At 46.0% G+C, this 57,671-nt stretch carries 54 protein-coding genes and 1 rRNA gene (1 of these 55 running past the window's edge); 34 read left to right on the plus strand and 21 right to left on the minus strand.

Annotated features, from left to right (window positions below; translation table 11 throughout):
- From DPF91_RS20385 to DPF91_RS20400, 4 genes are all read right to left on the minus strand, one after another.
- Positions 1-243 (minus strand): 16S ribosomal RNA (locus tag DPF91_RS20385); the annotation flags it as partial.
- 486 nt (positions 244-729) lie between these two features.
- Positions 730-1,257, minus strand: coding sequence for a menaquinone-dependent protoporphyrinogen IX dehydrogenase (hemG, locus tag DPF91_RS20390; protein ID WP_117236274.1), 528 nt, complete (start codon positions 1,255-1,257; stop codon positions 730-732).
- 9 nt (positions 1,258-1,266) lie between these two features.
- Entirely contained in the window at positions 1,267-2,724 is a 1,458-nt protein-coding gene (locus DPF91_RS20395; RefSeq protein WP_117236275.1) for a TrkH family potassium uptake protein, read from the minus strand.
- Positions 2,725-2,763: 39 nt separating this feature from the next.
- Positions 2,764-3,384 (minus strand): YigZ family protein, encoded by a 621-nt coding sequence (locus DPF91_RS20400; RefSeq protein WP_117236276.1) that lies wholly within the window; start codon positions 3,382-3,384, stop codon positions 2,764-2,766.
- Between the two features lie 226 nt (positions 3,385-3,610).
- On the opposite strand from DPF91_RS20400, the gene fadB reads away from it, so the two are divergent.
- The 3 genes from fadB (at position 3,611) to acuI (ending at position 8,137) form a co-directional block, all read left to right on the plus strand.
- Positions 3,611-5,782, plus strand: a complete 2,172-nt coding sequence (gene fadB, locus DPF91_RS20405; RefSeq protein ID WP_117236277.1) for a fatty acid oxidation complex subunit alpha FadB — start codon at positions 3,611-3,613, stop codon at positions 5,780-5,782.
- 26 nt (positions 5,783-5,808) lie between these two features.
- Positions 5,809-6,972 (plus strand): acetyl-CoA C-acyltransferase FadA, encoded by a 1,164-nt coding sequence (gene fadA / locus DPF91_RS20410; protein ID WP_117236278.1) that lies wholly within the window; start codon positions 5,809-5,811, stop codon positions 6,970-6,972.
- Positions 6,973-7,156: 184 nt separating this feature from the next.
- The gene (gene acuI, locus DPF91_RS20415) at positions 7,157-8,137 is read left to right on the plus strand and encodes an acrylyl-CoA reductase (NADPH) (RefSeq protein WP_117236279.1); all 981 of its coding nucleotides are present in this window, start codon (positions 7,157-7,159) and stop codon (positions 8,135-8,137) included.
- Between the two features lie 65 nt (positions 8,138-8,202).
- On the opposite strand, the gene DPF91_RS20420 is transcribed toward acuI, so the two are convergent.
- Both DPF91_RS20420 and DPF91_RS20425 read right to left on the minus strand, forming a co-directional pair.
- Complete coding sequence (locus DPF91_RS20420; RefSeq protein WP_117236280.1) at positions 8,203-9,144, minus strand: LysR family transcriptional regulator; 942 nt, start codon at positions 9,142-9,144, stop codon at positions 8,203-8,205.
- Positions 9,145-9,270: 126 nt separating this feature from the next.
- Complete coding sequence (locus tag DPF91_RS20425; protein WP_117236281.1) at positions 9,271-9,456, minus strand: hypothetical protein; 186 nt, start codon at positions 9,454-9,456, stop codon at positions 9,271-9,273.
- A 132-nt stretch (positions 9,457-9,588) separates the two neighbouring features.
- On the opposite strand from DPF91_RS20425, the gene tusA reads away from it, so the two are divergent.
- The gene (gene tusA / locus DPF91_RS20430) at positions 9,589-9,837 is read left to right on the plus strand and encodes a sulfurtransferase TusA (protein WP_117236282.1); all 249 of its coding nucleotides are present in this window, start codon (positions 9,589-9,591) and stop codon (positions 9,835-9,837) included.
- A 139-nt stretch (positions 9,838-9,976) separates the two neighbouring features.
- Here tusA and DPF91_RS20435 read toward each other — a convergent pair whose 3' ends face one another.
- Both DPF91_RS20435 and DPF91_RS20440 read right to left on the minus strand, forming a co-directional pair.
- Positions 9,977-10,240, minus strand: a complete 264-nt coding sequence (locus DPF91_RS20435) for a hypothetical protein (RefSeq protein WP_117236283.1) — start codon at positions 10,238-10,240, stop codon at positions 9,977-9,979.
- Between the two features lie 157 nt (positions 10,241-10,397).
- Positions 10,398-10,952: a TMEM165/GDT1 family protein gene (locus DPF91_RS20440; protein WP_117236284.1), complete on the minus strand. Its 555-nt coding sequence runs from the start codon at positions 10,950-10,952 to the stop codon at positions 10,398-10,400.
- Between the two features lie 462 nt (positions 10,953-11,414).
- On the opposite strand from DPF91_RS20440, the gene glyQ reads away from it, so the two are divergent.
- From glyQ to DPF91_RS20455, 3 genes are all read left to right on the plus strand, one after another.
- Positions 11,415-12,350 carry a glycine--tRNA ligase subunit alpha gene (gene glyQ / locus DPF91_RS20445; RefSeq protein WP_117236285.1) on the plus strand — a complete coding sequence of 312 codons (936 nt, stop codon included), beginning with the start codon at positions 11,415-11,417 and terminating at the stop codon, positions 12,348-12,350.
- 2 nt (positions 12,351-12,352) lie between these two features.
- A complete protein-coding gene (gene glyS / locus DPF91_RS20450) occupies positions 12,353-14,434 on the plus strand; it encodes a glycine--tRNA ligase subunit beta (RefSeq protein WP_117236286.1) in 2,082 nt (693 codons plus the stop codon).
- 196 nt (positions 14,435-14,630) lie between these two features.
- Positions 14,631-15,881 (plus strand): valine--pyruvate transaminase, encoded by a 1,251-nt coding sequence (locus tag DPF91_RS20455; protein WP_117236287.1) that lies wholly within the window; start codon positions 14,631-14,633, stop codon positions 15,879-15,881.
- A gap of 105 nt (positions 15,882-15,986) precedes the next feature.
- Here the strand turns inward: DPF91_RS20455 and DPF91_RS20460 are convergent, their stop codons facing one another.
- The 5 genes from DPF91_RS20460 to dnaA all read right to left on the minus strand — a co-directional run bounded on the left by DPF91_RS20460 (position 15,987) and on the right by dnaA (position 23,218).
- The gene (locus DPF91_RS20460; RefSeq protein ID WP_117236288.1) at positions 15,987-16,421 is read right to left on the minus strand and encodes an Hsp20 family protein; all 435 of its coding nucleotides are present in this window, start codon (positions 16,419-16,421) and stop codon (positions 15,987-15,989) included.
- Positions 16,422-17,071: 650 nt separating this feature from the next.
- Entirely contained in the window at positions 17,072-19,489 is a 2,418-nt protein-coding gene (gene gyrB, locus DPF91_RS20465) for a DNA topoisomerase (ATP-hydrolyzing) subunit B (RefSeq protein ID WP_117236289.1), read from the minus strand.
- A gap of 17 nt (positions 19,490-19,506) precedes the next feature.
- On the minus strand, positions 19,507-20,586 hold the full coding sequence (gene recF / locus DPF91_RS20470) for a DNA replication/repair protein RecF (protein WP_117236290.1): 1,080 nt from the start codon (positions 20,584-20,586) through the stop codon (positions 19,507-19,509).
- 20 nt (positions 20,587-20,606) lie between these two features.
- On the minus strand, positions 20,607-21,707 hold the full coding sequence (gene dnaN / locus DPF91_RS20475) for a DNA polymerase III subunit beta (RefSeq protein WP_117236345.1): 1,101 nt from the start codon (positions 21,705-21,707) through the stop codon (positions 20,607-20,609).
- 104 nt (positions 21,708-21,811) lie between these two features.
- Positions 21,812-23,218, minus strand: a complete 1,407-nt coding sequence (gene dnaA / locus DPF91_RS20480; protein WP_117236291.1) for a chromosomal replication initiator protein DnaA — start codon at positions 23,216-23,218, stop codon at positions 21,812-21,814.
- 452 nt (positions 23,219-23,670) lie between these two features.
- Between dnaA and DPF91_RS20485 the strand changes: the two genes are divergently transcribed.
- The 23 genes from DPF91_RS20485 to glmU all read left to right on the plus strand — a co-directional run bounded on the left by DPF91_RS20485 (position 23,671) and on the right by glmU (position 43,914).
- Complete coding sequence (locus DPF91_RS20485; protein ID WP_117236292.1) at positions 23,671-24,435, plus strand: amino acid ABC transporter substrate-binding protein; 765 nt, start codon at positions 23,671-23,673, stop codon at positions 24,433-24,435.
- A 98-nt stretch (positions 24,436-24,533) separates the two neighbouring features.
- Positions 24,534-25,205, plus strand: coding sequence for an amino acid ABC transporter permease (locus DPF91_RS20490; protein WP_117236293.1), 672 nt, complete (start codon positions 24,534-24,536; stop codon positions 25,203-25,205).
- Positions 25,202-25,936, plus strand: a complete 735-nt coding sequence (locus DPF91_RS20495; RefSeq protein WP_117236294.1) for an amino acid ABC transporter ATP-binding protein — start codon at positions 25,202-25,204, stop codon at positions 25,934-25,936. The genes DPF91_RS20490 and DPF91_RS20495 overlap by 4 nt, the downstream gene beginning before the upstream one ends.
- Before the next feature lie 230 nt (positions 25,937-26,166).
- Positions 26,167-26,304 (plus strand): 50S ribosomal protein L34, encoded by a 138-nt coding sequence (gene rpmH, locus DPF91_RS20500; protein WP_004400210.1) that lies wholly within the window; start codon positions 26,167-26,169, stop codon positions 26,302-26,304.
- Between the two features lie 45 nt (positions 26,305-26,349).
- The gene (gene rnpA / locus DPF91_RS20505; RefSeq protein WP_241033865.1) at positions 26,350-26,673 is read left to right on the plus strand and encodes a ribonuclease P protein component; all 324 of its coding nucleotides are present in this window, start codon (positions 26,350-26,352) and stop codon (positions 26,671-26,673) included.
- On the plus strand, positions 26,640-26,903 hold the full coding sequence (yidD, locus tag DPF91_RS20510) for a membrane protein insertion efficiency factor YidD (RefSeq protein ID WP_117236296.1): 264 nt from the start codon (positions 26,640-26,642) through the stop codon (positions 26,901-26,903). The genes rnpA and yidD overlap by 34 nt, the downstream gene beginning before the upstream one ends.
- A 2-nt stretch (positions 26,904-26,905) precedes the next feature.
- A complete protein-coding gene (yidC, locus tag DPF91_RS20515) occupies positions 26,906-28,525 on the plus strand; it encodes a membrane protein insertase YidC (protein ID WP_117236297.1) in 1,620 nt (539 codons plus the stop codon).
- Positions 28,526-28,682: 157 nt separating this feature from the next.
- Positions 28,683-30,044, plus strand: coding sequence for a tRNA uridine-5-carboxymethylaminomethyl(34) synthesis GTPase MnmE (gene mnmE, locus DPF91_RS20520; protein WP_117236298.1), 1,362 nt, complete (start codon positions 28,683-28,685; stop codon positions 30,042-30,044).
- Between the two features lie 78 nt (positions 30,045-30,122).
- The gene (gene mioC / locus DPF91_RS20525; protein ID WP_117236299.1) at positions 30,123-30,560 is read left to right on the plus strand and encodes an FMN-binding protein MioC; all 438 of its coding nucleotides are present in this window, start codon (positions 30,123-30,125) and stop codon (positions 30,558-30,560) included.
- Positions 30,561-31,044: 484 nt separating this feature from the next.
- The gene (gene mnmG / locus DPF91_RS20535) at positions 31,045-32,940 is read left to right on the plus strand and encodes a tRNA uridine-5-carboxymethylaminomethyl(34) synthesis enzyme MnmG (protein WP_117236301.1); all 1,896 of its coding nucleotides are present in this window, start codon (positions 31,045-31,047) and stop codon (positions 32,938-32,940) included.
- Positions 32,940-33,572, plus strand: coding sequence for a 16S rRNA (guanine(527)-N(7))-methyltransferase RsmG (gene rsmG, locus DPF91_RS20540; RefSeq protein ID WP_117236302.1), 633 nt, complete (start codon positions 32,940-32,942; stop codon positions 33,570-33,572). The genes mnmG and rsmG overlap by 1 nt, the downstream gene beginning before the upstream one ends.
- A gap of 13 nt (positions 33,573-33,585) precedes the next feature.
- The gene (locus DPF91_RS20545) at positions 33,586-34,359 is read left to right on the plus strand and encodes a ParA family protein (RefSeq protein ID WP_117236303.1); all 774 of its coding nucleotides are present in this window, start codon (positions 33,586-33,588) and stop codon (positions 34,357-34,359) included.
- Between the two features lie 27 nt (positions 34,360-34,386).
- Positions 34,387-35,268: a ParB/RepB/Spo0J family partition protein gene (locus DPF91_RS20550; RefSeq protein WP_117236304.1), complete on the plus strand. Its 882-nt coding sequence runs from the start codon at positions 34,387-34,389 to the stop codon at positions 35,266-35,268.
- Between the two features lie 190 nt (positions 35,269-35,458).
- A complete protein-coding gene (locus tag DPF91_RS20555) occupies positions 35,459-35,848 on the plus strand; it encodes a F0F1 ATP synthase subunit I (RefSeq protein ID WP_117236305.1) in 390 nt (129 codons plus the stop codon).
- Between the two features lie 8 nt (positions 35,849-35,856).
- Positions 35,857-36,666: a F0F1 ATP synthase subunit A gene (atpB, locus tag DPF91_RS20560; RefSeq protein WP_117236306.1), complete on the plus strand. Its 810-nt coding sequence runs from the start codon at positions 35,857-35,859 to the stop codon at positions 36,664-36,666.
- Between the two features lie 56 nt (positions 36,667-36,722).
- Complete coding sequence (atpE, locus tag DPF91_RS20565; RefSeq protein WP_010319963.1) at positions 36,723-36,977, plus strand: F0F1 ATP synthase subunit C; 255 nt, start codon at positions 36,723-36,725, stop codon at positions 36,975-36,977.
- 72 nt (positions 36,978-37,049) lie between these two features.
- Positions 37,050-37,520, plus strand: a complete 471-nt coding sequence (atpF, locus tag DPF91_RS20570) for a F0F1 ATP synthase subunit B (RefSeq protein ID WP_117236307.1) — start codon at positions 37,050-37,052, stop codon at positions 37,518-37,520.
- Positions 37,521-37,534: 14 nt separating this feature from the next.
- A complete protein-coding gene (gene atpH, locus DPF91_RS20575; RefSeq protein ID WP_117236308.1) occupies positions 37,535-38,068 on the plus strand; it encodes a F0F1 ATP synthase subunit delta in 534 nt (177 codons plus the stop codon).
- 13 nt (positions 38,069-38,081) lie between these two features.
- Positions 38,082-39,623, plus strand: a complete 1,542-nt coding sequence (atpA, locus tag DPF91_RS20580) for a F0F1 ATP synthase subunit alpha (RefSeq protein ID WP_117236309.1) — start codon at positions 38,082-38,084, stop codon at positions 39,621-39,623.
- A 42-nt stretch (positions 39,624-39,665) separates the two neighbouring features.
- Positions 39,666-40,532 carry a F0F1 ATP synthase subunit gamma gene (atpG, locus tag DPF91_RS20585; protein ID WP_117236310.1) on the plus strand — a complete coding sequence of 289 codons (867 nt, stop codon included), beginning with the start codon at positions 39,666-39,668 and terminating at the stop codon, positions 40,530-40,532.
- A gap of 34 nt (positions 40,533-40,566) precedes the next feature.
- Positions 40,567-41,970, plus strand: coding sequence for a F0F1 ATP synthase subunit beta (gene atpD, locus DPF91_RS20590; protein ID WP_117236311.1), 1,404 nt, complete (start codon positions 40,567-40,569; stop codon positions 41,968-41,970).
- 18 nt (positions 41,971-41,988) lie between these two features.
- Entirely contained in the window at positions 41,989-42,411 is a 423-nt protein-coding gene (locus tag DPF91_RS20595) for a F0F1 ATP synthase subunit epsilon (RefSeq protein ID WP_117236312.1), read from the plus strand.
- A gap of 141 nt (positions 42,412-42,552) precedes the next feature.
- Positions 42,553-43,914, plus strand: a complete 1,362-nt coding sequence (glmU, locus tag DPF91_RS20600; protein ID WP_117236313.1) for a bifunctional UDP-N-acetylglucosamine diphosphorylase/glucosamine-1-phosphate N-acetyltransferase GlmU — start codon at positions 42,553-42,555, stop codon at positions 43,912-43,914.
- A 79-nt stretch (positions 43,915-43,993) separates the two neighbouring features.
- Here the strand turns inward: glmU and DPF91_RS20605 are convergent, their stop codons facing one another.
- Positions 43,994-44,716, minus strand: coding sequence for an amino acid ABC transporter permease (locus DPF91_RS20605; RefSeq protein ID WP_420855628.1), 723 nt, complete (start codon positions 44,714-44,716; stop codon positions 43,994-43,996).
- A 119-nt stretch (positions 44,717-44,835) separates the two neighbouring features.
- On the opposite strand from DPF91_RS20605, the gene DPF91_RS20610 reads away from it, so the two are divergent.
- A complete protein-coding gene (locus tag DPF91_RS20610; protein ID WP_117236315.1) occupies positions 44,836-45,612 on the plus strand; it encodes a transporter substrate-binding domain-containing protein in 777 nt (258 codons plus the stop codon).
- 229 nt (positions 45,613-45,841) lie between these two features.
- Positions 45,842-47,506: a sensor domain-containing diguanylate cyclase gene (locus tag DPF91_RS20615; RefSeq protein ID WP_117236346.1), complete on the plus strand. Its 1,665-nt coding sequence runs from the start codon at positions 45,842-45,844 to the stop codon at positions 47,504-47,506.
- A gap of 99 nt (positions 47,507-47,605) precedes the next feature.
- Here DPF91_RS20615 and ilvA read toward each other — a convergent pair whose 3' ends face one another.
- The 5 genes from ilvA to ilvG are packed head-to-tail and all read right to left on the minus strand — an operon-like array spanning position 47,606 to position 53,942.
- Complete coding sequence (gene ilvA, locus DPF91_RS20620) at positions 47,606-49,153, minus strand: threonine ammonia-lyase, biosynthetic (RefSeq protein WP_117236316.1); 1,548 nt, start codon at positions 49,151-49,153, stop codon at positions 47,606-47,608.
- 3 nt (positions 49,154-49,156) lie between these two features.
- Entirely contained in the window at positions 49,157-50,998 is a 1,842-nt protein-coding gene (ilvD, locus tag DPF91_RS20625) for a dihydroxy-acid dehydratase (RefSeq protein ID WP_117236317.1), read from the minus strand.
- Between the two features lie 27 nt (positions 50,999-51,025).
- Positions 51,026-51,988, minus strand: a complete 963-nt coding sequence (ilvE, locus tag DPF91_RS20630; RefSeq protein ID WP_117236318.1) for a branched-chain-amino-acid transaminase — start codon at positions 51,986-51,988, stop codon at positions 51,026-51,028.
- Between the two features lie 11 nt (positions 51,989-51,999).
- Positions 52,000-52,284: an acetolactate synthase 2 small subunit gene (gene ilvM / locus DPF91_RS20635; RefSeq protein WP_117236319.1), complete on the minus strand. Its 285-nt coding sequence runs from the start codon at positions 52,282-52,284 to the stop codon at positions 52,000-52,002.
- An 11-nt stretch (positions 52,285-52,295) separates the two neighbouring features.
- Positions 52,296-53,942, minus strand: coding sequence for an acetolactate synthase 2 catalytic subunit (ilvG, locus tag DPF91_RS20640; protein WP_117236320.1), 1,647 nt, complete (start codon positions 53,940-53,942; stop codon positions 52,296-52,298).
- Positions 53,943-54,393: 451 nt separating this feature from the next.
- Here ilvG and DPF91_RS20645 point away from each other — a divergent pair, with 451 nt between their 5' ends.
- Together DPF91_RS20645 and DPF91_RS20650 are read left to right on the plus strand one after the other, a co-directional pair.
- Complete coding sequence (locus DPF91_RS20645) at positions 54,394-55,917, plus strand: YifB family Mg chelatase-like AAA ATPase (protein WP_117236321.1); 1,524 nt, start codon at positions 54,394-54,396, stop codon at positions 55,915-55,917.
- 131 nt (positions 55,918-56,048) lie between these two features.
- Positions 56,049-56,933, plus strand: a complete 885-nt coding sequence (locus DPF91_RS20650) for an acyltransferase (RefSeq protein WP_117236322.1) — start codon at positions 56,049-56,051, stop codon at positions 56,931-56,933.
- 74 nt (positions 56,934-57,007) lie between these two features.
- Here the strand turns inward: DPF91_RS20650 and DPF91_RS20655 are convergent, their stop codons facing one another.
- Both DPF91_RS20655 and DPF91_RS20660 read right to left on the minus strand, forming a co-directional pair.
- Positions 57,008-57,610, minus strand: coding sequence for a thiol:disulfide interchange protein DsbA/DsbL (locus DPF91_RS20655; RefSeq protein ID WP_117236323.1), 603 nt, complete (start codon positions 57,608-57,610; stop codon positions 57,008-57,010).
- Positions 57,611-57,653: 43 nt separating this feature from the next.
- Positions 57,654-57,671 carry the 3' end of a serine/threonine protein kinase gene (locus DPF91_RS20660; RefSeq protein WP_117236324.1) on the minus strand. It continues 969 nt past the right edge of the window, so the window shows 18 of its 987 coding nt (coding positions 970-987); its start codon lies off the right edge, out of view — the gene reads right to left on this strand; it ends in the stop codon at positions 57,654-57,656.

The raw sequence follows: 57,671 nt of genomic DNA on the forward strand, positions 1-57,671 counted from the left end.
GCTAATCTTGACGCGAGAGGCCCGAAGGTCCCCCTCTTTGGCCCGAAGGCATTATGCGGTATTAGCCATCGTTTCCAATGGTTATCCCCCACATCAAGGCATATTCCCAGGCATTACTCACCCGTCCGCCGCTCGACGCCGTTAACGTTCCCCGAAGGTTCAGATAACTCGTTTCCGCTCGACTTGCATGTGTTAGGCCTGCCGCCAGCGTTCAATCTGAGCCATGATCAAACTCTTCAATTTAAGATTTTGTCGGCTCAATGAATACTGACTTCAAAACTACTAATGTAATTCTAAAGCTATTATCGTTCCAACAGAACGATAATGAATTGACTGTGCCAAGTCTTTCGACTCGTTTGGTCACTCAGTTCATTGAAACCAAAGTTGAAACCGGAGTTTCATTTTTGATTATCATCAACGAGTGCCCACACAGATTGATAGGTTTAAATTTTTAAAGAGCTTTGCTTTAAGAGCTTCTCTCAAAGCGGACGGTCATTTTAGCGATTCAAAGTTTAGTGTCAACCACTTTTTTCAAACTTTTTTCAAGCATTTCTGCTTGGCTTTGTGACCTTACTGATTGGTTACCGTTTCTTTCGAAGCGTTCCCGTGTCAGCGAGGGGGCATTATAGAGATCGCGATCTGATTGGCAAGCGTTTTTTAGAGAAAAACTCACTTTTTTTGCCTTTCGAGCAAATAACCATCAAAGGGCGCTAAAAACACCTGTCTTGTTTACATACTTTTAAAGTTTTTGGCAAAAATAGCCACTTTATCCCAGTTAGTGTACTCAACTTCTTTGGTGATATCTGTTTCACCACCTGTCATCTTCATAATGAATTTGATCATGGTTCTATCGAACAGGTTGTATCTCGGGTAATAGAGCGCTCCAGCAAACACTCCGATTAACGCAGGTTGCCAAGGGGATTTGATAAGAAACTTACGAATGTATGCGCTACCTTCAGGTGTATCTTTCCCCTGGTCTTCTTTACGCGCAGTCAGATTGACGCAAAAGAAAGCAACCTTATGGCTCTTAAGTTGTTCGAGATTGCTCTCTATAAACTGATAGAGCTTTTTGTTTAGGTGGCCATATCGGATCGAAGCACCAATCAATACACGATCATATAGAGAGAAGTCTATCTGATTAACTTCATGAAGATTAACAAGCTCACATTCGAGATCTGGTAGCTGCTCATCTATGAAGTTCAGGATTTTCTTGGTTTGGCCTTCTCGGCTTGAATATAGGAATAATGCTTTTGACACAACTTGTCCTTAGCTACGCCAGAAAGTTGGCGTGAATAAGATTAAAAGAGTAAATACTTCTAGACGACCAAAGAGCATGGAGACGACCAGTACCCATTTAGCTTTGTCATTTATATCGCCAAAATGGAGAGCAACCTCGCCTAAACCAGGGCCTAAATTATTGAGGGTGGCAGCGACAGCTGAGAATGCACTGAGCTCATCCATGCCTGTCGCAATAAGCGCCAGCATACACACCACAAATACTAATGCATAAGCAGAAAAGAACCCCCAGACCGCATCCACAACTCGTTGAGGTAGTGCGCTACCACCGAGTTTGATGGTGTATACCGCTCTAGGGTGGATTAAGCGCTTCATTTCACGCATTCCTTGAAGGGTCAAAAGAAGGATACGAATCACCTTCATACCACCGCCTGTAGAACCTGCACAACCACCTATAAAAGAAGAGAACAATAATAGGACGGGTAAGAATAGTGGCCACTCTGAAAAGCCAGTTGTAGTGAACCCCGCCGTTGTCGAAATAGAAACAGTCTGGAATAACGCCTGATCGAACGCATCATAGTAAGAGTCATACGAATGATGGTTGAGTAACAACAAGAAACAAATCAAGAATAGCCCAGCTTGAATACCAAAGAAGGCTCTAAATTCTGGGTCTTTCCAATAATATTTGGGATTCACACCACCAGAAGCAAATGCGGCAAAGTGCAATGAATAGTTACACGCGGAGATTAATAGGAACACCACGGTAATCATATTAATTGCATGGCTATCAAAATAACCCATGCTGGCATCGTGCGTTGAAAAGCCACCGATAGCGATAGTGGAGAAGCTATGACTAATGGCATCAAATGGCGTCATGCCAGCAATCCAGAAAGCGACAGCACAAGCAATAGTAAGGCTTAAATAGATATACCAAAGTGCTTTTGCCGTTTCGGCAATACGCGGGGTCATCTTGCTGTCTTTTACTGGGCCAGGGATCTCGGCGCGATAAAGCTGCATACCACCGATACCGAGTACTGGCAAAATAGCTACGGCAAGCACGATGATACCCATACCACCAAACCACTGTAGAAACTGGCGATAAAATAGGATCGCTTTTGGTAGTTCATCTAAACCAACGATGACCGTTGCACCGGTCGTTGTTAATGCTGAGAAGGATTCAAAGAAGGCATCGGTTACTGATACATTTGGGTTATCAGCAATGAGAAAAGGCAGAGCTCCGGCACTACCAATAACGGTCCAGAACAGAACCACTATCAAAAAGCCATCACGAGCCTTCAGCTCATGTTTATGTCGACGATTGGGGAACCAAAACATACCGCCACAAAATAGCAGTACAAAGAATGTGGTGACGAATGGTACACCAGCACCATCTCTATATATAAGAGCAACTAAAGCGGGTGCCAACATAGAAACACTGAAGATTGCGAGCAGCAGTCCAACAATGCGTATAATAGAGCGAAATTGCATGAGGTTAATTTATTGAAGCGTACGCTTCATGCTTCCTTGTTATTCTTTAACTTGACTCACCAGTGCCTTGGCACCGCTTTTATTGATCATCGATTGGGTAAAGGAGTCAACTTCACTCACTTCTATTTCTACGATTAAAGTTACTTGCACGCCGTAGTCTGATTCAACTTCTATCGCTTGATGTTGAGCCATGATTGACTGCGCGATAGACATAAACCCATAGTCTAACTCTAGCCGCAAGTGAGTGGTTATTTTTTTCTCTAATGTTTGAAGCAGCTTAAGTGCTTGTTGCACGCCGCCACCATATGCTTTAACTAAACCACCCGTACCTAGCTTTATTCCGCCGGAATATCGTGTGACGACCGCACTGATTTCACCCACACCAGAACCCGACAACTGGGCAAGGATCGGTTTCCCTGCAGTTCCAGAGGGTTCTCCGTCATCACTAAAGCCCCATTTCATCGAGTCTTCAGGTCTACCCGCCACAAAACCCCAACAGTTGTGTCTTGCACTTGCATGCTCAGCCTTCACACCCTCTATAAACGCTTTGGCAGCCTCTACACTAGGGGTATGAGCCAGGTGAGTAATAAAGACACTCTTTTTAATTTCTTCTTCAAAGACTGCTGATTGAAGGGGGATTAGATAGGGCTGTACGTTCATAACATTCGATTAATGAAGAGAATGAGCAAATTGTATCACGGGCGGTATAGATGTGTAGATACCTGTCCAACCACACAATGTTAAACACTTGTTTAAAAAATGTATTGAAATTGAACTTGTCAGCGTTCAAACTCTAATCACTGGTCTAACCACTAGTCTGACAAAAAACCAAAATACAACAATACTCTCTTACGCAATCATGGATTGTATGTCACGGAGATAGACAATGATTTACCAAGCTGAAACCCTACAGGTAAAGGAAGTAAAAGACGGTATTGCAGAACTGAGTTTCTGTGCACCGAAGTCGGTCAACAAGCTTGACTTGGCTACACTAGAATCGCTCGATAAAGCCCTTGATGCTCTCAATAGCTATGAAGGTCTAAAAGGAGTAATGCTGACCTCAGATAAAGACACCTTTATCGTTGGTGCAGATATCACTGAATTCCTTGGATTGTTTGCCAAAGAAGAACAAGAGCTCGATCAATGGCTACGATTTGCTAATAGTATCTTTAGCAAATTAGAAGATCTTCCTGTCCCAACTCTCTCAGTATTAAAAGGCCACACCCTCGGTGGCGGTTGTGAATGCGTTCTAGCAACCGATATGCGCATTGGTGACAAGACCACCAGCATCGGCTTACCAGAAACAAAACTCGGCATTATGCCAGGATTCGGTGGTTGTGTTCGCCTACCTCGTGTCATTGGTGCGGACAGCGCGATGGAAATCATTACCCAAGGTAAGGCATGTCGCGCAGATGAAGCTCTAAAGGTTGGCCTACTCGATGCAATTGTCGATACAGATGCACTGTATGAGTCGGCACTACAAACGCTAACCTCTGCTATCAATGAGAAAATTGACTGGCAAGCACGTCGCCAGCAAAAAACATCGGCACTAACGCTCAGCAAGTTAGAGGCGATGATGAGCTTTACCATGGCCAAAGGCCTCGTCGCTCAAAAAGCAGGACCACACTACCCTGCACCAATGAAAGCGGTTATCGCAATTGAAGAGGCAGCACGTAGTGCTCGCGATGAAGCACTCGATATCGAGCGCAAACATTTCATTACCCTAGCCAAATCAGAAGAAGCAAAATCACTGGTCGGCTTGTTCCTCAATGATCAATACATCAAAGGTCTTGCTAAGAAAGCATCGAAATCAGCAAGTAAAGGGACAGCGCGCGCGGCGGTATTGGGTGCCGGTATTATGGGTGGCGGTATTGCTTACCAGTCTGCACTTAAGGGCGTGCCAGTTATCATGAAAGATATCGCTCAGGCGTCACTTGATCTCGGCATGAACGAGGCTTCGAAGCTGCTGAATAAGCGCCTTTCTCGTGGTCGAATTGATGGCTTTAAGATGGCAGGTATTCTTTCGTCGATTACACCAAGCCTCCACTACGCCGGTATTGAGAACTCAGATGTAATTGTTGAAGCGGTAGTTGAAAACCCTAAGGTGAAATCTGCAGTGTTAGCTGAGGTCGAAGAACACGTCAGTGAAGAGACGGTTATCACCTCCAACACCTCAACTATTCCTATCAACCTGCTAGCAAGGTCACTCAAGCGCCCGGAAAACTTCTGTGGCATGCACTTCTTTAATCCTGTGCATCGTATGCCTTTGGTTGAGATCATTCGTGGTGAGCACACCTCAGATGAAACCATCAATCGCGTTGTTGCTTACGCAGCGAAGATGGGTAAATCCCCTATAGTGGTCAATGATTGCCCGGGCTTCTTCGTAAACCGTGTTCTTTTCCCATACTTTGGTGGTTTTAGCCAACTACTCAACGATGGTGCTGACTTTGTTCAGGTCGATAAAGTCATGGAACGCAAGTTTGGCTGGCCAATGGGACCTGCTTATCTACTTGATGTGGTGGGTTTAGACACTGCGCACCATGCACAAGCTGTAATGGCACAGGGGTTCCCTGAGCGTATGGCGAAAGATCAGCGTGATGCGATTGATGCACTGTTTGAAGCGGATCGCTTCGGTCAGAAAAATGGTAGTGGTTTCTACAGCTACACCCTTGATAAAAAAGGTCGCCCTAAGAAATCGTTCAATGAAGACGTCCTGCCATTACTCGAATCCGTAAGCAAACCACGTCAAGAGTTCGATGACCAAACCATTATCCAACGCGTGATGATTCCAATGATCAATGAAGTCGCACTGTGTCTTGAAGAAGGCATTATCGCTTCACCACAAGAGGCTGATATGGCGCTTGTTTATGGTCTTGGTTTCCCTCCATTCCGTGGTGGTGTTTTCCGTTACTTAGATAGTATTGGAATTGCTAACTACGTAGAGATGGCAAAAGGCTATGCAGATTTGGGTGCAATGTATCAAGTACCACAACTGCTGATTGATATGGCGAGTAAAGGCGAAAGCTTTTATGACGCTCAACAAGCATCGTCTCTATAAACCACGTTTGGAAAAGGAATAACAAAATGAAAAATGTAGTTGTTGTTGATTGCCTTCGTACCCCGATGGGCCGCTCCAAAGGTGGTGCGTTCCGTCATAAGAGAGCAGAAGATCTTTCAGCTCATTTGATGAAAGGCATTTTAGAACGCAATCCTGAGGTAAACCCAAGTGAAATCGAAGATATCTATTGGGGTTGTGTACAGCAAACATTGGAGCAAGGCTTCAACGTTGCTCGAAATGCTGCTTTGTTAGCAGGATTACCGATTGAAATTGGTGCTGTTACAGTCAACCGTTTGTGCGGCTCATCTATGCAAGCTCTGCATGATGCTACCCGTTCAATTATGGTTGGAGATGCGGAAATCTGCTTGATTGGCGGTGTTGAGCACATGGGTCATGTTCCTATGACTCATGGTGTCGATTTTCACCCAGGTCTGTCGAAGAACGTTGCAAAAGCTGCAGGCATGATGGGTTTGACGGCTGAGATGCTTGGCAAGCTTCATGGCATCAGTCGTGAGCAGCAGGATGCATTCGCTGCACGCTCGCACGCTCGTGCACAAGCCGCAACGGTTGAGGGTCGCTTTAAGAGCGAGATCCTACCAACAGAAGGTCATGCTGCTGATGGCACACTGTTTACTCTTGACCACGATGAAGTGATTCGTCCGGAAACCACTGTTGAAGGTTTATCTCAATTACGCCCGGTGTTTGACCCTGTCAATGGTACAGTGACAGCAGGTTCCTCATCAGCCCTGTCTGATGGCGCCTCAGCGATGCTAATCATGAGTGAAGAAAAAGCTAAAGAACTCGGTTTGAAGATCCGTGCTCGTGTTAAGTCGATGGCGATTGCTGGCTGCGACCCATCGGTAATGGGCTATGGTCCTGTACCTGCTACACAAAAAGCATTGAAACGAGCGGGCCTTACCATTGAAGATATGGATGTCGTTGAGTTAAACGAAGCATTTGCGGCTCAGTCTCTACCATGTGCTAAAGACCTTGGGCTACTTGATGTGGTTGATGAGAAGGTAAACCTGAACGGCGGCGCTATTGCACTCGGGCACCCACTGGGGTGTTCAGGCTCTCGCATCTCGACGACGCTTATCAACTTGATGGAAGCTAAAGACGCCAAATATGGCCTAGCAACTATGTGTATTGGCTTAGGTCAAGGTATTGCGACGATATTCGAACGTCCTTAACTCTCTATCCCGTACAGATAGTCTTGGTGAGCAAGTAGCGCAGCTTCGGCTGCGCTTTTTATTTCATGCAACGTAGTATGCATCACACGCATAGATTCGATGTTTAAGTTTCATTATTTTTTCTCACCGTTGTCGACTATTGTTATTGGCAGACAAACGAATTATTCCTCTAACGGAGATCACCATGTTTAAAGCACTAGTACTAAACCAAGAAGAGAAAAAAACCATTGCTGCTGTCACTGAGATTGAAGAATCTCAACTTCCAGAAGGCAGCGTTAAGATTGACGTAAACTACTCTTCTCTAAACTATAAAGATGGTTTAGCTATCACGGGGAAAGGTCGTATTGTTCGCCAGTTCCCAATGGTTCCTGGTATTGATCTAGCAGGCGTGGTTTCTCAATCTGATGACCCTCGTTACAAAGAAGGCGACGAAGTGGTACTGACCGGCTGGGGCGTTGGTGAAGGTCACTGGGGTGGCATGGCTGAGAAAGCGAGCCTAAACGGTGATTGGCTAGTCCCTATGCCAAAAGGCTTAGATGCGAAAAAGGTAATGGCGATTGGTACTGCAGGTTTCACGGCTATGTTGTGTGTTCAAGCTATTGTTGATGCAGGGGTAAAACCAGAAGATGGTGAAATCCTAGTAACAGGCTCAAGCGGTGGTGTGGGCAGCGTGTCTATCACTCTACTTAACCAACTAGGCTATAAAGTAGCAGCTGTCACAGGTCGTGCTTCTGAAAACGGTGAACTATTAAAGTCGCTAGGTGCAAGTCGCATCGTTGAACGTAGCGAACTAGAAGAGCCAGCTAAACCATTAGAAAAACAATTGTGGGCTGGTGCTATCGATACTGTAGGCAGCAAGGTACTGGCTAAAGTGCTTGCGCAGGTTGATTACAACGGCGTGGTAGCAGCGTGTGGTCTAGCGGGTGGTTTTGACCTGCCAACAACAGTAATGCCGTTCATCCTTCGTAATGTGCGCCTACAAGGTATTGACTCTGTAATGTGCCCGCGCGAAAAACGTATTAAAGCTTGGGAGCAATTATCTGAGCTACTGCCAGAATCGTTTTACCAGCAGGCAACAAAAGAAGTTGCATTAGAAGACGCGATTCAAGCTGCTGAAGATATTACTAATGGTCAAGTAACCGGCCGTGTATTGATTAAGCTGTAAGATGTCTTAACAACAAAAGAGTATAGGGTCACTATGTTGTGACCCTTTTAATTTGTTTTGGATAGTTATCCAAGCCCGATATCTTCGATACGCTTTTGTATCAGCTTGCCACACTCTTCTTTCAATACCCTTCTCAGCCATTTTTGCGACTCCGATGTATCACAGCGTGTGTGCCAAATCAGTGAGTAATCAAATGGCGTAAACTCAAATGGCAGCGGTTTAACGACTAAGTCATAACGCTCAGCAACTAAGTAAGCTAAATCGGCGGGCACCGTAATCACCAATGGCATTTTATCGACGATCGCCAGTGCAGCTTCAAGGTGATACGCTCGTAGCACCATGCGACGAGGCTTTTGGTTGACTAAAGCATTGTCCAGCAACGCCTTGACCCCATCACTGATCGCTATCATGGCATGCGGGAAGGAAATATAGTCCTCAAGGCTCAATGATTGATTGGCTAGTGGGTGCTCTTTCGACAAAAGGCAAAGCACACCAACCGGACCTAGCACTTGCTGATGAAGTGGCGTGACCGAACCCGTTGGACGGCAGATCGCCATATCAACCTTTTCAGTGCTGAGTTGACGAAATAGGTTCTCATGCTGCAAGGGGATAAACTCAAGCGACACATTGGGCGCTTGCTCATATACCTTCGGCAGAGCGTAAGGCAAGATCGTCTGCATCGCATAGTCGGTGGTGGCGATTTGAAAGTGCTCATCGCAATGATATGGATCGAAATCGCTCGGGGTTAACAGCTGTCGGAAAGACTCTAATGGCTTATCAAGGCGTTGGCCAATCTCTAGAGCCTTGGTGGTTGGAATCAACCTTTGCCCCTGGCGAGTAAAGAGAGGGTCATCGAGCAGATCACGCAGCCTTCCTAGCACACGGCTGGTTGCAGATTGGCTGAGATTGAGCCTCACCGCTGCTTGACTTACACTCCCCTCTTCGATCAACACCTTTAAGGCCACGAGCAAGTTGAGGTCACGACGATAAATATCTTCTAATTCCACGCTTTAACATCCGTTCAGAGTTACTCCTTCTAGTGTACTCTTCAGGCAAAAAAAATCCCGCCTTTCAGCGGGGAAGCCCAAGAAAAATGGGATAGTGTCGGAATATAAATCTAGTACGTATTAGGATTAGTATTCTTGTTCTTCTGCAGCACCATCATAACGGCGCATTTCAAGCCAGATGCCAATGACACTGGCACTCATCCCAATAAGTGGAAGAAGAGAAAGATTGTGCGTGGTTTGCGAAACTAGAGCACAAAAAGAGATAAAACAAAGTACTGAGTACACAGTAAGACGATCTAACGTTGTCAACATAGCTACTCCTTAGCTCAAATGTTACCAACTTGTTAAACACTAAATCATATTAGGTTCTTTGCCAAGTGGTTATTGAATATTTTTTCTTCGACAGTATCATTCGACGAGTAAACGTAATCAGAAGAGATAATCATGACATTCAATCCTGAACAGGCGACACATACACTGGAAGCAGAAGGACTGCGCTGCCCAGAGCCAGTAATGATGGTCAGGAAGACAATTCGCAACATGAAAGATGGTGATATTCTGTTAGTTAGTGCCGATGATCCGTCAACAACACGAGATATCCCAAGCTTTTGCCGCTTCATGGACCACCAGCTTGTTGGTGCTCAAACAGAACAAGTACCATATCAGTACTTGATTAAGAAGGGTCTTAATTAGACTCATTCCAAAAACGTACGTACAGAATACCAAAAAAGGCAGAATCAACAATCTATTAACATAGAAAGTGTGAAGCTGCCTTTTGTTCTATCTACGATTACGGAACGAGAATCAATAATCGACAAGGTCTGACGATGACCTAGTTGTTGTCGTATTCGATGGTGCGAATCTCGGCTTGTAACTGAGAAATCTGCTTTTTCATGGCATTCATCTCATGATGCATCGGGATAATATGAGTCACGCGCATCCACGCCTCGACTGCCAACCCCATCAGAATAATCGCTCCCGCTACCATTGGTAACCACATATCAGTCAGCATCATTCCTAAAAAGGTTAACGCCAAGCCGAATGTGAATAGATAGCTCTGACTCTTAACTGTCATTCCCATATAACGTGTAAGCATGTGTTGCCCTCCGTACAGGTCACTCTTGATGATAAGTCTACCGACAAGATTAAGGTATCATGACAATTATGACACAACTATTTCAGTCACTCTTATTTCATCAAATTCGGTGCAATTTATGACCAAAATCAAATAATAAATCACACCAAATCAACGCTTAAAAGAAGGCTGCGCCAACCGCAAGTGCGAGAAACAAAACTGCGGTGATCTTACGGATAAGATCCAGTGGCATTTTGTCCGCAGATAGCTTACCAATCAGTACCACGGGTACATTCGCTAGTAACATACCTACCGTTGTACCAAGCACTACCCAAGTCAGCGCATCGGCATACTGAGCCCCAAGGATAGAAGTTGCTATCTGCGTTTTGTCACCAATTTCAGCAATAAAGAAGGCAATAAAGCTAGCGACAAATGGCCCTCGATTAGAGATCTCTTCATCGTCATCCAGCTTATCGGGGATTAGAATCCAACCAGCCATCGCCAAGAAGCTGGCTGCCACTACCCACTTCAATATTTCTGGTGATAAGTAATCGGCAACCACTACCCCTAACCATGCAGCCAACGCGTGGTTTGCTATGGTTGCAAAAAATATCGCTGCAATAATGGGAATGGGTTTACGGTAACGGCTGGCTAACAGCAAAGATAGAAGTTGGGTCTTATCCCCAATCTCGGCTAGTGCAACAGTAGTAATTGATATAGCTAAAACGCTCACGACATGCTCATTTGGGGCAGGATAATTATTTTTAACCATAGACAAACCTCGCGCCCCACCCCGGTTCACGATGTTTATCTAAGGTCTTGCTAAATAGGCATGGCTTCCAGCATGTCTATCTCGAACGCCACGGTGATTTTGCACCGATTATGTTGACGAACGAACCTATTACCAGTCGGTAATATCACCCAGCGAGGTATTTGAATAATTTGCCGAGTGAGTTAGGTAAGCTACTCCCCAAAGATGGGCGGGATTTTAATCAGCTCTTGTTCAGATCTCAAGACGCAAAAGTGTAACTTTTTCCCTTTTTGGAAAAATAACGCAATAAAGCTGCGATTTTTCTATTAAACGACATTTCTGGCGACGAAATAGTCAAGATTGCCACTACTCGCCTGAGCAATATCTCGCTATACTTGATTGTTATTTTTTCAAATCATTTAGAAGAATCGCGCGAACCTGACTATGCAAAAATTCGATATCAAAACCTTCCAGGGAATGATCCTCGCGCTGCAGGATTACTGGGCACAAAACGGTTGTACTATTGTTCAACCCCTAGATATGGAAGTAGGTGCTGGCACCTCTCACCCAATGACATGTCTACGTGCACTTGGCCCAGAGCCAATGTCTACGGCATACGTTCAACCTTCACGTCGTCCGACCGATGGTCGCTACGGTGAAAATCCGAACCGTCTGCAGCACTACTATCAATTCCAAGTAGCTCTAAAACCATCTCCAGATAACATTCAGGAGTTGTACCTAGGCTCTCTTGAAGTTCTTGGTATCGACCCGCTAGTACACGACATTCGTTTCGTAGAAGACAACTGGGAAAACCCAACGCTAGGCGCATGGGGTCTTGGTTGGGAAGTATGGCTAAACGGCATGGAAGTAACTCAGTTTACTTACTTCCAGCAAGTTGGTGGTCTTGAGTGTAAGCCGGTTACTGGTGAGATCACTTACGGTATCGAACGTCTAGCTATGTACATCCAAGAAGTAGACTCTGTTTACGACCTAGTGTGGAACATCGCACCAGACGGCAGCAAGGTAACTTACGGTGACATCTTCCACCAAAACGAGGTTGAGCAATCAACGTACAACTTCGAGCACGCTGACGTAGACTTCCTATTCACTTTCTTCGACCAGTGTGAGAAAGAGTGTAAAGAGCTACTTGAGCTAGAGAAGCCACTTCCGCTTCCAGCTTACGAGCGCATTCTTAAAGCGGGCCACGCATTCAACATCCTTGATGCGCGCAAAGCTATCTCTGTTACAGAGCGCCAACGTTACATCCTTCGCATCCGCAACCTGACTAAGTCTGTTGCAGAAGCGTACTACGCATCACGTGAAGCACTAGGCTTCCCCATGCTTAAAAAAGACGTGTGCCGTAAGGAAGAGGAGAAGTAATCATGGCTAAAGAATTTCTAATTGAACTGGGTACTGAAGAGCTACCACCAACGCAGCTTCGCACTCTGGCAGAAGCTTTCGCTGCAAACTTCGAAGTAGAGCTTAAAGGCGCTGACCTAGCACACGAAGGTGTGAAATGGTACGCGGCTCCTCGTCGTCTAGCGCTTAAGATTGCTGGCCTTGCTGAAGGTCAAGCTGACAAAGTGGTTGAGAAGCGTGGCCCTGCGGTTTCTGTAGCATTCGATGCTGAAGGCAATGCGACTAAAGCTGCTCAAGGTTGGGCTCGTGGTAACGGCATCACTGTTGAGCAGGCTGACCGTTTAGTAACAGACAAAGGCGAATGGCTTCTTTTCAAACAAGAAGTGAAAGGCCAAGCAACGACTGAAATCGTTGTTGAGCTAGTAGCAAAAGCACTGGGCAACCTACCAATCGCTAAGCCAATGCGTTGGGGTAACAAGACGACTCAATTCATTCGTCCAGTGAAAACGCTAACGATGCTAATGGGCTCTGACCTTATCGAAGGCGAGATCCTAGGCGTAACCTCTGACCGCACTATCCGTGGTCACCGTTTCATGGGTGAACAAGAGTTCACTATCGATTCTGCAGAGCAATACCCAGCGATCCTAGAAGAGCGCGGTAAAGTAATGGCAGATTACGAAGCGCGTAAAGCGATCATCCTTGCTGATGCTGAAAAAGCAGGCGCAGCGGTTGGTGGTATCACTGAGCTAGAAGATGACCTAGTAGAAGAAGTAACATCGCTAGTTGAATGGCCTGTAGTTCTTACTGCGAAGTTTGAAGAAGAGTTCCTGAAGGTTCCTTCTGAAGCACTGGTTTACACCATGAAGGGTGACCAGAAGTACTTCCCCGTCTATTCACATGAGAATGGCGACGAAAACAAGAAGCTACTACCAAACTTTATCTTCGTTTCAAACATTGAGTCTAAAGAGCCTCGCCACGTAATCGAAGGTAACGAGAAGGTTGTACGTCCACGTCTAGCGGATGCAGAATTCTTCTTTAACACTGACCGTAAGCGTCCTCTTATCGACCGTCTATCTGAGCTAGACCAAGCTATCTTCCAGAAGCAACTTGGTACTATCAAAGACAAGACAGACCGCATCACAGAACTTGCTGGCTACATCGCTGAGCAAATCGACGCTGACATTGAAAAGTCTAAGCGTGCCGGTCTACTAGCGAAGTGTGACCTAATGACATCAATGGTATTTGAATTTACAGATACTCAAGGTGTAATGGGCATGCACTATGCAACTCACGATGGTGAAGACGAGCAAGTTGCACTGGCACTGTACGAGCAGTACATGCCTCGTTTCGCTGGTGACGACCTACCAAGCACAGGCATCTCATCTGCAGTAGCAATGGCTGACAAGCTAGATACTATCGTAGGTATCTTCGGTATTGGCCAGGCGCCAAAAGGTTCTGATCCATTCGCTCTACGTCGTGCATCACTAGGTGTGCTGCGCATCATCGTTGAAAACGGCTACAACTTAGATCTAACAGACCTAATTGCGAAAGCTCAGTCTCTATTTGGCGACAAGCTGACTAACGCGAACGTTGCAAACGACGTAATCGACTTCATGCTTGGTCGCTTCAACGCATGGTACAAAGACGAAGGCTTCAGCGTGGACATCATCCAAGCTGTACTGGCTAACCGTCCAACGAAGCCAGCAGACTTCGACCAACGCGTTAAAGCGGTATCTCACTTCCGTGAGCTAGAAGCAGCAGAAGCACTAGCGGCAGCGAACAAGCGTGTAGGTAACATCCTAGCGAAATTCGACGGCGAACTAGCAGCAGAAATCGACCTGGCACTTCTACAAGAAGACGCAGAGAAGACGCTAGCAGAAAACGTTGAAGTGATGACAGAAGCACTTGAGCCAGCATTTGCGACGGGTAACTACCAAGAAGCACTAAGCAAGCTAGCTGAGCTACGTGAGCCAGTAGATGCATTCTTCGATAACGTAATGGTAATGGCTGACGACGAAGCTCTGAAGAAAAACCGTCTAACGCTACTCAACAACCTGCGTAACCTATTCCTACAGATTGCGGATATTTCACTTCTACAGAAGTAATAACGACCGTTTGTAAGAACATTCTCAAGCCCAACTCATCCGAGTTGGGCTTTTCTTTTATAAATACCTACAAATAGTGCTTTTCGTCGCAAATTCGTTGCGGTATGTTCGAAGTACACTTATTCGCTGAGTTTGCTTCCTAAACTCAGTCCATTCACACAACAAAAGATACACAATGAATTAGGTAACAAGACACATGCAGTTCTCTCAATTTGGTGAAAAATTTAATCAGTACTCAGGTATTACGCAGTTAATGGATGATTTGAATGATGGTCTACGCACACCAGGTGCCATCATGCTAGGTGGTGGTAACCCAGCAGCCATTCCTGCCATGCTCGATTACTTTCACCAAGCCGCCGGAGAACTCCTCGCCAGTGGCGACCTCATAGGGGCGCTCGCCAACTACGATGGTCCTCAAGGCAAGGACGTATTTGTTAGAGCATTAGCTAAGCTGCTAAAAGACACTTACGGCTGGGACATCAGCGAAAAGAACATCAGCTTAACGAATGGTAGCCAAAGTGGCTTCTTCTATCTGTTTAACCTGCTTGCGGGTAAACAGCCTGATGGTTCACATAAGAAGATCTTGCTACCACTGGCGCCGGAATACATTGGATACGGTGATGCTGGCATTGACGACAATATCTTTGTCTCTTACCACCCAGAGATTGAGCTATTAGAAAACCGCCAGTTCAAATACCACGTTGATTTTGAGCAGTTAAAGGTGGATGACTCTGTTGCTGCTATCTGCGCTTCACGTCCGACCAACCCAACTGGCAACGTACTGACCGACGAAGAAATCCACAAGTTGGATAAGCTAGCGCGTGAGAACAACATCCCGCTGATCATTGATAACGCCTACGGCCTGCCATTCCCAAACATCATCTTTGAGGATGTGGAACCATTCTGGAATGAAAACACCATCCTTTGTATGAGCCTATCTAAATTAGGTCTGCCAGGGGTGCGCTGCGGCATCGTGATCGCGAGTGAAGAAGTTACCCAAGCGATGACCAACATGAATGGCATTATCAGCTTAGCGCCGGGCAGTATTGGCCCTGCTCTTGGTCATCATATGATTGAGAATGGCGATCTACTGAGGCTCAGTGAAGAAACCATCAAGCCGTTCTATCAACAGAAATCACAGCGTGCGGTTGAACTGCTACAAACCACAATCACTGACCCGCGCTTCCGCATTCACAAGCCTGAAGGAGCGATCTTCCTATGGCTGTGGTTTGATGAGCTGCCAATCACCACAATGGAGCTATACAAGCGCTTGAAAGCACGTGGCGTATTAATTGTACCGGGCGAATACTTCTTTATTGGTCAGGAAGATGAGTGGGACCACGCTCACCAGTGCCTACGAATGAACTACGTTCAGGATGATGAGATGATGCAGAAAGGCATCAAGATAATTGCTGAAGAGGTAGAAAGGGCATACCAGCAAGGCTAAGTATTCATTTCCTTTAGATACAAAAAGAGCACCCATTCTTTGAAAAATAGTGGTGCTCTTTCACTCTTATTCCCGATATATCTGGCTAGTTAAAGCCTGAAGTGGTTAACCCTCAATGAGGTTGTTGCCACCAATTGCAATCTTACGCGGCTGCATCGCTTCTGGGATCTCGCGCTCTAGGTCAACGTGTAGCAGACCATTCTCCATGCTTGCACCTACTACTTTTACGTAGTCAGCTAGCTGGAATTTACGCTCGAAATCACGCTCTGCGATACCTTGGTACACGTATTTCTTCTCTTCTTCTGTTTTGCGCTCACCCTTAACGATCAGCATGTTTTCTTTTTGAGTCAGGTCTAACTGTTCTTCAGCAAAGCCTGCAACTGCCATGGTGATACGGAAGTTGTTCTCATCTTTCTGCTCGATGTTGTATGGAGGGAAACCGCCAGAAGTGTTCTTTGAAGAGCTCGATTCCATCATGTTGAATAGACGGTCAAAGCCAATTGCGTTGCGGTAAAGTGGAGTGAAATCTACAGTTCTCATAATGCTATCCTTTTAGTAAGCAATAGTCTTAGCCGTGAGTTTGCTCGGATCGATTCTGTGTTCGATCATTGCCGACTAAGGGACTCTTTCTCTACTCCTCTGGCTCTCTTAGCGCTGGGACATAGGATTAAGTCAATTTAAGTTGTGTGCCTCTAAGATCATCCTCTCCTGAGCGATACCTTATTGGCGATTTGATATCAATTCCATCAATTATCTGAACGTTCTCGCTTGTTAAAATCACTGATAACTTCGTTGTAGATTTTATAGGTAGAATAACTAGCTATCACAATCTACGCCTCGTTCTAAATGATTTTCTCTACGCGATCTCCGGGCATCTAATTAACGGCATTGATATAGAGGTTCTGTTTCTTCTCTCTTGAGCAAGACAGCCATCCCTCTTCACAACTAGATATGTGGATTGGTCAAAATAGTTTCAAGGGATTATTTTCAATTATTTTTCCAACTCAATAATTTTCAATACCTTAACAAACGTAAAAAAGCACCATCCAAAGGATAGTGCTTTAAAATGATTTTAGTTTTTTGAGACGAAGCTATTTTGGCTTTAGTTCAAGGAAGAGGCGCGGAGCATACGAATGTATGTGAGCACCTCTGACACAGAAATTAAGCGAAAGAGCGAAGTATCAAAGATACTAAACGTCTAAGTTTGCAACTTTCAGAGCATTCTCTTCGATAAAGTTACGACGAGGCTCTACTTGGTCACCCATTAGCGTCGTGAACAGTTGGTCTGCACCGACTGCATCTTCAATCGTTACCTGCATCATGCGGCGCGTCTCTGGGTCCATAGTGGTTTCCCAAAGCTGATCAGGGTTCATCTCACCTAGACCTTTGTAGCGCTGTAGGCTTAGACCACGACGTGACTCTTTGATCAACCAGTTCAGTGCATCAACAAAGTTTGAAACCGGCTGAGTACGCTCACCACGTTTAATGTAAGCACCCTCTTCAATCAGGCCTTCTAGCGCCTCAGATAGATCGGCTAGCTTGCCGTACTCTTTCGAGTTAATCAGGTCTACCGACAGAACATGCTCGTGCGTCACGCCGTGAGTACGAACAATAATCTTAGGTACGCTTAGACCAAGCTCTGCATGTTGCTCGACCTCAAGGCTATATTGGCTTGCACCCACTTCTTTTGCATTCAATTGCTCAACAAGTTGTTTGCCCCAAGCTTCGACCGCTGCTGCATCGTGGCACTGCTCTGCTGTAATACGAGGTACGTAAGTCAGTTCGTGTATCAATGCGTGTGGGTAACGGCGGCTCATGCGATCCACCAGCTTCATACCTGCATTGTACTGTTGAACCAGTTTCTCTAGAGCTTCACCAGCAAGCGCTGGTGCGTCAGCATTTACATGTAGTGCCGCGTTATCTAGCGCAAGAGCAACCTGGTATTGATTCATTGCGTCTTCGTCTTTGATGTACTGCTCTTGTTTGCCTTTCTTCACTTTGTATAGTGGCGGCTGAGCGATGTACACGTAGCCACGCTCGATAAGCTCAGGCATTTGACGGTAGAAGAACGTCAGAAGTAGAGTACGGATGTGAGAACCATCGACATCAGCATCGGTCATGATGATGATGTTGTGGTAGCGCAGCTTATCTGGGTTGTACTCTTCACGGCCAATACCACAGCCTAGTGCAGTAATTAGTGTTGCAACCTCTTGCGAAGAAAGCATCTTATCGAAGCGTGCTTTCTCTACGTTAAGGATTTTACCTTTCAGTGGAAGAATCGCTTGGTTCTTACGGTTACGGCCTTGTTTTGCGGAGCCGCCTGCCGAATCACCCTCCACTATGTAGAGTTCAGACAGCGCAGGATCTTTTTCCTGACAGTCAGCAAGTTTGCCTGGAAGACCTGCTAGGTCCAGTGCGCCTTTACGACGAGTCATTTCACGCGCTTTACGTGCTGCATCACGCGCACGAGCTGCATCAATGATCTTAGTACAAACTGTTTTCGCTTCTGTTGGGTTCTCAATCAGGAACTCAGACAGCTTCTCACCCATTGCTTGTTCTACTGCAGACTTCACTTCAGAGGAAACCAGCTTGTCTTTTGTCTGGCTAGAGAACTTAGGATCCGGCACTTTAACCGAAATAACTGCTGTTAGACCTTCACGAGCATCATCGCCTGATGTTGCAGTTTTCGCTTTCTTAGAGAAGCCTTCTTTGTCCATGAACGAGTTCAGGGTACGAGTCAAGGCTGCACGGAAACCAGCAAGGTGAGTACCACCATCACGCTGAGGGATATTGTTGGTAAAACAGAAGATATTTTCTTGGTAGCCATCGTTCCATTGCATTGCCACTTCTACCGTGATGCCGTCATCACGCTCGTTGTCGAAGTGGAAAATCTTCTGGATGATTGGTGTTTTGTTCGTGTTTAGGTGCTCAACGAATGCTTGAATACCACCTTCAAACATGAAGTGATCGCCTTTGTCTTCTTCACGCTCGTCACGCAGCTTGATTGATACGCCAGAGTTAAGGAAAGACAGCTCACGTAAACGCTTCGCTAGGATATCGTAGTGGAACTCAACATTGGAGAACGTATCTTCACTTGGCCAGAAACGAATTTCAGTACCCGTTTTATCTGTCTCACCAATCACTGCTAGTGGCGCTTGAGGCTCACCGTGGTGGTATGTTTGAGTATGAATTTGACCACCACGATGGATGGTTAGCGTTACTTGCTTAGAAAGTGCGTTTACTACTGAAACACCTACGCCGTGCAGACCGCCCGATACCTTGTATGAGTTGTCATCGAACTTACCACCTGCGTGAAGTACCGTCATGATAACTTCTGCCGCAGATACTTGTTCTTCTGGGTGCATTTCAGTTGGGATACCACGACCGTCATCTCGAACAGAAACCGAGTTGTCATCGTGAATCGTTACAATGATGTCGTTACAGTGGCCAGCTAATGCTTCATCGATCGAGTTATCTACGACCTCAAAAACCATGTGGTGTAGACCGGTACCATCATCCGTGTCGCCGATGTACATTCCAGGACGCTTACGAACTGCATCCAGACCCTTCAGTACTTTAATACTCGATGAATCGTAATTCTCTGACATTAGTTATCTTCCACTATTTACTTTGGCTCTATTGTGCCATGTTCCACATGAAACATCTTGCCATTTTCGTCGACCATGTCGGCTATTTGGCCTTCAGTTATAGAGCTTACAAAAACTTGTGCCCCCGTCGACTTCAAGCAGTCAGCAAGACGCTGGCGACGTTGGCTATCTAGTTCGGATGCAAAGTCATCTATTAGGTAGATACATTGCTTTCCAGTCACCTTAGTCAGATGCTGCCCCTGCGCTACACGCAATGCACACACCATCAATTTAAGCTGACCACGTGACAACACATCCTCAACAGGAGTGCCATTCACTTTAATCTTCAAATCGGCCTTGTTCGGGCCACTAAAGGTATACCCTAGCGCTTGGTCACGCTCGAAGTTACCCTCTAGGATCTCTTGGTAAGGGGTGTTTTTATCCCAACCTCGATAGTAGTTAATCTGGATATCAAACTCCGGTAAGAAGTCCTTGCAGATATCTCGAGCTTCTTCCAGCAATTGTTCCACGTAGTTAGCTCGCCACTCGCTGATTTGCTCAGCAAGCGCTGCCATCTCGTTGTCCCAGTATTTGAGCTCTCGATAGCTGGAAGCGGTTTTCAGCAATGCATTACGTTGTTTGCTGAGGCGCTTGAATCGGCCCCACGCTTCATAAAACTTAGGCTCAGTATAGAACACACCCCAGTCGATAAATGCACGACGAAATTTAGGTCCATCGGTCAACAAATCGAACCCTTCAGGGTGGATCAACTGTAACGGTAATACCTGGGTTAACTGAGCAAGCTTTTGTCCAGACTGGCCGCCTATTTTAACCTCTGTTGTGCCATCGCGCTGCTTATTAATGCCAATGGGCAGCTCAAATTGATCAGATGTCAAAAAACGACCATGGATAAACAATTCTGGGCAGTCATTTTGGATGATTCGACCGGTCAATGAGCTCTTAAATGAGCGACCGTGACCCAGCAGGTAAATGGCCTCTAACAGGCTCGTTTTGCCACTTCCGTTGACGCCAATAAGAAAGTTAAAGCCTGATGACAGTTCAATGTCACAGGCTTTAATGTTTCTAAACTGCTGAACGATGATTCGTTTAAGAGGCATGATTAGTTGTTGTCAGAGCCTTATAAGCGAATTGGCATCACGACATACATCGCGCTGTCATCATCGGCATTTTCAATCAGGGCACTCGCATTGGCATCTGACATCGAGATACGTACTTTCTCACAACGAAGCGTATTTAGCACATCGAGTACATAGCTGACATTGAAGCCTATCTCGATAGCATCACCCTCAAAGCTGACATCTAACATCTCTTCGGCTTCTTCTTGCTCTGGGTTATTTGCGGTAATGCGCATCTCGCTGTCCGCCAGGTTAACACGCACACCACGGAACTTTTCATTAGACAGAATAGCTGCACGAGAGAAAGCTTGGCGTAGCTCATCACAGTTTGCTTCAAGTGTCTTAGTGGTGTTTTGCGGCATTACGCGACGGTAATCCGGGAAACGACCATCAACTAGCTTAGAGGTAAATACAAAGTTGTTCACCTCTGCACGAAGGTTTGAATTACCAATCTGCAGCGTAACAGGTTGTTCTGGTGCATCTAACAACTTAACCAACTCCTGCACACCCTTGCGTGGCAAAATGATCTGTTGCTTTTCGAAGTCAGCACCCATTGAAGCCTGAGATACCGCCATTCGGTGTCCATCAGTTGCAACACTGCGTAAAATGTCACCATCGATCTCAAACAGCATGCCGTTAAGGTAATAACGCACGTCTTGGTTCGCCATTGAGAACTGTGTCTTCTCGATTAGGCTACGTAGCTCGCCTTGTGTTAGGGAGATTTCAACCTCGCTTTGCCAATCCTCAATGTTCGGGAAGTCTGACGCAGGAAGTGTGGATAGTGAGAACCGCGAGCGGCCTGAACGCACTTGAACACGATCAGCCTGCAAAACGACAGTAATGTTTGCACCATCAGGCAGACCACGACAGATATCAAGAAACTTACGAGAAGGTACGGTAATGCTGCCAGCCTCAAACTCACCCTCAAGTGTCACCTTACTGATCAGTTCAACCTCAAGGTCGGTCGCTGTCATCGATAGTTGACCGTTTTCAACTTGGATAAGTAGGTTGCCAAGAATTGGTAACGTTGGGCGTCCACCAAGAGCACCAGACACTTGTTGGAGCGGTTTCAGTATATGACTGCGTTCGATGGTAAATTTCATTTCGTGCTCTTTTTCTTTCTGCTCTTTGTACACATAAAGCCATCGGAGTTCGATGGCTTTAGTCATTAGTTTAGATTAATTGTATCCAATGCGTTTGGAAATAATTAAGAAGATAAAGTGCGAATCAAATTCGAGTAATCTTCTTTAATATCATGACTTTCTTCACGAAGCTGCTCGATTTTACGACAAGCATGCAGAACCGTTGTATGGTCACGACCACCGAACGCATCACCAATCTCTGGTAAGCTGTGGTTGGTCAGCTCTTTTGCTAGCGCCATCGCTAGCTGACGAGGACGAGCGACAGAGCGAGAGCGACGCTTAGAAAGCAGATCGGCAACTTTAATCTTGTAGTATTCAGCAACCGTCTTCTGGATGTTATCGATAGTGACCAGCTTTTCTTGCAGTGCAAGTAAGTCACGCAATGCTTCACGCACAAAATCGATAGTAATTGGACGACCCGTAAAGTTAGCATTCGCAATAACACGGTTCAATGCACCTTCTAGCTCACGAACGTTAGAACGTAGACGCTTAGCGATAAAGAATGCCACTTCATCAGCTAGATGAATTTGGTGGTCTTCTGCCTTTTTCATTAAGATCGCAACACGCGTTTCAAGCTCAGGCGGCTCGATTGCAACCGTTAAGCCCCAACCAAATCGAGATTTCAGGCGATCTTCTACCCCGTTGATCTCTTTCGGATAACGGTCGGAGGTAAGAATGATCTGCTGATTACCCTCTAACAGCGCGTTAAAGGTATGGAAGAACTCTTCTTGAGAGCGCTCTTTATTAGCGAAGAATTGGATATCATCGATCAATAGTGCATCAACACTACGATAGTAGCGCTTAAATTCTTCAATCGCGTTGTTTTGCAGCGCCTTAACCATATCTTGTACGAAACGCTCAGAGTGCATGTACACCACTTTCGCATTTGGCTTGTTATCCACAATCGCATTACCGACCGCGTGCAACAGGTGAGTTTTACCTAGGCCAGTACCACCGTACAAGAATAGAGGGTTATATGCGGTACCAGGGTTATCCGATACCTGACGTGCTGCTGCTAAGCCAAGCTGATTCGACTTACCCTCAACAAAGTTATTGAACTTATGTTTAGGATTCACGTTTGAGCGGTGATTGATATCAGCAACCGCTTGTGCATCATCATCCCATGTTTTATGGATAGGCTTACGAGCTTGCAGTTGGGCTGGTGCTGAAGATTCAGCAGCAACATCAGCGGGTGTTCGAGTTGGCTTCGGTGGTGGTGCCGATACAGGCTTGCTACCAACTTCAAAGCGCAGGCTTGGCATATCATTACCGCAGTACTCTTGAAGCAGGCGGTTAATGTTGTTGAGGTACTTATCTCTAACCCAGTCTAAAACGAAACGGTTAGGTGCAAATAAGGTGAGCGTGTTGTCATTGAGCTCAGCCTGAAGTGGGCGTACCCACATACTAAATTCAGTCGCTGGTAGCTCTTCTTGAAGCTGTTGCAAACATTGCATCCATAACGAAGATGACACTTTGACCTCACCCTAAAATCAAAATCTGAAAAGACGGGCAATTTTACCTGTTGATAACCGAGATCGCCAGCGATTGATCGACGATCCAGTGAATAAGATCGAAGTTATTCACATATTTTTTCGAAATATGCTCGGATCCACACAAGATGCACCAAAACTATACACACAATGATCCACATAAAGCCAAGATCTGTCCTTTTATACGCCATTTAATAAAGATCCCTTTTCTGGTGATAAGTCTGTGAATGAAAGTGTTTCATCAAGCCAATAAGGATCCTTTTTTGCCGCTTACTTTTCACAAACAGCACACAGATAAATGATTGATGCTATAAATGGTAAAGCATCGATTACCTAACTTATTCTCTATCGCTCTAGGTTATGGCACTAAGTTATTTATCTATCGATGCTAAGTAACAGTAGTATTCCGTTCTAAAGAATTTCGGAGCTGTATTATGAAAAACTGGATCAAGGCTGCAGTAGCAGCAATCGCACTATCTGCTGCTACCGTTCAAGCAGCAGCGGAAGCTAACCTAACAGAAGTAAAAGTTGGCATGTCTGGCCGCTACTTCCCATTCACTTTTGTTAAGCAAGACCAACTGCAGGGCTTTGAAGTTGACCTGTGGGATGAGATTGGTAAGCGTAACGACTATAAAGTGGAATACGTTACCGCGAACTTTTCTGGTTTATTCGGCCTACTAGAAACAGGTCGTATCGATACAATTTCTAACCAAATCACCATGACCGATGCGCGTAAAGCGAAGTACCTATTTGCTGACCCATATGTGGTTGATGGTGCACAAATCACTGTACGTAAAGGAAACGATGCAATCCAGGGTGTTGAAGACCTAGAAGGAAAAACTGTTGCAGTAAACCTAGGTTCAAACTTTGAACAGTTACTTCGTAGCTACGACAAAGATGGCAAGATCAACATCAAGACTTACGACACGGGTATCGAGCATGATGTTGCACTAGGTCGTGCAGATGCATTTGTGATGGATCGCTTATCAGCACTTGAGCTAATTAAGAAGACAGGTCTACCGCTACAACTTGCGGGCCAACCTTTCGAAACGATTGAAAACGCATGGCCGTTTGTTAACAACGAGCGTGGTTTAGAGCTACAAGCTGAGGTGAACAAAGCGCTCGCAGAGATGCGTGAAGACGGTACTCTGGCTGAAATCTCAAACAAGTGGTTTGGCGCAGACATTACTCAAAAGTAATCCTGACTTGTAAACCTTGTAGCCCACTGCTTTGCTTGAGCAGTGGGTTTTATTTTTTCACCCCTCCAGCAAAATGAAAATCAAAATAGAGATGTATTATGGGTTTTGACTTTAATTATATGCTTGAGCTGTTGCCTATTCTGCTCAAGTATTTGGGTACCACTATGGAGATGGCGATCTGGGGATTATTTTTCTCCCTTATTCTCTCAGTGATCCTGGCGAATATTCGCGTATTCAAGATCCCTGTGCTCGACCAGCTTAGCCAGCTTTACATTAGCTTCTTCCGTGGCACCCCATTATTAGTGCAACTGTTCCTGCTTTATTACGGTCTACCTCAGGTTTTTCCGTTGTTAGTGGGTTTAGATGCGTTCAGTGCAGCCGTTATAGGCTTAACCCTACACTTTGCCGCTTACATGGCAGAGAGTATTCGCGCAGCGATTATCGGTATTGACCGTAGCCAGATGGAAGCAAGCTTGTCAGTCGGTATGACAACTAGCCAAGCGATGCGCCGTATCATTCTTCCGCAAGCTACACGTGTCGCTCTGCCTTCTTTGATGAACTATTTCATCGATATGATTAAGTCGACCTCACTTGCCTTTACGCTGGGTGTAGCTGAAATCATGGCCAAAGCTCAAATGGAGGCGTCATCAAGCTTCCGTTTCTTCGAGGCTTTCCTCGCGGTAGCACTAATCTACTGGGGCGTGGTGGTTATTCTTACGCGAGTACAAATTTGGGCAGAAGCCAAACTGAATAAGGCGTATGTACGATGATCAAACTGCATAACATCCATAAAAACTTTGGCGATACAGAGGTTCTTAAGGGTATCGATATCGAAATCAATCAGGGTGAGATAGTGGTTATCATCGGTTCTAGTGGTACCGGTAAATCCACCCTGCTCCGCACGGTGAACTTCTTGGAACAGGCGAACAAAGGCACTATCAGCATTGATGACGTGAGCGTTGATACAGAAAAGCACACCAAGGCCGAAGTACTCGCTCTACGCCGAAAAACAGGCTTTGTTTTCCAAAACTATGCTCTCTTTGCCCACCTTACTGCGAAGCAAAACATCGCAGAAGGACTGATCACAGTACGCGGTTGGAAGAAAGAACAGGCTTATGAGAAGGCACAACAAATCCTCAATGAGATTGGACTTGGGGATAAGTCAGAAAGTTATCCAGCGGCTCTTTCCGGTGGTCAACAGCAGCGTGTGGGTATCGGCCGAGCGATGGCACTAGAGCCAGAATTATTGTTGTTTGATGAGCCAACATCGGCACTGGATCCTGAATGGGTTGGAGAAGTTCTCCAATTAATGAAGGACTTAGCGAAGAAGCATCAAACAATGTTGGTAGTAACACACGAAATGCAATTCGCCAAAGAAGTCGCTGACAAGGTGATCTTTATGGCTGATGGCCATATTGTTGAACAAGGATCTCCACAGGATATCTTCAACAATCCACAAGATCCTAAGTTGCAGCGCTTTTTAAATCAGGTTGGTGTGTAACTAAGATCGAAAGAAAGGATCAATCGATCCTTGTGATTTAACTCACAACCCGTATAATCCGTCGACCGGAATTTTTAAAAACCCAATCATTGACTATTTATAGGACAGTGATTACAATTCCGCCTCTTTGTTGAGAGACGTCGGATTTTCTCTTTATATAAAGAAGAAAAACTTAACCCACGTCGGGTTTGTATAAACCTAAAAACTACTGATCAGTAAAGGTAATAACCATGTCTAAACGCACTTTTCAACCTTCAGTTCTAAAGCGCAAGCGTACTCACGGTTTCCGTGCACGCATGGCGACTAAGAACGGTCGTAAAGTAATCAATGCACGTCGTGCAAAAGGCCGTGCGCGCCTATCAAAATAATTCGCGATTATTTTGAATAAGTACGCATTTAATCGGGAGTTACGCTTGTTAACTCCCGAGCATTATCAAAATGTCTTCAAGCAAGCTCATCGAGCTGGCTCCCCACATTTCACCATCATTGCTCGCAAAAACTCTCTTTCTCATCCACGCCTCGGATTAGCCGTTCCAAAAAAACAGATTAAAACTGCTGTTGGCCGAAACCGTTTCAAGCGATTGGCTCGTGAAAGCTTTCGTACATCTCAGCACAAACTTCCTAACAAAGATTTTGTTGTGATTGCGAAGAAAAGCGCACAAGATCTCAGCAATGACGAAATGTTCAAACTATTTGATAAGTTATGGCAGCGCCTATCTCGCCCGCAACGCGGCTAGCAATCGGATTCGTCCGTTTTTACCAAGGTTTCATTAGTCCTCTTCTTGGACCACGCTGTCGTTTTACCCCAACTTGCTCTACATATGCCCTAGAAGCGTTGAAAGCTCACGGTTTTGTAAAAGGGAGTTGGTTATCAAGCAAACGTCTATTAAAATGCCACCCTTTGAATAATAAGGGTTGGACTTACGACCCCGTTCCACCAGTGAAAAAACAAGACAGAGATAAATAACGATGGATTCTCAACGTAATATCCTGTTAATCGCATTGGCGCTCGTTTCTTTCATGCTATTTAACCAATGGCAAGCAGCAAAGAACCCAGCACCTGCGGCACAACAGGCACAATCAAGCAGTACACTACCTGCACCATCTTTTGCTGATGAGCTAGACCCGGCACCGGGCCAACAAGCAGCTTCAGCGAAAACAATCACCGTGACTACGGACGTATTGACTCTGTCTATCGACACAGTTGGTGGTGACGTAATTACAGCGAACCTAAATGAATACGCTGCAGAGCTTGAATCAGAAGAAACATTTGTTCTTCTGCAAAACGAGCAAGGCCATCAATTTATTGCACAAAGTGGTCTAGTTGGCCCTCAAGGTATCGACCTAAGCAGCACAAACCGTCCTGCTTACTCCGTATCTGCAGACAGCTTTAACCTAGCTGACGGCCAGGATGAAGTTCGTATTCCACTGACTTACCAAGCAAACGGCCTTGAGTACACCAAAACATTCATCGTAAAACGTGGTAGTTACGCTATCGATGTTGAATACGATGTAGTGAACAAGTCTGGCAACAATGCAACATTTGGTATGTACGCGCACCTACGTCAAAGTGTTGTTGATGCTGGTGGTAGCCTAACAATGCCAACTTACCGTGGCGGCGCATACTCAACTGAAGATACTCGTTACAAGAAGTACAGCTTCGATGACATGCAAGATCGCAATCTGTCTCTTAACCTAGCGAACGGTCAAGGTTGGGCAGCAATGATCCAGCACTACTTCGCAACAGCGTGGATCCCACGTAACGAACCAGGTACAAACCTATACACTCGCGTTATCGGCAATCTTGGCGATATCGGTGTTCGTATGCCAAACAAAACCATTGCAGATGGCGACTCAGCAAACTTCAAAGCAACGCTTTGGGTGGGTCCAAAACTTCAATCTGACATGGCAGAAGTTGCGCCTAACTTAGACCTAGTAGTGGACTACGGCTGGCTATGGTTCATTGCAAAACCTCTTCACACACTACTGTCTTTCATCCAAGGCATCGTGTCTAACTGGGGTATCGCAATCATCTGTCTAACCTTCATCGTTCGTGGTGCTATGTACCCACTAACGAAGGCTCAGTACACCTCTATGGCAAAAATGCGCATGCTTCAGCCTAAGCTACAAGCAATGCGTGAGCGTATCGGCGACGACCGTCAGCGCATGAGCCAAGAGATGATGGAACTGTACAAGAAAGAGAAAGTAAACCCACTTGGTGGCTGTTTACCAATCCTTCTACAGATGCCTATCTTCATCGCACTTTACTGGGCGCTAATGGAGTCGGTAGAGCTTCGTCACTCTCCATTCTTCGGTTGGATCACAGACCTTTCAGCGCAAGACCCTTACTACATCTTGCCTCTACTGATGGGTGCTTCTATGTTCCTAATCCAGAAGATGAGCCCAACGACAGTAACGGATCCAATGCAGCAGAAGATCATGACATTCATGCCTGTCATGTTCACATTCTTCTTCCTATTCTTCCCATCAGGTCTGGTTCTTTACTGGCTAGTATCGAACATCGTAACCCTGATTCAACAAACGCTGATTTACAAAGCGCTTGAGAAGAAAGGTTTGCATTCTAAGTAACGCTTCCAGCAAGGCTTAGATAAGTAAATAAAAGAAAGGCGGCCAAAAGGTCGCCTTTTTCTATTGTGCTGATTACAATTCAGCTAACGAATTAAGGTTTCATGACCTATATAGAGTCAACAAACTCTATCTAGCAAACAAGATATTTGGCAAAACTATGACCACAGATACTATCGTTGCTCAGGCAACAGCATTAGGTCGCGGCGGTGTAGGCATCATCCGCGTCTCTGGCCCTCAAGCAGCGCAAGTTGCTTTAGAAGTGACAGGTAAAGCACTTAAGCCTCGCTATGCAGAGTACCTTCCTTTTAAAGCTCAAGACGGCACACAGCTTGATCAAGGTATTGCCCTTTACTTCCCTAACCCTCACTCATTCACCGGTGAGGATGTACTCGAGCTGCAAGGCCATGGCGGCCCTGTCGTTATGGACATGCTCATTAAGCGCATTCTGCAAATTCCTGGCATTCGTACCGCGCGTCCTGGTGAGTTCTCCGAGCGTGCATTCCTCAATGACAAGCTCGACCTTGCTCAAGCTGAGGCGATTGCAGACCTCATCGATGCAAGCTCTGAAGAAGCAGCAAAATCAGCTCTTCAATCGCTACAAGGCGCATTCTCTAAGCGCATCACTACGCTGGTGGAATCTCTTATCCACTTACGCATTTACGTTGAAGCGGCTATCGACTTCCCTGAAGAAGAGATCGATTTTCTAGCTGATGGCAAGGTAGCAGGTGACTTACAACGCATCATCGATAACCTTGCCGATGTTCGCAAAGAAGCCAACCAAGGCGCAATTATGCGTGAAGGTATGAAGGTGGTGATTGCTGGTCGCCCTAACGCAGGTAAATCGAGCCTACTTAACGCATTATCAGGCAAAGACTCTGCGATTGTGACCGATATTGCCGGTACCACTCGTGATGTATTACGTGAACATATCCATATTGATGGTATGCCACTGCACATTATTGATACAGCGGGGCTACGTGATGCATCTGATGAGGTCGAAAAAATCGGTATTGAGCGTGCTTGGGAAGAGATTGAACAAGCTGACCGTGTTCTTTTCATGGTAGATGGCACGACAACTGAGGCCACCGATCCTAAAGATATCTGGCCAGACTTTGTTGATCGCTTACCGCAAAGTATCGGCATGACCGTGATCCGCAATAAAGCAGATCAAACCGGCGAGTCACTCGGGATCTGCCATGTCAACGACCCTACCCTTATCCGCCTTTCGGCAAAGACTGGCGAGGGAGTTGATGCGCTAAGGAACCACTTAAAAGAGTGTATGGGATTTGCAGGTAGCAGCGAAGGAGGCTTTATGGCTCGCCGTCGTCACCTGGACGCGCTTGAACGTGCCGCAGAGCACCTTGACATAGGTCAGCAACAACTTGAAGGCTATATGGCAGGTGAAATCCTCGCAGAAGAACTGCGTATCGCTCAGCAGCATCTCAATGAGATTACAGGAGAGTTCAGTTCTGATGACCTTCTAGGTCGCATCTTCTCTTCTTTCTGTATTGGTAAGTAATTAATCTAACGTACAAAAACGCGGCTACACGTCGCGTTTTTTATACCCAGAATTCAGAATCAAAGGACTAAAACGATCATGATCCACATTATTACAGGTAGCACCCTAGGCGGTGCTGAGTACGTAGGTGACCACCTTGATGATCTATTGACGGAGCAAGGTCTAGAGACAACAGTGCACAACCAACCAGCTCTTGAAGAGATCCCACCACAAGGAACTTGGCTTGTTATCACTTCTACCCATGGCGCAGGAGAATACCCTGACAACATCAAGCCTTTCATTGAAGCAATCCAAGCAACACCACCAAATACCGCGGAGCTTAAGTTCGCTGTCATTGCTATTGGTGATTCTAGCTACGATACCTTCTGTGCTGCAGGCCAACACGCTTACGACTTATTAGAAGATATAGGTGCAACACCGATTAGTGATTGCCTAACTATTGATGTTTTACAACAAGCTGTACCTGAAGATGCTGCGGAAACTTGGTTAGAAGAACACCTATCTGCTTTCAGCTAACAGCACTTTTCAGGGAAAAATAAGCGACTTCGGTCGCTTTTTTTGTCTCTAGAGCATGCATTGTGAATAACTTTTTTGATCACACATGGTTTAAGTGGTGATATTTTAAGCAAACCATCTGTGGATAAGTATGTAAATTTACCGTTATAAACCTATAGTTATCCAAAGTATAACCCTTAGGACAAAATGTCTCTGTGCATAACCCCCATTTTTGATCCCAGAAAACTCTCATCTTGATCCAAGTTAGATCACAAGAATAGATCCAAAAAAGATCCATGATCTTGTTGATCATTTTCTAGTTATCCACAGATAGCCTCGATCCTAATAGTAGATCTAATAAAAGATCTATATAAAGATCTTATATATATTTACTCTTTTCCTTCTCGATCGATTTAAACAAAAACGATGTTCTCAGACCTTAAAAACAGGTAGAATACTGCTCCTTTTATCAAACCGTTTTTCATTGAATACCTGAGGTCGGTTCATGCTTTATCACGAAAAATTTGACGTCATCGTTGTCGGTGGCGGACATGCAGGAACGGAAGCCGCACTCGCATCAGCTCGTACGGGACAAAAAACCCTATTGCTCACACACAATATTGATACGTTGGGACAGATGTCATGTAACCCAGCAATCGGTGGTATTGGCAAGGGTCACCTAGTCAAAGAAGTGGATGCAATGGGCGGTCTAATGGCTGAGGCTATTGACCATGCAGGTATTCAATTCCGTACTCTAAACGCATCGAAAGGCCCAGCTGTTCGTGCCACTCGTGCTCAAGCTGACCGCGCACTTTACAAAGCGTATGTACGATCAGCACTAGAAAACACACCAAACCTGACTCTGTTTCAACAATCTGTCGATGATCTTATCGTAGAGAACGATCAAGCCGTTGGTGTAGTGACGCAGATGGGATTGAAATTTTACGGCAAAGCGATCGTTTTGACTGTGGGTACTTTCCTAGGCGGTAAAATTCATATTGGTATGGAAAGTTCATCAGGCGGACGTGCCGGTGATCCTCCATCGATAGCGCTTGCGCAACGTTTGAGAGAACTGCCATTCCGTGTTGATCGCCTTAAAACAGGTACGCCACCCCGTATTGATGCTCGCAGCGTGGATTTTTCTCAACTTGAAGTTCAGCACGGTGACAACCCGACTCCGGTATTTTCTTTCATGGGCAATCGTGCGCAACAGCCTCGACAAATCCCATGCTACATCACGCACACGAATGAATCGACACACGAAGTGATCCGTAACAACCTAGATCGTAGCCCAATGTATGCGGGTGTGATCGAAGGAATTGGTCCTCGATACTGTCCTTCAATTGAAGATAAAGTGATGCGCTTTTCGGATAAAAACAGTCACCAAATTTTCATTGAGCCTGAAGGCCTAACGACTCATGAGCTATATCCAAATGGTATCTCCACCAGCCTACCGTTTGATGTTCAGGTTCAGATTGTTCGTTCAATGAAGGGTTTTGAGAACGCACACATTGTTCGACCTGGTTATGCAATTGAATACGATTTCTTCGACCCGCGTGACCTGAAACAAACTTACGAAACTAAGTTTATTAATGGCTTGTTCTTTGCGGGTCAGATCAATGGCACAACCGGATATGAAGAAGCGGCAGCACAAGGCCTAATGGCTGGATTGAACGCAAGTTTGTACAGCCAAGAGAAAGAAGGTTGGAGTCCACGTCGTGACCAAGCTTACATGGGCGTATTGATTGATGATCTGTCTACCATGGGTACTAAAGAACCGTACCGTATGTTTACATCACGAGCGGAATATCGTCTGCTGCTTCGTGAAGATAATGCCGATCTGCGCCTAACGGAAAAAGCCCGTGAATTAGGCCTGATTGATGATGCTCGTTGGGCTCGTTTTAACGAGAAAGTTGAAAACATAGCAACGGAGCGTCAACGCCTGAAAGAAACGTGGATGAATCCAAAATCTGAGGGTGTAGAGGCACTGAATGCATTGCTAAAAACACCAATGGCTCGCGAAGCGAGTGGTGAAGATCTTCTGCGTCGCCCTGAGATGTCATATGATCAACTGACTCAGCTTGATGCATTTGGCCCTGCACTTGAGGATCAACAAGCAGCTGAGCAGGTTGAGATCCAAGTGAAGTACGAGGGTTACATCAAACGTCAACAAGATGAGATTGAAAAATCACTCCGCCATGAGAATACCAAGCTGCCAGCTGACTTGGATTACGCTAATGTAAGTGGTTTATCGAATGAAGTGGTTGCTAAATTGAATGAAGCGAGGCCTGAGAGTATTGGTATCGCATCTCGAATTTCAGGTATTACCCCTGCGGCAATCTCAATCTTGTTGGTTCACTTGAAGAAACATGGCCTGTTGAAAAAAGGCGAGGAAGCATAATGAGCGTACTACGCACCCAATTAGATGCACTGATTGCTCAAACTGACTTAGACGTGTCTGAGCAGCAGCGCGAGCTGCTGGTTGGTTATGTAGAAAGACTGGATAAGTGGAACAAGGCTTATAATCTGACATCGGTTCGCAACCCCAGCGAGATGCTGGTTAAGCATATTCTCGATAGTATTATCGTAAGCACTCACTTACAGGGTAAGCGCTTTATTGATGTAGGTACTGGCCCTGGTCTTCCTGGTATCCCTCTGGCGATCATGAATCCAGAACATGAATTCTTTCTGTTAGACAGCCTAGGCAAGCGCATTCGTTTTATCAAGCAAGTGATTCATGAGCTTGGTATCAAGAATGTAACACCAGTTCAAAGCCGTGTTGAAGAGTTTCAACCAGAAGAAAAGTTCGATGGTGTATTGAGTCGAGCTTTTGCTTCAATGACGGATATGGTTGAATGGTGTCATCATTTACCGAAAGAAGAATCGGGTGTGTTTCTAGCACTGAAAGGTGTACACCCTAAAGATGAAATAGATCAGCTTCCTGAATGGTGCTCTGTGACCGAAATCAAAACTTTGAACGTTCCTGAGCTTGAGGGTGAGCGCCATCTAGTAATCTTATCGCGCAAGGACTAAAGCGAGGCCACCCGTGGGAAGAATTATATCCATCGCCAACCAAAAAGGCGGTGTAGGGAAAACGACAACCTGTATTAACTTAGCAGCCTCCATGGCTGCTACCAAGCGCAAGGTATTAGTGATTGATCTTGATCCTCAAGGCAATGCTACTATGGCGAGTGGTGTGGATAAATATCAGGTAGATGCTACTGCCTATGATCTTCTTGTTGAAGATACCCCTTTCTCTGAGGTTGTTTGTACCAAAACAACCGGAAACTACGACCTGATCGCTGCAAATGGCGATGTCACCGCGGCTGAAATCAAGTTGATGGAAGTGTTTGCGCGTGAAGTGCGTCTCAAGAATGCATTAGCCCCAATTCGCGATAACTATGATTTCATCTTTATCGATTGTCCTCCATCGCTCAATTTACTTACTATCAATGCTATGGCTGCGTCGGATTCGGTGTTGGTTCCGATGCAGTGTGAGTATTTTGCATTAGAAGGCCTAACGGCATTGATGGATACCATTAGCAAACTTGCTGCAGTGGTTAACGATAAGCTCAAGATTGAAGGTCTACTTCGTACCATGTATGACCCGCGCAATCGACTGTCGAACGAAGTGTCCGATCAGCTAAAGAAGCACTTTGGTGATAAGGTGTATCGCACCGTGATCCCACGTAATGTACGTCTTGCTGAGGCTCCAAGTCATGGCAAACCGGCGATGTATTACGATAAGTATTCTTCAGGAGCAAAAGCCTACTTGGCATTGGCGGGCGAGATGCTACGTCGAGAAGAAGTTCCAGCCTAATACTCAGTTCATAAGGAAACGTATCCCATGTCTAAACGTGGTTTAGGAAAGGGGCTTGATGCATTGCTATCAACAAGCTCTTTAGCTCGAGAAAAACACCAGGTGGCTGAGCAAAGCCAAGAAAAATCTGCGGATGGTGAACTGCGTGAGCTTGCGGTTGCACATTTACAGCCAGGTGTTTACCAACCGCGTAAAGAGATGTCATCCGAGGCGCTAGAGGAACTTGCAGCTTCGATTCAATCACAAGGCATCATTCAACCGATCGTGGTTCGTCAAGTAGATGAACACAAGTTTGAGATCATTGCAGGTGAGCGTCGTTGGCGTGCTGCGAAACATGCAGGCTTAAAAGCAGTACCATGTTTAGTTAAGAACGTTCAAGATCGTGCTGCGATTGCGATGGCTTTGATTGAGAATATTCAGCGTGAAGACCTTAATGCGATCGAAGAAGCTCAAGCACTAGAGCGCTTACAAGATGAGTTCACACTTACTCACCAGCAAGTTGCTGAGGTAATTGGTAAGTCTCGAGCTACGGTAAGCAACCTATTGCGTCTAAATCAGCTAGAAACTGACGTAAAAAGTCTCGTTTCGGAAAAATTGATTGAAATGGGGCATGCTAGGGCTCTGCTTGCTCTTGAGGGTGAACAACAGGTTGATGTTGCAAATCAAGTAGCGAAAAAACAGCTAACAGTACGACAAACGGAAGTACTTGTTAAGAAAGCGTTATCGGGAACGTCAGAAAAGGTCGAAAAACCAATCGATGAGCAAGCGAACATATGGGCAGAAACCCTAAGTTCGCAATTGAATGGTCAAGTTTCCATCACTCGCGCGAATGATGGGAAATCAAAAATTACAATTAGTCTTGATGAGCCTCACAAATTAGAGCTCCTTATTGCAAAGCTACAGGGCTAAATGAGATAATTGACATAAGTCAAAGAAACCTTAATTTGTTTTTTGTGCGGAAGTTGACGGTTTGTAAATGAAACTGTAACTATTTGCTGCGTTTATATTGCAAACGGTTTGTATCAAAACGTATAATTTCTGCAATTTCCCCGCACGGCGAAGCTAAGTGCATAGTGGATTTTATTAGAGGTATGAATACATGGTAACTACGCTGGCTCGACCAGGACGAGAGCTTGCTAAGCGATTGATGTTGATTCAAGTGAGCGTGGTTATTTTTGTGGCAGCAGGGATGGCTTTAGCCGTTGATGTTGATTGGGGGATTGCAGCACTGATTGGCGGTGGCATTTTTGTCGTCGCGAATATGGTGTTTGCTGTCTTTGCGTTCTTATTTAGCGGTGCTCGCGCAGCTAAATTGGTCGCAGCTTCTTTCTTTGCCGGAGAGGCATTGAAGATCCTTATCACAATCGCATTGTTCTCTTTTGTCTACGTGTATATGCAGGTGGAACTCGTTCCCCTCAAACTAACCTATTTGCTGGTATTAGGTATCAATATCTTTGCTCCAGCGCTATTCATTAACAACAAAAAATAGGATGAGTTATGGCTGCGCCAGGTGAAGCGCTAACATCGTCTGGATACATCTCTCACCACCTATCTAATCTTTCATTAGCAAAGCTTGGTTTGGTGGCTGAAGAGTCTAGTTTCTGGAACGTACATATCGATAGCCTGTTTTTTTCTTGGTTTACTGGTTTAATCTTCTTAGGAATTTTTTACAAGGTAGCAAAGGGAACAACAGCAGGTGTACCGGGTAAGCTTCAGTGTGCTGTAGAAATGATCGTTGAATTTGTCGCGCAAAACGTCAAAGACACCTTTCATGGACGCAACCCATTGATCGCTCCTCTAGCACTGACGATCTTTTGTTGGGTATTCTTAATGAACTTGATGGACCTTGTGCCTATCGATTTCTTACCGTACTCAGCGGAGCAGATGGGTATTCCTTATCTTAAGGTTGTACCGTCAGCTGATGTAAATATCACTATGGCTATGGCTCTAGGTGTGTTTGCTCTGATGATCTACTACAGCATCAAAGTGAAAGGCCTAGGCGGTTTTGCTAAAGAATTGGCATTACACCCATTCAACCACTGGACAATGATTCCGTTCAACCTACTTATTGAAGTGGTATCGCTATTGGCGAAACCTCTGTCACTAGGTATGCGTCTATTCGGTAACATGTTCGCGGGTGAGGTTGTATTCATTCTTTGTGCGGCAATGCTTCCATGGTATTTACAATGGATGGGCTCACTACCGTGGGCGATTTTCCATATTCTGGTAATCTTGATTCAAGCATTCGTGTTCATGATGTTGACAATTGTATATATGTCAATGGCACACGAAGATAGTGATCATTAATTTTTAAAAGCTTTTTATTTAGGCATTAAGCCGACAACTATAAATTGGAGATAGTAATGGAAACTGTACTGAGCTTTTCAGCAATCGCAGTAGCAATCATCGTAGGTCTTTGTGCAGTAGGTACTGCAATCGGCTTCGCAATCCTAGGCGGTAAGTTCCTAGAAGGCGCTGCGCGTCAACCAGAAATGGCACCGATGCTGCAAGTTAAGATGTTCATCATCGCAGGTCTACTGGATGCGGTTCCAATGATCGGTATCGTAATCGCTCTACTATTCACATTCGCAAACCCATTCGTTGGTCAACTAGGTTAATCACTTTTGACTTGAGACAAGCCTCGCTTGTCACAGATTAACATTAGGTCCAATTAAAGAGGGGTAGCTGTTGTGAATATGAACGCAACTCTGCTAGGTCAAGCAATCTCATTCGCACTGTTTGTGTGGTTCTGCATGAAATATGTATGGCCGCCAATCATGGATGCAATCGAAGAACGTCAGAAGAAAATTGCTGATGGTCTTGTGGCTGCAGAGCGAGCAGAGAAGAGCTTAGATCTAGCTCAAGCCAACGCTTCTGATTCATTGAAAGAAGCGAAGCGCACAGCAACTGAGATCATCGAGCAAGCAAATAAGCGTAGCGCTCAAATTGTTGACGAAGCTCGTGAAGAAGCTCAGGCAGAACGCCAGAAGATTCTTACACAAGCGGAAGCTGAAATTGAAGCTGAACGCAACCGCGCGCGTGATGATCTGCGCAAACAAGTTGCAACTCTGGCTTTAGCTGGTGCCGAGAAAATTCTAGAGCGCTCTATTGATAAAGAGGCGCACAAAGATCTTCTCGACAACATTACTGCAAAACTTTAAGGCTGGGGGCGCATATGTCTGATTTGACTACTATCGCACGCCCCTATGCTAAAGCAGCATTTGACTTTGCTGTAGATAAAGGTGCACTAGACCAATGGGTTGAAATGCTAGCTTTTACTACAGAAGTTGCTAACAACGAACAAGTTCATGAGCTTTTAACAAGCTCAACGTCAGCTAAGAAATTAACTGATATCTTTGTCGCTGTTTGTGGCGAGCAACTCGACGAGTTTGGCCAAAACCTGATCAAGGTAATGGCTGAAAACGAGAGGCTGCTAGCCCTACCGGATGTATACGCTGAATTCTTGCGCCTGAAACAGGAGCATGAAAAAGAGATCACGGCTGACGTTATCTCTGCTACAGAACTTTCTGAGCAACAACAAGCTGACATCATTAGCAAACTTGAAACGCGCCTTGAGCGCAAAGTTAAGCTGAATTGCAGTGTAGACGAGACCCTACTTGGTGGGGTTATTATTCGAGCCGGAGACTTAGTCATCGATAACTCAGCACGCGGTCGTTTGAACCGACTGAGCGATGCATTGCAGTCTTAATGGGGATTGGAGCATGCAACTTAATTCCACGGAAATTAGCGATCTAATCAAACAACGTATCGAATCTTTCGAAGTTGTTAGTGAAGCTCGTAATGAAGGTACTATCGTATCGGTAAGCGACGGTATCATTCGCATTCACGGCCTAGCGGACGTGATGCAAGGTGAAATGATTGAATTACCGGGTGGCCGTTATGCACTAGCACTTAACCTTGAGCGTGACTCGGTTGGTGCGGTTGTAATGGGCCCATATGCTGACCTTAAGGAAGGCATGAAAGTAACAGGTACTGGCCGCATTCTTGAAGTGCCAGTTGGTCCAGAACTGCTAGGTCGCGTAGTGAACACACTAGGTGAACCTATCGATGGTAAAGGTCCAATCGAAGCGAAACTGTCTTCGCCTGTTGAAGTGATTGCACCAGGTGTAATCGACCGTAAATCGGTAGACCAACCTGTACAAACTGGTTATAAGTCAGTTGACTCAATGATCCCAATCGGTCGTGGTCAGCGTGAGCTTATCATCGGTGACCGCCAAACTGGTAAAACAGCAATGGCGATCGATGCAATCATCAACCAGAGAGATTCTGGTATTTTCTCAATCTACGTAGCAATCGGTCAGAAAGCATCGACTATCGCTAACGTAGTACGCAAACTAGAAGAGCACGGTGCGCTAGCGAACACTATCGTTGTCGTTGCTTCGGCTTCTGAGTCTGCTGCGCTGCAATACCTAGCGCCATACTCTGGTTGTGCGATGGGTGAATACTTCCGTGATCGCGGTGAAGATGCACTGATTGTTTACGATGACCTATCTAAACAAGCGGTCGCTTACCGTCAGATTTCTCTACTACTTAAGCGTCCACCAGGTCGTGAAGCATTCCCAGGTGATGTTTTCTACCTTCACTCGCGTCTACTAGAGCGTGCAGCTCGTGTAAGCGAAGAGTACGTAGAGAAGTTCACTAACGGTGAAGTGAAAGGTAAGACGGGTTCTCTAACTGCGCTTCCTATCATCGAAACACAAGCTGGTGACGTATCTGCATTCGTACCGACTAACGTAATCTCGATTACCGATGGTCAGATCTTCCTACAAACTGAGCTATTCAACGCAGGTGTTCGTCCAGCGGTTGACCCAGGTATCTCAGTATCTCGTGTAGGTGGTTCAGCACAGACGAAAATCATCAAGAAGCTATCAGGCGGTATCCGTACTGCACTAGCGCAATACCGTGAACTTGCAGCGTTTGCTCAGTTCTCGTCTGACCTTGATGAAGCAACGAAGAAGCAGCTAGACCACGGTCAAAAAGTGACAGAACTGATGAAGCAGAAGCAATACGCTCCAATGTCTGTATTTGACCAAGCGCTAGTTATCTTCGCCGCTGAACGTGGTTACCTTGATGATGTAGAACTTAATAAAGTTCTCGATTTCGAGGCGGCTCTACTATCGTACGCTCGCGGTCAACATGCTGAATTAGCAGCTGAGATCGACAAGACGGGTGCTTACAACGATGAAATCGAAGCGAAGCTTAAAACGCTTACTGACGATTTCAAAGCAACCCAAACTTGGTAATAGGTCGGTGGCAGTAATGCCACCAACTAATGGAGAGTAACGATGGCCGGCGCAAAAGAGATACGTAATAAAATCGGTAGTGTGAAAAGCACTCAGAAGATTACGAAAGCAATGGAAATGGTAGCAGCTTCAAAAATGCGTCGCTCTCAAGATGCAATGGAAGCTTCTCGTCCATATGCTGAAACTATACGTAAAGTGATCGGTCACGTAGCAAACGCAAGCCTAGAGTATCGTCATCCATACCTAGAAGAGCGTGAAGCTAAACGTGTTGGTTATATCATCGTTTCTACCGACCGCGGTCTGTGTGGTGGTTTGAACATTAACCTGTTCAAGAAAGCTATGACAGACATGCAAAACTGGTCTGAGAAGGGTGCTGAAGTTGAACTTGCAATCGTAGGTTCTAAAGCAACAGCATTCTTCAACAACAGCGGCGCGAAAGTGGCGGCGCAAGTATCTGGCCTAGGCGATAGTCCTAGCCTGGAAGACCTAATCGGTTCGGTAAGCGTAATGCTTAAGAAATACGATGAAGGCGAGTTGGATCGTCTATACGTAGTGTTCAATAAATTTGTAAACACTATGGTACAAGAACCAACGATCGATCAATTGTTACCTTTGCCTAAATCGGACAGCGAAGAAATGCAGCGTGATCACTCGTGGGATTACATCTACGAACCTGAGCCTAAGTCTCTACTAGATGCACTATTGGTGCGTTATGTTGAGTCCCAGGTGTACCAAGGTGTCGTAGAGAACCTGGCTTGTGAGCAAGCAGCACGAATGATTGCTATGAAAGCAGCAACGGATAACGCTAGCAACCTGATTGAAGACTTAGAGCTTGTGTATAACAAGGCGCGTCAAGCGGCGATCACACAAGAACTGTCTGAGATTGTATCAGGCGCAGCAGCGGTTTAAGTTTAGGTAAAACTAATAAGTTAGAGGATTAACGATGGCTACAGGTAAGATCGTACAGATCATCGGTGCAGTAGTCGACGTAGAGTTCCCACAGAGTGAAGTACCAAGTGTATATGACGCTCTGAACGTAACTGAAGCGAAAGAGCGTCTAGTTCTTGAGGTTCAACAACAGCTAGGCGGTGGCGTAGTTCGTTGTATCGTAATGGGTAGCTCTGATGGTTTACGTCGTGGAGTTGAAGTAGTAAATACAGGCGCTCCAATTTCAGTACCAGTAGGTACTAAGACCCTAGGTCGTATCATGAACGTTCTTGGTGACGCGATTGATGAGTGTGGTGAAATCGGTGCGGAAGAGACTTACTCTATCCACCGTGAAGCGCCAAGCTACGAAGACCAATCAAATGAGATCGCTCTTCTAGAGACGGGTGTAAAGGTAATCGACCTAGTTTGTCCATTCGCTAAGGGTGGTAAAATCGGTCTATTCGGTGGTGCGGGTGTAGGTAAGACCGTTAACATGATGGAGCTTATCAACAACATCGCACTTCAACACTCAGGTCTATCTGTTTTCGCAGGTGTTGGTGAGCGTACTCGTGAAGGTAACGATTTCTACTTTGAGATGCAGGAAGCGGGCGTTGTAAACGTTGAGAATCCTGAAGAATCTAAAGTAGCAATGGTATACGGCCAGATGAACGAGCCACCAGGTAACCGTCTACGTGTTGCACTGACTGGTCTAACAATGGCAGAGCGTTTCCGTGACGAAGGTCGTGACGTACTTCTGTTCGTTGATAACATCTACCGTTACACACTTGCAGGTACAGAGGTATCAGCACTGCTAGGTCGTATGCCTTCAGCGGTAGGTTACCAGCCAACTCTTGCAGAAGAGATGGGTGTACTTCAGGAGCGTATCACGTCAACTAAGTCTGGCTCTATCACGTCTGTACAGGCGGTATATGTACCAGCCGATGACTTGACTGACCCGTCTCCAGCAACCACGTTCGCGCACTTGGATGCAACGGTTGTACTTAACCGTAACATCGCAGCAATGGGTCTATACCCAGCGATCGACCCACTAGACTCTACATCTCGTATGCTAGATCCACTAGTCGTTGGTCAAGAGCACTACGACATCGCTCGTGGTGTTCAGTCTACGCTGCAGCGTTATAAAGAGCTGAAGGACATCATCGCGATCCTAGGTATGGATGAGCTATCTGAAGAAGATAAGCAAGTTGTATCTCGTGCTCGTAAGATTGAACGTTTCCTAACTCAGCCTTACCACGTAGCGGAAGTATTTACTGGCGACCCAGGTATCTACGTACCACTTAAAGACACGCTAAGTGGCTTTAAAGGTCTACTAGCTGGTGACTACGATGACATTCCAGAGCAAGCCTTCATGTACTGCGGTAAGATTGAAGACGCTGTTGAGAATGCTAAGAAGCTATAAGGCTAACTAGGAGGCGATATGGCACCAATAACCTTTCATCTAGACGTTGTAAGTGCGGAGAAGAGCTTGTTCTCTGGCCGTGTTGAAACGTTTCAGGTGACCGGTAGTGAGGGTGAGCTAGGTATCTTTCATGGCCACACTCCATTACTGACTGCTATCAATCCTGGTATGGTGCGTATTGTTAAGCAACACGGTCAAGAAGAATTCATCTATGTCTCTGGTGGCATGGTTGAGGTTCAACCGGGAACAGCAACAGTACTTGCTGATACCGCTATCCGTGGTGAAGAACTAGACGCAGCTAAGGCGGAAGAAGCCAAGCGCAAAGCTGAGGAGAATATCCACAATCAGCATGGCGACATGGACTTCGCACAAGCAGCCAGCGAGCTAGCTAAAGCCATTGCTCAGCTACGAGTGATCGAGCTGACGAAAAAGCACCGCTAATCGCTGATTAGCGACAGCAGATACAAAAGGCGACCCTAGGTCGCCTTTTTTGTATTATAATTATCCAAATTTAAACAGGGACTTGGATCGTAGAATCAAGATCTGTTTTATAACTATTAACGTTTTTACTAGGTTGTTTTGATGAAATTTAGTGCTGTGATTCTGGCGGCGGGTAAGGGAACCCGCATGTACTCTAATATGCCTAAGGTACTGCATACCTTAGCGGGCAAACCTATGGTTAAGCACGTGATTGATACGTGCTCAGGTCTAGGTGCGCAAAATATCCACTTGGTTTATGGCCATGGTGGCGATCAGATGAAGCAAGCACTAGTAGATGAACAAGTGAATTGGGCACTACAAGAGCAACAGCTAGGTACCGGCCACGCGGTTGATCAGGCATCAATGCATTTTGCTGATGATGAGAAGGTGTTGGTTCTTTACGGTGATGTACCACTGATTTCAGAACAAACGATTGAAAACCTGCTTGAAGCGCAGCCTACCGGTGGTATTGCGCTACTGACCGTCGTTCTGGACAACCCAACGGGTTACGGTCGTATTCTTCGTCGTAATGGTCCTGTGGTTGCTATTGTTGAGCAGAAAGATGCGACAGAAGAACAGAAGCTGATTAAAGAAATTAATACGGGTGTTATGGTAGCAACCGGTGGCGATCTTAAGCGTTGGCTGTCTGGTCTTAACAACGATAATGCTCAGGGTGAATATTACCTGACTGATGTCATCGCGGCGGCGCATGATGAAGGTCGCGCTGTTGAAGCGGTACACCCAGCAAACCCTATTGAAGTTGAGGGTGTTAATGATCGAGCTCAGCTTGCTCGCCTAGAGCGCGCATTCCAATCAATGCAAGCGCAGAAGCTGCTTGAGCAAGGCGTAATGCTACGTGATCCATCACGTTTTGATCTGCGTGGTGAGCTGCAATGCGGTATGGACTGTGAAATAGATGCGAACGTGATCATAGAGGGTACAGTAACCCTAGGTGATAACGTGACGATCGGTACTGGTTGTGTACTGAAAGATTGTGAAATCGACGATAACACATTAGTCCGCCCATACAGTGTCATCGAAGGTGCAACGGTCGGTGAAGAGTGTACGGTAGGTCCGTTTACCCGTCTGCGCCCTGGAGCTGAGCTGCGTAATGACGCTCATGTCGGTAACTTCGTTGAAGTGAAAAACGCTCGCCTTGGTGAAGGCTCTAAAGCAAACCATTTAACTTACCTAGGTGATGCGGAAATTGGCCAGCGCGTAAATGTTGGAGCTGGTGCAATTACCTGTAATTACGATGGTGCAAACAAGTTTAAGACGATCATCGGTGATGATGTGTTTGTTGGCTCTGATAGTCAGCTCATTGCACCTATTACAATTGCAAACGGTGCGACAGTGGGCGCAGGTTCAACCGTTACCAAGGATGTCGCTGAGAACGAGTTAGTGATTAGCCGTGCGAAAGAACGTCGTATCGCAAACTGGCAACGTCCAGTTAAGAAGAAGTAATCTTTCTTTAGAGCGAATACCAAAAATGCCACTGACTCAGTGGCGTTTTTGTTTTTAAAGCTAGAATATTGAAAATAGACTAGTGGCTTGGAATCGCGATGCGTTTTTCTAGCCACCTGACCGCTTGAGAAACCACGAGTATCAAAATCAGATACTCTAATACTAAGAAGGTATATATCTCGAGTGGTAAGTACTCATTAACCACCAGCTCGTTGGCTCGCCGGGTTAGGTCACTTAAGCCAATAACACTGACCAGTGAGCTCATCTTTAGTATGTAGACAAACTGATTTCCCAGTGGAGGCAGGATCTGCCTGAATGCTTGCGGTAAGATCACTAAGCGCATCTTTTTCCATGGCCCCAATCCTAATGACTCCGCAGCTTCGTGTTGGCCTTTAGAGATCGCTTGAATTCCTCCTCGAAATACCTCTGCCATAAAGGCACTCTCTGCGATTGTTAGGGCAATAACGCCTGCCCAAAAGTGATTGAGGGAGATATCCATCAGTGTCGGCATGCCGTAGTAGACCCATAGCAATAGGACCAGCACAGGAATAGAGCGTATGACCTCGACATAGATTCGGTTAACCCACTGCAGTGCGCGGCTTTTCGCTAACGCTAACAACGATACAAATAACCCAATCAACATCGCCAGCAGCATACTGAGTAGCGAAACCTGAATCGTTTCAGAGAAACCTGTCACCAAGAACTTGAGGTTAATTTGGCCTTGGGCTGTGGTCGGATCGAGAACATACCAACCCCATTGATAATCGCTACACCCTGTGAGCAACAAGAGTGAAAGAAGCATCAGATATCGAAATTTCACTTATCTTTCCTAACAAAATCCATTTGTTGCTACTATGTTAACAGTGAAGTGGCATAAGTCGTTACTAATTAAAAAATATCTTAACTACAAAAGGAATTGGGATGAGAAAGCTTTTTTTAGCGCTTGGGGTATGTCTACTGGCTTTTAGTCAGGTAGCTGCGGCCCAAAGCCGTTTACATGACATTTTAGATAAAGGGGTTTTGCGAGTTGGCACCACTGGGGATTGGAACCCCATGACAATGAAGGATCCGGCAACGAATAGCTACCGAGGGTTCGACATTGATGTCACTACCGAGCTTGCTAAGGACCTTGGGGTCAAAGTGGAGTTTGTTGCCACTGACTGGAAAACTCTAGTAAACGGTGTGACTGCCAACAAATATGACATCACCGGAAGCGCCTCACTTAATATGTCACGAGCGAAAGTGGCAGGCTACAGCCAGCCGTACTTTTATCTAGCGTTTGTGCCCGTGGTACAAAAGAAAGACTTAGAGAAGTTCTCCGATTGGAGTGACTTTGATAACGCTGAAGTTAAAGTGGCGGCTACCTTGGGTACCGTGCAAGAAAAGATGGTGAAGGAGTTCTTCCCATCGGCGCAACATATCGTGATTGAGGCACCGGCACGAGACTTCCAAGAACTACTAGCGAAACGCGCAGATGTGTCTGTGACCTCAAATGTTGAGGCTGCAACGCTGGTGGATAAATTTAAGCAGTTGGCGATAGTGCCAGTGAAAGAGCCACGCAAACCAACACCGATTGCGATGCTGCTTCCACAAGATGACCAAGTTTGGATTAACTACATCAATCACTGGGTTGAGTTGAAGAAGACGCAAGGATTCTTCGACCGAGTCGCAGCAAAGTGGGGACTGAAGAGCCTTTAGTCAATTAGCAAACTTACAAAAGCCACCTTGAGTGGCTTTTGTCCTTTCTGAACATATACCATCTGAGGTTTGTGCCAAAAAATGGGGAAGGTTGGTTATTTTTTAGATTGTTTTCCTTTGCTGAATTGTTAATATGCAAGATGTAATTCTGTAAAGTTAGGGTGAATGAAACGTGAGAATGGTTGATAGAAAGTGGCAGACACTACCCATTCTGATCTTATCGCTATCGATGTTAGTTGGGCTGTATGTCTTCTACACAACATTAGAACGCTTGGTTGTTCAGCATGAAAGTGATCGACTAGGCTCTTTGATGTCCGATGTTATTTATGAGATCCGAGAAGACAGTCATACCTTTACGCCTGGTATGGATGTCGATGATTATATCGGAGACCTTACACAGGCAAGCACAAACCTGCGTATTCAGGTGATTGCGACGGATGGTGTAGTCATTGGTGATACTGACTTATCGGATCACGCTCTATCTAATGTTGAGAACCATGGTGACCGACCTGAGGTTATCCAAGCACTAAGCGATGGTGTTGGTAGTGATGTACGTTTTAGTACCGTAACTTCTACCGATCGAATCTATCACTCAGTTATAGAACCCGTTAATGGTACCGATTATGTGATTGTCATTTCCTCACCTATGTATCAGCTCAAACAAATGAACCTGCAACTGATGAGTATCTTGGTTGGTATGGGAGTATTGAGTGTAGGTTTTTTGGTAGCGATCTCTATCATCAGTAACCGTCAAATCAACCAAAAGGTTGAAGAAGAGCAGAAGAAGCAAGATGAGCGTATTCGCCAGCGAACTCATGAGATTGAGCTGCTGCACCGCTTAGCGAACATGCTTGCTGCGTGTAACAACATGGTCGAAGCACAGAAAATCGTCTCTGATATCTTGCCACGTATTCTAGGTAAGGTGAATGGGAGTGTCTCTTTGATGCGCTCCTCACGTAACCAACTGATTACCCAATTAGACTGGGGAGAAGCGTGGCCAGGTAGCGTAACCTTCGCCCCTGATGAGTGTTGGTCACTGCGTAAAGGCCGTGTTCATCAGTCGAACAATGAGTTTCACACATTGAGCTGTGCTCATATGCAAGATATCGAGCACAACCAAACACTATGTATTCCATTGACTGCTCACGGTAATACCATAGGTATCATGCACCTTTATTTTGGTCAGGGTGACATCGAGATAGACCCGATCACTGAGCAGCTGGCCTTTAGCGTTGCAGAGCACCTTGGTCTAGCGTTAGCGAATCTAAGCCTACAAGAGAAACTGCGTTCACAAGCATTGAGCGACCCACTAACAGGTCTATTCAACCGCCGCTTCTTCGAACAGAAACTGGCTGAGCTCACCATGAACTCAAGCAGTAATGATTATGAAGTGTCGCTCTTGATGCTCGATCTTGACCACTTCAAGCGATTCAACGACAACTTTGGTCATGATGCTGGTGATTACGTTCTTAAAGAGATCAGTTCACTGCTTAAGAACTCAGTCAAAGATGATGAGGTTGCATTCCGTCTTGGTGGTGAAGAACTTGCGATTCTTCTGCCTAGCTATGATGTTGAAGCTGCGACACTATTTGCTGAGCAAATCTGTCAGGAGGTACGTGGTATGCATCTAGAACACAAGGGATTGTCTCTGGGACAGTTGGGTGTCTCTATTGGTGTTTCTACTTTCCCACAACCCGCGTCGGACTCTGAATCCTTGATTAAGATGGCGGATAAGGCGCTGTATATGGCGAAAGACCTGGGTCGTAGCCGAGTGGTTAATCATCTCCAATATAAACATTCTAAGACTGATGCAGAGCTTTTAGAGCTTGAGTTGGCTGAGTTTATGTCTTCAACACAAGATGATGTGATTGTAGAAGAGGTGAAGGAAGCCTGATTGTTTTAGGATGGGACAAATTAAACTAAAAAAGGAACCGCAATTGTGGTTCCTTTTTCGTTTTCGCTGCGTGTTATCTGTTATGGGGTGATATCAGTTTTAAGATAAGAAGAATTGATAGGACGGGTTGTCCGTTTCATCTTTACATTGATAACCAAGCTCTAATAGATGTGCTGAGAAGCGACTTAAATCGGCTTCATCAAGTTCAAATCCACAGAGCACGCGGCCATAATCGGCACCGTGATTACGGTAGTTGAACAGGCTGATATTCCAGTGTGTACCTAATGTACTTAGGAACTTGAGTAGCGCACCTGGATATTCAGGAAACTCGAAGCTGTACAAACGCTCTTTTAATGGCTTAGAGGGTTTACCACCAATCATGTAGCGTACGTGCAGTTTCGCCATTTCATCATCAGACAGGTCTACCACCGGGTAGCCACCTTCGCGAAGGTCATGAATGATGTTATCCAGCTCTTCTTGACCACCTTGCAGGCGTACACCAACAAAGATGTTTGCTAACTCATCGTCGTTGTAGCGGTAGTTAAACTCTGTCACCGCTCGACCACCAATGATGTGGCAAAACTCGAAAAATGCACCTTGACGCTCTGGGATCGTCACAGCCAGTAGGCCCTCACGTTTTTCACCTAGCTCACAGCGCTCTGAAACGTAGCGTAAGCCATGGAAGTTGGTATTAGCACCAGATAGCACTGTGCCCAACTGTTTGCCCTCTAGCGCGTTCTGCTCGGCGAATTTCTTTAGCCCCGCTAATGCTAAAGCTCCCGAAGGTTCAGCAATGGCTCGCGTGTCCTCAAAGATATCTTTGACCGCAGCGCAGATCTCATCGCTTGAAACTGCAATATGGCCATCAATGAACTCTTGGCAAAGACGGAAGGTTTCTTCACCAATGCGTTTTACTGCGACACCATCGGCAAACATGCTGACTTGATCGAGTACCACTGGCTCACCTGCATCGAGCGCAGCTTTCAGACAAGATGAGTCTTCTGGCTCAACCGCAATCACTTTGATCTCTGGCATTAACTGCTTTACGAGAACCGCCACACCAGCGGCTAATCCGCCACCGCCAACCGGTACAAAAATATAGTCGAGATGACCATTTTGCTGCAGCATTTCCATCCCGATCGTACCTTGGCCTGCAATCACCAATGGGTGATCGAATGGAGGTACGAAGGTATAACCATGCTCTGCTGACAAGCGCTCAGCTTCTGCTTTGGCTTCATCGAAGTTGCTGCCATGCAGTACCACAATACCGCCAAAGCCACGAACCGCTTCAACTTTGATATCAGGGGTCGTCTTAGGCATCACTATGGTTGTTTTGATGCCTAGCTTAGTGCCAGAGAGCGCCATACCTTGCGCATGGTTACCTGCAGAGGCTGCGATAACACCCGCGGCCTTCTGTTCATCTGATAAGCTCGACACCATGTTATAGGCGCCACGTAGCTTAAATGAGTGCACAGGCTGACGGTCTTCTCGTTTGAGTTGTACTTGGTTATTGATACGTTCAGAAAGGCGAGGCATCTCCTGAAGAGGAGTGACCGTTGCTACTTCATAGACTGGAGCTCGAAGAATTTGGCGCAGATAATCTGCGCCAGATTGAGTTCCCTTATTCGCTGATAGGGTCTCGGTCATAAGCTAGCCCTCTAGCTTAGATTTGTCTCGTACAGCACCCTTATCTGCACTTGTTGCCATGCTTGCGTAGGCTTTCAGTGCGAAGGATACTTCGCGTTGACGATCGACTGGTTTCCAACCGAGCTCGTCTTGCTTTGCTCGGCGTGCAGCCATTTCATCGTCAGAGATTTCCAGTGAGATGCTACGGTTTGGAATGTCGATTGCGATGATATCGCCATCTTTTACCAGACCAATAGCTCCGCCGTTTGCGGCCTCTGGAGATGCGTGACCAATCGATAGACCCGATGTACCACCGGAGAAACGGCCATCAGTAAGAAGTGCGCACTCTTTACCCAGTCCCATTGATTTCAGGTATGTCGTTGGGTACAGCATTTCTTGCATGCCTGGGCCGCCTTTAGGGCCTTCGTAGCGGATGATAACCACATCGCCGGCTTTCACTTTGCCGCCTAAAATGCCATCTACCGCATCTTCTTGGCTCTCAAATACCACGGCAGGGCCAGTAAACTTGAGAATGCTTTCATCAACGCCCGCAGTCTTAACGATACAGCCATCAAGTGCAATGTTACCAGACAGTACTGCTAGGCCACCTTCTTGGCTAAAGGCATTTTCTTTGGTGCGGATACAACCATCTACGCGGTCATCATCTAAACGATCCCAGCGGCAATCTTGCGAGAAGGCTTGCGTAGTGCGGATTCCAGCAGGGCCTGCACGGAAGAACTTCAACACTTCTTCATCTTCGGTTTGGATGATGTCGTATTGTGCCAGTTGTTCTTTCATTGAAAGACCTAGTACCGTGCGCGCTTCATTGTGCAATAGGCCAGCACGGTCTAGTTCACCAAGGATAGCCATCACACCACCAGCGCGGTGAACGTCTTCCATGTGATATTTCTGAGTTGATGGTGCCACCTTACATAGGTGAGGAACCTGACGAGATAGACGGTCGATATCTTCCATATCGAAGTCTACTTCGCCTTCTTGCGCTGCAGCTAATAGGTGAAGGATGGTGTTGGTTGAACCACCCATTGCGATATCCAGCGCCATTGCGTTTTCAAACGCATCAAAGGTCGCGATATTGCGTGGCAGTGCAGATTCATCATCTTGCTCATAGTAACGACGAGTCAGTTCAACAATGCGACGACCTGCGTTGAGGAATAGTGCTTCACGGTCTGCGTGAGTCGCTAACATAGAGCCGTTACCTGGCTGAGAGAGACCTAGCGCTTCGGTCAAACAGTTCATAGAGTTTGCTGTGAACATACCTGAGCAAGAGCCACAAGTAGGGCAGGCACTGCGTTCGATCTGCTCGCTTTGCTCGTCGGAAACTTTCGGGTCAGCGCCTTGGATCATGGCATCAACAAGATCGAGCTTGATGATCTGATCAGAAAGCTTGGTTTTACCCGCTTCCATTGGGCCACCAGACACAAAGATCACTGGGATATTAAGACGCATTGACGCCATCAGCATTCCCGGAGTGATTTTGTCACAGTTGGAGATACATACCATTGCATCGGCACAGTGAGCATTCACCATGTATTCCACTGAGTCGGCAATCAGTTCACGTGATGGCAGCGAGTAAAGCATACCGCCATGACCCATTGCGATACCGTCATCGACCGCGATGGTGTTGAATTCTTTGGCGATACCGCCTGCTTTCTCAATTTCGCGCGCTACCAGTTGTCCCATATCTTTTAGGTGAACGTGTCCTGGTACGAACTGAGTGAATGAGTTTACAACGGCAATGATTGGCTTGCCGAAGTCTTCGTCTTTAACACCCGTTGCTCGCCATAACGCACGAGCACCCGCCATGTTACGACCATGAGTTGTGGTTGCTGATCTATATTTAGGCATCTTACTTCTTCCTTATTTGCCAGTGCGTTATGCTTGGTTCTCTGCAGCTGAATCGCTTGTTGGGTACACGTAATCTAACCAGCCCCACTTATCCTCAGTGGTGCCGTTAAATAGGCCAAAGTAAAGCTCTTGCATTACCTTAGTGATTGGGCCGCGTTTGCCTTCGCCCACTTCAATCTTGTCGATAGAGCGAACTGGGACGATTTCTGCTGCTGTACCCGTCATGAAGACTTCGTCTGCTAGGTAAAGCGCTTCACGAGCGATGTTTGCTTCGCGAACCTCATAGCCTCTGTCTTTTGCTAGCGTCATGATTGAGTCGCGTGTGATACCCGGTAGGATCGCACTCGTGGCTGGTGGTGTAGTGATGACGCCATCTTTAACAACAAAGATATTCTCACCGGCACCTTCCGATAGGTAGCCATCAACGCTTAGTGCAATACCTTCATCGTAACCGTGGCGTCGAGCTTCACCACCAACCAGTAGTGAAGATAGGTAGTTACCACCAGCTTTAGCTGCTGTAGGGATTGTGTTTGGTGCTGCACGGTTCCAGCTTGAGATCATTGCATCTACGCCATTCTCAAGAGCTTCTTCACCTAGGTATGACCCCCAAGGGAACGCAGCAATGATTAACTCCATTTCCGTGCCTTCAGGTGGACATACACCGAGGCCGACATTGCCAACGAAACCAAGTGGACGAATGTATGCCGATTCCAGTTTGTTTTGGCGCAGAGTTTCACGCGTCGCTTCCATGATCTCTTCTTCCGTGTACGGAATTGGGAAGCGATAGATTTTTGCTGAATCTTTTAGGCGCTTAGCGTGTTCTGGGTGGCGAAAAACCACTGGGCCTTTGGGCGTGTTGTAACAACGAACACCCTCAAAAACAGAAGTACCGTAGTGCATCGCATGAGTTAGGACGTGGACATTGGCCTCACCCCAAGGAACCATTTCACCATTAAACCAAATGTAATCTGCTGTTCTCTTGTTGCTCATCGCTGTCTTCCTTATGCGTTCACTTTGTGTTGTAGGTTGTTGTTCGGGAGTTCGTTGTTGTTGATCTTGATAACATCAACACTGATCACGTCCCAAAGTTTTTCAATTTGATTAGTTAAGAATGAGATTGGTCGGTCGCTATCGACAATAATCTCTACGCTGGCAATCTTGCTGTCATGATTCTGAGTGCCAGCCACTTGCTTAACGATAAATCCACGGTGACGAACTACGCGCAATACGCGCTCTAGAAGTACCGGCTTATCGTCCGCTTTGATGTCTAATAAATATCTTTCCATGAAACCATCTCCTAAGTGTTCTCTAACATATCACTGTTTGATGCACCCGGTGGTACGAGTGGCCAAACATTCTCTTCTTCATCAATGAGAACATGGAGAAGATAAGCGGTTTTACTCTCTAGCATTTCTTTCAGTGCTGGTTCTACTTCTTCTTTCTTAGTGATCACCTTACCTGGAATGCCAAAGGCTTTAGCAAGCATGACAAAGTCAGGGTTGTCATCAAGGATGGTTTCACTGTGGCGACCGTCGAAGAACAGAGACTGCCATTGGCGAACCATGCCAAGGCGCTGATTATCAAGTAAAACCATCTTCACTGGGATTTGACGACGCTTGAGTGTCCCTAGCTCTTGAACGTTCATCATGAATGAACCATCGCCAGAGATAAGAATCGATTGGTCATCAGGGCGAGCCACCGCCGCACCCATTGCTGCTGGTAGACCAAAGCCCATGGTGCCAAGGCCTGCTGAGGTGATGAAGTTCTGTGGCGCACGTGGCTGAATATGCTGAGCTGTCCACATCTGATGTTGACCAACATCGGTAGAGACCATTGAAGTAGCTGGCATCATGTCCGACAGCTGCTTTAAAAGTAGTGGAGCAAAGATGAGGTCACCTGGGTGGTCATAGCGCCACTTGAATGCACTACGTAGGCTCTCACTGTGGTGAACCCAAGGCGTGATCTCTTGCTCTAGTTTTAATTGTGGAAGAATCTCACGGATATCACCGCGCAGAGCAGCATGCGCATGACGAAGCTTGTTGAATTCAGCCGCGTCGATATCGATATGAATCACTTTTGCATGCGGTGCAAAAGTATCTAACTTACCGGTCACACGGTCATCGAAACGAGCGCCACATACAATCAGTAGGTCACTCTCTTGTACGACTAAGTTAGCGGCCTTGGTACCGTGCATACCCAACATACCTAAGTAGTGAGGATCGTTTCGCTCAATGGTGCCTAGACCTTTTAGTGTACTGACTGAAGGCATAGGGTTGTCAGCTAAGAACTGACGAACAGACTCTGTTGCGTTTGCCAATTGAACACCACCACCCACGTAAAATACAGGGCGTTTACTCTCGCGCAGAACGGCTTGTGCTAGACGGATGCTCTCAGGAGTCGGAACTGGGATTGCTGGTGGACGGAACGTCGGGAGTTCTTCAACAGGCGCTTGAGCAAGTTGAACATCTTTAGCGATATCAACGATGACTGGGCCTGGGCGGCCTGCTTTTGCTACTTCAAATGCTTCCGCTAGAGTGGGTGCAAGCTCATTGATATCAGTAACTAGGTAGCTGTGCTTAGTACACGCTAGCGACATACCAATCACATCAATCTCTTGGAATGCGTCGGTACCGATGTGGGTGCTGGCTACCTGACCTGTGATTGCGACCAATGGGATAGAGTCCATGAAGGCATCGGCAAGGCCTGTGACAAGGTTGGTTGCACCAGGGCCAGAAGTTGCGAGACAGACAGCTACTTCTTGAGAGGCTCGTGCCATACCAATTGCTGCCATCGCGGCACCTTGCTCATGACGGCAAAGGATGTGTTCTACACCACCGTCGTATAATGCATCGTAGATTGGCATGATGGCACCGCCAGGGTAACCAAATACTTGTTTAATACCTTGTTGCGCTAACGCTGCAACGACTAACTCTGCTCCAGTCATTCCGCCCCCTTTTTGCCTTGCTGGCTTGTTCCGTGTACTTGGCACATCGTGTGCTCCCATTCTTCCTGTTCGATTCTTCAATGAATCTTGAGCTTAAAATGACAAAAACCCCCGACCTTTCGGTGCGGGGGTTTTTAAAATCTGTGGTTACTTATCTCCCACATCCCCCCGTGCAGTCGGAATAATGACCACAATAATAAGGAGAATCAGCGCTGATGCTTTGGCGATAAGTTTCATTATTTTCTATTTATGTATGTCGTAATTTTAGTGAAAAATTATACGAAAATGTTTGCGTCTCTAGTGGTAACACACAAATCTGTTATCTGACAAGCAAAATGTCATTCTTTTTTCACATTTCCTCAGCATCTATCCACGCTATACAACAAGTTCACATGAGTAAGTGGTTCACTTTTCAGCGTAAATGAGTTCACAGCAGTTAGGGTAGTTAGAAATGGGGTTAGCGATTGTTCATAGTAGAGCCTGTGTCGGTGTTCAGGCTCCCCATGTGGATGTTGAAGTTCATATAAGCAATGGAATGCCAGGTTTTACCCTGGTGGGTTTGCCGGAGACCACGGTTAAGGAATCGAAGGATCGGGTTCGTAGCGCAATTCTCAACTCGAGGTTTGAGTTTCCAGCAAAACGGATCACCGTTAATTTAGCACCAGCGGATCTACCAAAAGAAGGGGGTCGCTTCGACCTGCCGATAGCTCTTGGTATATTGGCTGCTTCAGAGCAGATCCCTATCGATAAACTTGACCTGTACGAGTTCATTGGTGAGCTTGCCTTAAACGGTGAGCTACGATCGGTGAAGGGAGTGTTACCCGCCGCACTGGCTGCAAACAAGATACAGCGCCACTTAGTCGTGCCACACGCGAATGGCGATCAGGCTGCCTTGGTGGGTAAGGAGTACCATAAGTCAGCTGTATCATTGCTTGAGGTGTGTAGTGAATTATGTGGTCAACAGCTTTTACAGCTGCATCAATCGACGTCTTCACAAGTTGAGTCCAATAATGAACGTGACTTACAGGATATTATTGGTCAGCAACAGGGAAAGCGGGCACTAGAGATTGCCGCCGCAGGAAATCACAACCTGTTGTTTCTTGGCCCTCCGGGGACAGGTAAGACCATGTTGGCATCGCGCCTGTGTGACTTATTACCGGAAATGACCGATGAAGAGGCGATGGAGACTGCATCCGTTGCCTCTTTGACTCAGCAAGAGATTAATCAGTACAACTGGAAGCTTCGTCCATTTCGATCTCCTCATCACTCTAGCTCAATGGCTGCGTTGGTTGGAGGGGGCTCAATCCCCAGGCCAGGGGAGATCTCGTTGTCGCACAATGGCTTGCTCTTTCTCGATGAGATGCCCGAATTTGAACGCAAGGTACTCGATTCGTTGCGGGAGCCACTGGAGTCTGGCGAGGTGGTGATATCTAGGGCTGCAGGCAAGACCAAATTCCCAGCAAGGTTCCAGCTAGTTGGAGCACTAAATCCGAGCCCTACGGGTTACTATGAGGGCAACCAAGCGCGAACTAATCCTCAGATCATACTTCGTTACCTATCTCGACTCTCTGGCCCATTACTTGATCGCTTTGATATGTCTTTAGAGATCCCAGCGTTGCCGAAAGGTACACTGACCGAAGGTGGTGATAGAGGGGAGTCCACCTTGGTAGTGAAATCACGTGTTAGCAAAGCAAGAGAGGTTATGCTCCTACGGAACAATAAGGTTAATGCGTTGTTGGGTAGCCGAGAAGTTGACAAGTATTGCCCGTTAGAGAGACCAGATGCGGAATTTTTGGAGAATGCACTACATCGATTAGGGTTATCTATCCGTGCATATCATCGAATTATTAAGGTGGCTCGAACCATTGCTGACCTCGATGGAAAACAAAATATCGAGCGGTCACACCTAGCTGAAGCGTTAGGTTATAGAGCCATGGACCGATTGCTTAAGCAACTGACTCAACAAGCAATTTAGCTTGCCGACTAAATGAAATGATTGAATTGGATAGCAAAACAAATCAGACCATCGGTTCAGAGGCTTACAAGCGCAGGCTAGATTTGTATAATCATGCGCTGTTTTTTTGCCCATGTTTGTTTTTTAGGTTTATGTTCGGATATTTGACCCTAGTTCTTGTCGCTTCGTTGGTGATTCTAAATACTGCAGTATGCTCTTTACTGATCTGCGTGATGGCGTTGCTGAAGATTGTTCTACCCGGTCAGGCTGCAAAAGCGATGGCTACACGATGGGCAAATGGTTTTATGTGGCTGTGGGCAACAGTAAATACCTATATCCTTAACGGTTTTAATCGTGTTGAGTGGCAGGTTGAAGGGCTAGAAGGGCTCAAAAAGGATGGCTGGTATTTGATGATCAGTAATCATCTTAGTTGGTCGGATATTGTGGTGTTGTGTAGTGTGTTTAAAGATCGCATTCCAATGCCTAAATTCTTCCTTAAGCAACAGCTGATGTACGTGCCATTTGTTGGCCTAGCTTGTTGGGCGTTGGATATGCCATTTATGCGCCGTTACTCACGAGAATATCTGATTCGTTATCCTGAGAAGCGTGGACAAGACCTCGAAACCACTCGCCGCTCCTGTGCCAAGTTTAAAGACACTCCAACGACTGTGGTGAACTATGTGGAAGGGACCCGTTTTACCACAGAGAAGCAACTCCGTAGTAAAGCTGGATACCAACACCTATTGATGCCAAAGACCGGTGGTATTGCCTATACACTGGCGTCAATGGGTGACCAGTTTGAGAACATCATTGATGTAACACTCGCCTATCCGAAGAACACCGATCAACCTTTCAAAGATATGTTGATGGGGCGCCTAACTAAAATTGTGGTTAAGGTGAGAGTATTGCCTGTTGATGACAACGTCCGAGGTGATTATTTTAACGATAAGCCTTACAAACGTCAGTTCCAGCAATGGCTAGGAGATATCTGGCAAGATAAGGATGAAGTGCTCAGTCAGATTCACCACAAAGATTAGAACAATTAAAAAAGCAAAGGGAGCCAAACGGCTCCCTTTGTTGTGTAACTCATTGAACTAATTCGCGATAGCGATTATTTAAGCGTCAGTAGGTAGTTAACAAGAGCAAAGTATTCATCTAGAGATTTGATTTCGTTTGCTTCTACTAGGTAACGGTTGTTAACCACAACAGCTGGAACGCCTGATAGGCCGCTGTCTTTGAATTGTTTGTCAAAACGACGAACCATTGAATCTACGGCGAAACCTTTATATGCAGAGTCGAACTTCTTCGCGTCTACACCTTCGTCTAGGAAGATCTGACGCAGTTCTTCTTCGTTGCGTGGTGGCTGTTGTAGGGTGTGGATACGGTTGAATAGCACAGGTACCATTTTGTCTTCGATCTTAAGCGATACCATCGTTGCGTATGCCTTACTCATCGGCTTACCCATGTTGCCGCCCATGAAAGAAACGTGGTTCTTTACCAGCTTAGCATTGTCTGGCAGCTGAGCTTTTAGCTGCTGAATAATTGGCTCAAAGCTATTACAGTGTGGGCAGTAGAATGAGAAAAACTCAGTTACGGTTGGCGTTTTTGATGCTGGAACATCGAGCACGCGGTAGTGAGTACCTTCCGAGAAATCAGCGGCATGAACACTCAAGCTAAGCATCAGTGTTGTAAATAGGGCGAATAGCTTTTTCATTGTTTTATATTACTCCATGTTTAAATCGAGAAGCACGACCTACTTACCATTGGGGTGATAG

The sequence above is a fragment of the Vibrio maerlii genome, from assembly GCF_003415655.1.
Taxonomy (GTDB): domain Bacteria; phylum Pseudomonadota; class Gammaproteobacteria; order Enterobacterales; family Vibrionaceae; genus Vibrio; species Vibrio maerlii.

Coding starts and splice junctions, on each gene's coding strand:
- glmU (WP_117236313.1), top strand. CDS start 42,553: ATGAAATTTAGTGCTGTGATTCTGGCGGCGGGTAAGGGAACCCGCATG.
- DPF91_RS20460 (WP_117236288.1), bottom strand. CDS start 16,421: ATGAGAACTGTAGATTTCACTCCACTTTACCGCAACGCAATTGGCTTT.
- ilvM (WP_117236319.1), bottom strand. CDS start 52,284: ATGGAAAGATATTTATTAGACATCAAAGCGGACGATAAGCCGGTACTT.
- fadB (WP_117236277.1), top strand. CDS start 3,611: ATGATTTACCAAGCTGAAACCCTACAGGTAAAGGAAGTAAAAGACGGT.
- DPF91_RS20435 (WP_117236283.1), bottom strand. CDS start 10,240: ATGCTTACACGTTATATGGGAATGACAGTTAAGAGTCAGAGCTATCTA.
- ilvE (WP_117236318.1), bottom strand. CDS start 51,988: ATGAGCAACAAGAGAACAGCAGATTACATTTGGTTTAATGGTGAAATG.
- DPF91_RS20655 (WP_117236323.1), bottom strand. CDS start 57,610: ATGAAAAAGCTATTCGCCCTATTTACAACACTGATGCTTAGCTTGAGT.
- DPF91_RS20615 (WP_117236346.1), top strand. CDS start 45,842: ATGTTAGTTGGGCTGTATGTCTTCTACACAACATTAGAACGCTTGGTT.
- tusA (WP_117236282.1), top strand. CDS start 9,589: ATGACATTCAATCCTGAACAGGCGACACATACACTGGAAGCAGAAGGA.
- fadA (WP_117236278.1), top strand. CDS start 5,809: ATGAAAAATGTAGTTGTTGTTGATTGCCTTCGTACCCCGATGGGCCGC.
- DPF91_RS20485 (WP_117236292.1), top strand. CDS start 23,671: ATGAAAAACTGGATCAAGGCTGCAGTAGCAGCAATCGCACTATCTGCT.
- rsmG (WP_117236302.1), top strand. CDS start 32,940: ATGAGCGTACTACGCACCCAATTAGATGCACTGATTGCTCAAACTGAC.
- ilvD (WP_117236317.1), bottom strand. CDS start 50,998: ATGCCTAAATATAGATCAGCAACCACAACTCATGGTCGTAACATGGCG.
- recF (WP_117236290.1), bottom strand. CDS start 20,586: ATGCCTCTTAAACGAATCATCGTTCAGCAGTTTAGAAACATTAAAGCC.
- ilvA (WP_117236316.1), bottom strand. CDS start 49,153: ATGACCGAGACCCTATCAGCGAATAAGGGAACTCAATCTGGCGCAGAT.
- DPF91_RS20605 (WP_420855628.1), bottom strand. CDS start 44,716: ATGCTTCTTTCACTCTTGTTGCTCACAGGGTGTAGCGATTATCAATGG.
- DPF91_RS20555 (WP_117236305.1), top strand. CDS start 35,459: ATGGTAACTACGCTGGCTCGACCAGGACGAGAGCTTGCTAAGCGATTG.
- atpG (WP_117236310.1), top strand. CDS start 39,666: ATGGCCGGCGCAAAAGAGATACGTAATAAAATCGGTAGTGTGAAAAGC.
- glyS (WP_117236286.1), top strand. CDS start 12,353: ATGGCTAAAGAATTTCTAATTGAACTGGGTACTGAAGAGCTACCACCA.
- DPF91_RS20645 (WP_117236321.1), top strand. CDS start 54,394: ATGGGGTTAGCGATTGTTCATAGTAGAGCCTGTGTCGGTGTTCAGGCT.
- glyQ (WP_117236285.1), top strand. CDS start 11,415: ATGCAAAAATTCGATATCAAAACCTTCCAGGGAATGATCCTCGCGCTG.
- rpmH (WP_004400210.1), top strand. CDS start 26,167: ATGTCTAAACGCACTTTTCAACCTTCAGTTCTAAAGCGCAAGCGTACT.
- DPF91_RS20550 (WP_117236304.1), top strand. CDS start 34,387: ATGTCTAAACGTGGTTTAGGAAAGGGGCTTGATGCATTGCTATCAACA.
- DPF91_RS20650 (WP_117236322.1), top strand. CDS start 56,049: ATGTTCGGATATTTGACCCTAGTTCTTGTCGCTTCGTTGGTGATTCTA.
- ilvG (WP_117236320.1), bottom strand. CDS start 53,942: ATGACTGGAGCAGAGTTAGTCGTTGCAGCGTTAGCGCAACAAGGTATT.
- DPF91_RS20425 (WP_117236281.1), bottom strand. CDS start 9,456: ATGTTGACAACGTTAGATCGTCTTACTGTGTACTCAGTACTTTGTTTT.
- DPF91_RS20595 (WP_117236312.1), top strand. CDS start 41,989: ATGGCACCAATAACCTTTCATCTAGACGTTGTAAGTGCGGAGAAGAGC.
- DPF91_RS20490 (WP_117236293.1), top strand. CDS start 24,534: ATGGGTTTTGACTTTAATTATATGCTTGAGCTGTTGCCTATTCTGCTC.
- DPF91_RS20400 (WP_117236276.1), bottom strand. CDS start 3,384: ATGAACGTACAGCCCTATCTAATCCCCCTTCAATCAGCAGTCTTTGAA.
- gyrB (WP_117236289.1), bottom strand. CDS start 19,489: ATGTCAGAGAATTACGATTCATCGAGTATTAAAGTACTGAAGGGTCTG.
- atpA (WP_117236309.1), top strand. CDS start 38,082: ATGCAACTTAATTCCACGGAAATTAGCGATCTAATCAAACAACGTATC.
- DPF91_RS20495 (WP_117236294.1), top strand. CDS start 25,202: ATGATCAAACTGCATAACATCCATAAAAACTTTGGCGATACAGAGGTT.
- mnmG (WP_117236301.1), top strand. CDS start 31,045: ATGCTTTATCACGAAAAATTTGACGTCATCGTTGTCGGTGGCGGACAT.
- DPF91_RS20455 (WP_117236287.1), top strand. CDS start 14,631: ATGCAGTTCTCTCAATTTGGTGAAAAATTTAATCAGTACTCAGGTATT.
- dnaN (WP_117236345.1), bottom strand. CDS start 21,707: ATGAAATTTACCATCGAACGCAGTCATATACTGAAACCGCTCCAACAA.
- yidD (WP_117236296.1), top strand. CDS start 26,640: ATGGCAGCGCCTATCTCGCCCGCAACGCGGCTAGCAATCGGATTCGTC.
- atpD (WP_117236311.1), top strand. CDS start 40,567: ATGGCTACAGGTAAGATCGTACAGATCATCGGTGCAGTAGTCGACGTA.
- acuI (WP_117236279.1), top strand. CDS start 7,157: ATGTTTAAAGCACTAGTACTAAACCAAGAAGAGAAAAAAACCATTGCT.
- atpH (WP_117236308.1), top strand. CDS start 37,535: ATGTCTGATTTGACTACTATCGCACGCCCCTATGCTAAAGCAGCATTT.
- mioC (WP_117236299.1), top strand. CDS start 30,123: ATGATCCACATTATTACAGGTAGCACCCTAGGCGGTGCTGAGTACGTA.
- DPF91_RS20610 (WP_117236315.1), top strand. CDS start 44,836: ATGAGAAAGCTTTTTTTAGCGCTTGGGGTATGTCTACTGGCTTTTAGT.
- DPF91_RS20395 (WP_117236275.1), bottom strand. CDS start 2,724: ATGCAATTTCGCTCTATTATACGCATTGTTGGACTGCTGCTCGCAATC.
- yidC (WP_117236297.1), top strand. CDS start 26,906: ATGGATTCTCAACGTAATATCCTGTTAATCGCATTGGCGCTCGTTTCT.
- atpE (WP_010319963.1), top strand. CDS start 36,723: ATGGAAACTGTACTGAGCTTTTCAGCAATCGCAGTAGCAATCATCGTA.
- mnmE (WP_117236298.1), top strand. CDS start 28,683: ATGACCACAGATACTATCGTTGCTCAGGCAACAGCATTAGGTCGCGGC.
- atpB (WP_117236306.1), top strand. CDS start 35,857: ATGGCTGCGCCAGGTGAAGCGCTAACATCGTCTGGATACATCTCTCAC.